45 protein-coding genes and 3 tRNA genes (2 of these 48 running past the window's edge) are annotated in these 57,671 nt (G+C 46.0%); 6 read left to right on the top strand and 42 right to left on the bottom strand.

The window, feature by feature from the left end; genetic code table 11:
- The 22 genes from NQ489_RS06200 to purF form a co-directional block, all read right to left on the bottom strand.
- Positions 1–153, bottom strand: the 5' portion of a protein-coding gene (locus NQ489_RS06200) for a Nif3-like dinuclear metal center hexameric protein (protein ID WP_021651148.1). 630 nt of this gene lie to the left of the window's left edge; 153 of the gene's 783 nt are visible here — the first part of the coding sequence; the start codon lies at positions 151–153; its stop codon lies beyond the left edge, outside the window.
- Positions 140–868 carry a tRNA (adenine(22)-N(1))-methyltransferase gene (locus tag NQ489_RS06195; RefSeq protein WP_227945597.1) on the bottom strand — a complete coding sequence of 243 codons (729 nt, stop codon included), beginning with the start codon at positions 866–868 and terminating at the stop codon, positions 140–142. The genes NQ489_RS06200 and NQ489_RS06195 overlap by 14 nt, the downstream gene beginning before the upstream one ends.
- Positions 861–1,988, bottom strand: coding sequence for an RNA polymerase sigma factor RpoD (rpoD, locus tag NQ489_RS06190; protein WP_021651146.1), 1,128 nt, complete (start codon positions 1,986–1,988; stop codon positions 861–863). Before rpoD ends, NQ489_RS06195 begins: the two co-directional genes overlap by 8 nt.
- A 39-nt stretch (positions 1,989–2,027) precedes the next feature.
- Complete coding sequence (gene dnaG / locus NQ489_RS06185) at positions 2,028–3,821, bottom strand: DNA primase (RefSeq protein WP_021651145.1); 1,794 nt, start codon at positions 3,819–3,821, stop codon at positions 2,028–2,030.
- Between the two features lie 19 nt (positions 3,822–3,840).
- The gene (locus tag NQ489_RS06180) at positions 3,841–4,851 is read right to left on the bottom strand and encodes a deoxyguanosinetriphosphate triphosphohydrolase (protein ID WP_044961286.1); all 1,011 of its coding nucleotides are present in this window, start codon (positions 4,849–4,851) and stop codon (positions 3,841–3,843) included.
- 289 nt (positions 4,852–5,140) lie between these two features.
- Positions 5,141–5,225: transfer RNA gene (locus NQ489_RS06175), tRNA-Leu, on the bottom strand.
- Positions 5,226–5,252: 27 nt separating this feature from the next.
- Positions 5,253–5,337: transfer RNA gene (locus tag NQ489_RS06170), tRNA-Leu, on the bottom strand.
- A gap of 119 nt (positions 5,338–5,456) precedes the next feature.
- Positions 5,457–7,703 (bottom strand): leucine-rich repeat domain-containing protein, encoded by a 2,247-nt coding sequence (locus NQ489_RS06165; RefSeq protein ID WP_044961284.1) that lies wholly within the window; start codon positions 7,701–7,703, stop codon positions 5,457–5,459.
- A gap of 138 nt (positions 7,704–7,841) precedes the next feature.
- A tRNA-Leu gene (locus tag NQ489_RS06160) sits at positions 7,842–7,926 on the bottom strand.
- Positions 7,927–8,198: 272 nt separating this feature from the next.
- Positions 8,199–8,525, bottom strand: a complete 327-nt coding sequence (locus tag NQ489_RS06155; protein ID WP_015525755.1) for a cupin domain-containing protein — start codon at positions 8,523–8,525, stop codon at positions 8,199–8,201.
- A 305-nt stretch (positions 8,526–8,830) separates the two neighbouring features.
- Positions 8,831–10,054: an LL-diaminopimelate aminotransferase gene (locus tag NQ489_RS06150; RefSeq protein WP_021651140.1), complete on the bottom strand. Its 1,224-nt coding sequence runs from the start codon at positions 10,052–10,054 to the stop codon at positions 8,831–8,833.
- Positions 10,055–10,060: 6 nt separating this feature from the next.
- Positions 10,061–11,500 carry an Asp-tRNA(Asn)/Glu-tRNA(Gln) amidotransferase subunit GatB gene (gene gatB / locus NQ489_RS06145; protein ID WP_021651139.1) on the bottom strand — a complete coding sequence of 480 codons (1,440 nt, stop codon included), beginning with the start codon at positions 11,498–11,500 and terminating at the stop codon, positions 10,061–10,063.
- Positions 11,497–12,969, bottom strand: a complete 1,473-nt coding sequence (gene gatA / locus NQ489_RS06140; RefSeq protein ID WP_015525752.1) for an Asp-tRNA(Asn)/Glu-tRNA(Gln) amidotransferase subunit GatA — start codon at positions 12,967–12,969, stop codon at positions 11,497–11,499. The genes gatB and gatA overlap by 4 nt, the downstream gene beginning before the upstream one ends.
- A 15-nt stretch (positions 12,970–12,984) precedes the next feature.
- Positions 12,985–13,278, bottom strand: a complete 294-nt coding sequence (gatC, locus tag NQ489_RS06135; protein ID WP_015525751.1) for an Asp-tRNA(Asn)/Glu-tRNA(Gln) amidotransferase subunit GatC — start codon at positions 13,276–13,278, stop codon at positions 12,985–12,987.
- A gap of 14 nt (positions 13,279–13,292) precedes the next feature.
- Complete coding sequence (gene aspS, locus NQ489_RS06130) at positions 13,293–14,624, bottom strand: aspartate--tRNA(Asn) ligase (RefSeq protein ID WP_015525750.1); 1,332 nt, start codon at positions 14,622–14,624, stop codon at positions 13,293–13,295.
- A 121-nt stretch (positions 14,625–14,745) separates the two neighbouring features.
- Complete coding sequence (locus tag NQ489_RS06125) at positions 14,746–15,300, bottom strand: ANTAR domain-containing response regulator (RefSeq protein WP_015525749.1); 555 nt, start codon at positions 15,298–15,300, stop codon at positions 14,746–14,748.
- A 38-nt stretch (positions 15,301–15,338) separates the two neighbouring features.
- A complete protein-coding gene (gene glnA, locus NQ489_RS06120) occupies positions 15,339–16,661 on the bottom strand; it encodes a type I glutamate--ammonia ligase (RefSeq protein ID WP_021651138.1) in 1,323 nt (440 codons plus the stop codon).
- A 229-nt stretch (positions 16,662–16,890) separates the two neighbouring features.
- Entirely contained in the window at positions 16,891–18,378 is a 1,488-nt protein-coding gene (locus tag NQ489_RS06115) for a glutamate synthase subunit beta (protein ID WP_021651136.1), read from the bottom strand.
- A 13-nt stretch (positions 18,379–18,391) separates the two neighbouring features.
- Positions 18,392–22,945, bottom strand: a complete 4,554-nt coding sequence (gltB, locus tag NQ489_RS06110) for a glutamate synthase large subunit (protein ID WP_021651135.1) — start codon at positions 22,943–22,945, stop codon at positions 18,392–18,394.
- Entirely contained in the window at positions 22,942–24,570 is a 1,629-nt protein-coding gene (locus NQ489_RS06105) for a CTP synthase (RefSeq protein WP_021651134.1), read from the bottom strand. The genes gltB and NQ489_RS06105 overlap by 4 nt, the downstream gene beginning before the upstream one ends.
- 321 nt (positions 24,571–24,891) lie before the next feature.
- Positions 24,892–25,125: an HPr family phosphocarrier protein gene (locus tag NQ489_RS06100; RefSeq protein WP_431833604.1), complete on the bottom strand. Its 234-nt coding sequence runs from the start codon at positions 25,123–25,125 to the stop codon at positions 24,892–24,894.
- A gap of 278 nt (positions 25,126–25,403) precedes the next feature.
- A complete protein-coding gene (gene purF, locus NQ489_RS06095; RefSeq protein WP_015525743.1) occupies positions 25,404–26,798 on the bottom strand; it encodes an amidophosphoribosyltransferase in 1,395 nt (464 codons plus the stop codon).
- A 391-nt stretch (positions 26,799–27,189) separates the two neighbouring features.
- On the opposite strand from purF, the gene NQ489_RS06090 reads away from it, so the two are divergent.
- Positions 27,190–29,292, top strand: coding sequence for a glutamine synthetase III family protein (locus NQ489_RS06090; RefSeq protein ID WP_021651128.1), 2,103 nt, complete (start codon positions 27,190–27,192; stop codon positions 29,290–29,292).
- Between the two features lie 292 nt (positions 29,293–29,584).
- Complete coding sequence (locus NQ489_RS06085) at positions 29,585–31,309, top strand: ammonium transporter (RefSeq protein WP_022426742.1); 1,725 nt, start codon at positions 29,585–29,587, stop codon at positions 31,307–31,309.
- A gap of 111 nt (positions 31,310–31,420) precedes the next feature.
- On the opposite strand, the gene NQ489_RS06080 is transcribed toward NQ489_RS06085, so the two are convergent.
- From NQ489_RS06080 to NQ489_RS06040, 9 genes are all read right to left on the bottom strand, one after another.
- Entirely contained in the window at positions 31,421–32,071 is a 651-nt protein-coding gene (locus NQ489_RS06080) for a trimeric intracellular cation channel family protein (RefSeq protein WP_044961278.1), read from the bottom strand.
- 216 nt (positions 32,072–32,287) lie between these two features.
- Entirely contained in the window at positions 32,288–32,800 is a 513-nt protein-coding gene (locus NQ489_RS06075; RefSeq protein ID WP_021651124.1) for a transcription repressor NadR, read from the bottom strand.
- A 188-nt stretch (positions 32,801–32,988) separates the two neighbouring features.
- Positions 32,989–33,843 carry a carboxylating nicotinate-nucleotide diphosphorylase gene (nadC, locus tag NQ489_RS06070; RefSeq protein ID WP_021651122.1) on the bottom strand — a complete coding sequence of 285 codons (855 nt, stop codon included), beginning with the start codon at positions 33,841–33,843 and terminating at the stop codon, positions 32,989–32,991.
- A 101-nt stretch (positions 33,844–33,944) separates the two neighbouring features.
- Positions 33,945–35,204, bottom strand: coding sequence for an FAD-binding protein (locus NQ489_RS06065; protein ID WP_044961276.1), 1,260 nt, complete (start codon positions 35,202–35,204; stop codon positions 33,945–33,947).
- Between the two features lie 73 nt (positions 35,205–35,277).
- Positions 35,278–36,183, bottom strand: a complete 906-nt coding sequence (gene nadA, locus NQ489_RS06060; protein WP_021651119.1) for a quinolinate synthase NadA — start codon at positions 36,181–36,183, stop codon at positions 35,278–35,280.
- Between the two features lie 439 nt (positions 36,184–36,622).
- Complete coding sequence (locus tag NQ489_RS06055) at positions 36,623–37,543, bottom strand: sugar phosphate isomerase/epimerase family protein (protein WP_015525733.1); 921 nt, start codon at positions 37,541–37,543, stop codon at positions 36,623–36,625.
- On the bottom strand, positions 37,540–39,648 hold the full coding sequence (locus NQ489_RS06050; RefSeq protein ID WP_021651117.1) for a cytidylate kinase family protein: 2,109 nt from the start codon (positions 39,646–39,648) through the stop codon (positions 37,540–37,542). The genes NQ489_RS06055 and NQ489_RS06050 overlap by 4 nt, the downstream gene beginning before the upstream one ends.
- A gap of 45 nt (positions 39,649–39,693) precedes the next feature.
- On the bottom strand, positions 39,694–40,527 hold the full coding sequence (locus tag NQ489_RS06045; protein WP_021651116.1) for a sugar phosphate isomerase/epimerase family protein: 834 nt from the start codon (positions 40,525–40,527) through the stop codon (positions 39,694–39,696).
- A gap of 202 nt (positions 40,528–40,729) precedes the next feature.
- On the bottom strand, positions 40,730–41,734 hold the full coding sequence (locus NQ489_RS06040) for a Gfo/Idh/MocA family protein (RefSeq protein WP_021651115.1): 1,005 nt from the start codon (positions 41,732–41,734) through the stop codon (positions 40,730–40,732).
- 519 nt (positions 41,735–42,253) lie between these two features.
- Here NQ489_RS06040 and NQ489_RS06035 point away from each other — a divergent pair.
- Complete coding sequence (locus NQ489_RS06035) at positions 42,254–43,537, top strand: O-acetylhomoserine aminocarboxypropyltransferase/cysteine synthase family protein (RefSeq protein ID WP_021651113.1); 1,284 nt, start codon at positions 42,254–42,256, stop codon at positions 43,535–43,537.
- Positions 43,538–43,726: 189 nt separating this feature from the next.
- On the opposite strand, the gene NQ489_RS06030 is transcribed toward NQ489_RS06035, so the two are convergent.
- From NQ489_RS06030 to NQ489_RS06020, 3 genes are all read right to left on the bottom strand, one after another.
- Positions 43,727–44,020: a phage holin family protein gene (locus tag NQ489_RS06030; protein WP_015525728.1), complete on the bottom strand. Its 294-nt coding sequence runs from the start codon at positions 44,018–44,020 to the stop codon at positions 43,727–43,729.
- Positions 44,021–44,230: 210 nt separating this feature from the next.
- Positions 44,231–45,241, bottom strand: a complete 1,011-nt coding sequence (locus tag NQ489_RS06025; RefSeq protein ID WP_015525727.1) for a GGGtGRT protein — start codon at positions 45,239–45,241, stop codon at positions 44,231–44,233.
- A 40-nt stretch (positions 45,242–45,281) separates the two neighbouring features.
- Positions 45,282–45,974 carry an iron-sulfur cluster assembly scaffold protein gene (locus NQ489_RS06020; protein WP_015525726.1) on the bottom strand — a complete coding sequence of 231 codons (693 nt, stop codon included), beginning with the start codon at positions 45,972–45,974 and terminating at the stop codon, positions 45,282–45,284.
- A 246-nt stretch (positions 45,975–46,220) separates the two neighbouring features.
- Between NQ489_RS06020 and NQ489_RS06015 the strand changes: the two genes are divergently transcribed.
- Positions 46,221–46,958 carry a TraX family protein gene (locus NQ489_RS06015; RefSeq protein ID WP_021651110.1) on the top strand — a complete coding sequence of 246 codons (738 nt, stop codon included), beginning with the start codon at positions 46,221–46,223 and terminating at the stop codon, positions 46,956–46,958.
- Positions 46,959–47,084: 126 nt separating this feature from the next.
- Here NQ489_RS06015 and NQ489_RS06010 read toward each other — a convergent pair whose 3' ends face one another.
- The 7 genes from NQ489_RS06010 to NQ489_RS05980 form a co-directional block, all read right to left on the bottom strand.
- Positions 47,085–47,753 (bottom strand): transferase, encoded by a 669-nt coding sequence (locus NQ489_RS06010; protein ID WP_021651109.1) that lies wholly within the window; start codon positions 47,751–47,753, stop codon positions 47,085–47,087.
- Positions 47,750–49,801 (bottom strand): DNA topoisomerase, encoded by a 2,052-nt coding sequence (locus tag NQ489_RS06005; protein ID WP_021651108.1) that lies wholly within the window; start codon positions 49,799–49,801, stop codon positions 47,750–47,752. Before NQ489_RS06005 ends, NQ489_RS06010 begins: the two co-directional genes overlap by 4 nt.
- A 1-nt stretch (position 49,802) precedes the next feature.
- Positions 49,803–50,558, bottom strand: a complete 756-nt coding sequence (locus tag NQ489_RS06000) for a formate/nitrite transporter family protein (RefSeq protein ID WP_015525722.1) — start codon at positions 50,556–50,558, stop codon at positions 49,803–49,805.
- A gap of 181 nt (positions 50,559–50,739) precedes the next feature.
- Positions 50,740–50,976, bottom strand: a complete 237-nt coding sequence (locus NQ489_RS05995) for a DUF3343 domain-containing protein (RefSeq protein WP_015525721.1) — start codon at positions 50,974–50,976, stop codon at positions 50,740–50,742.
- A gap of 99 nt (positions 50,977–51,075) precedes the next feature.
- On the bottom strand, positions 51,076–52,161 hold the full coding sequence (gene asd, locus NQ489_RS05990; RefSeq protein ID WP_021651107.1) for an aspartate-semialdehyde dehydrogenase: 1,086 nt from the start codon (positions 52,159–52,161) through the stop codon (positions 51,076–51,078).
- 93 nt (positions 52,162–52,254) lie between these two features.
- Positions 52,255–53,634 carry an argininosuccinate lyase gene (argH, locus tag NQ489_RS05985; protein ID WP_015525719.1) on the bottom strand — a complete coding sequence of 460 codons (1,380 nt, stop codon included), beginning with the start codon at positions 53,632–53,634 and terminating at the stop codon, positions 52,255–52,257.
- A gap of 151 nt (positions 53,635–53,785) precedes the next feature.
- Positions 53,786–54,451, bottom strand: coding sequence for an epoxyqueuosine reductase QueH (locus NQ489_RS05980; RefSeq protein ID WP_021651106.1), 666 nt, complete (start codon positions 54,449–54,451; stop codon positions 53,786–53,788).
- Between the two features lie 129 nt (positions 54,452–54,580).
- Between NQ489_RS05980 and NQ489_RS05975 the strand changes: the two genes are divergently transcribed.
- Positions 54,581–55,348, top strand: a complete 768-nt coding sequence (locus tag NQ489_RS05975; RefSeq protein ID WP_044961273.1) for an ABC transporter ATP-binding protein — start codon at positions 54,581–54,583, stop codon at positions 55,346–55,348.
- Positions 55,341–56,135, top strand: coding sequence for an ABC transporter permease (locus tag NQ489_RS05970; protein ID WP_044961271.1), 795 nt, complete (start codon positions 55,341–55,343; stop codon positions 56,133–56,135). The genes NQ489_RS05975 and NQ489_RS05970 overlap by 8 nt, the downstream gene beginning before the upstream one ends.
- A 29-nt stretch (positions 56,136–56,164) precedes the next feature.
- Here NQ489_RS05970 and NQ489_RS05965 read toward each other — a convergent pair whose 3' ends face one another.
- Positions 56,165–57,671 carry the 3' portion of a putative bifunctional diguanylate cyclase/phosphodiesterase gene (locus NQ489_RS05965; protein ID WP_227945596.1) on the bottom strand. It continues 920 nt past the right edge of the window, so 1,507 of the gene's 2,427 nt are visible here — the last part of the coding sequence; its start codon lies off the right edge, out of view; the stop codon is at positions 56,165–56,167.

Raw genomic sequence — 57,671 nt, 5'->3', positions numbered from 1 at the left:
ATCCAACACCGGTTCCGTAAGATCCAGTGCAAGAAATACATGGGAAATCTCTTTCTGGTCATCTCCCACCAGCAGTCCCACATTATCCCAGTCCTCCGCAAATTTTTGCGGATGATGCTCATTCAGCCATTCGATCAGTTCATATGCTTTCATATCGTTTCAGAGCTGTATGGATCAGCTCCATTTCCTCCTTTACTTCTGCCAGACGAGTTTTTGCGGAAACAGACTCTGCCCCGGAAAGACCGGCAAGTATTTTCTTACGGATCATTTCCTCCCGTAGAAGATACTCTTTAAGGACCGGGTGACATTTTTTCAGAAGGAGAGGTCCAAACCAGGCCTCTTCCTCTGTGTAAACAGTCTTTTCTCCCGAATTGTTACGTACCGCTTTCATCATAGGATAAAATTTTCCGTCTTCTTTTATCATTTCTTCCCTTACGATCTCCCAGCCGATCTCAGAAAGAAAATGCCGGAAATGAGGAAGGTCCGACTGAGGCTGCAGGATCAGTTCCTGAAACCCCTCCCGGACCTTCGCTCCATCCTTTAATATCCTTTCCATCAGAGGACCACCCATTCCCGCGATCGCCAGGGTATCACCTTCTCCCGGCTCAAGCTTCGCAAGCCCGTCGCTCAAACGGGTCTCTATGTAATCTTCAAGGCCATAACGGGTAATATTCTCCCTGGCTCTTGAAAGCGGTCCCGGACGTACATCCATGGCAATGGCTGACGGAACTGTTTTTTCACTGACAAGCCAGATTGACAGATAGCCATGGTCACATCCTACGTCTGCCAGCCGGTTTCCTTTTGTTACCATACCGGCAATGGCACGAAGACGCATGGAAAGCTGTACGGATATATTTTTATCAGTCAAGATAATCCTTCAGCTTGCGGCTGCGGCTGGGATGACGCAGCTTGCGCAGAGCTTTTGCCTCGATCTGACGGATACGCTCTCTTGTGACATTGAACTCTTTACCAACTTCCTCCAGAGTTCTGGCACGTCCGTCGTCCAGTCCGAAACGGAGGCGGAGAACCTTCTGTTCACGGTCAGTAAGCGTACTTAAGACTTCTACCAGCTGCTCCTTCAGAAGTGTAAATGCAGCTGCATCTGCAGGTACCGGAACATTATCATCCTGGATGAAATCGCCAAGATGACTGTCTTCCTCCTCACCGATAGGAGTTTCCAGAGATACCGGCTCCTGAGAGATCTTAAGGATCTCACGTACACGGTCTACCGGCATGTCCATCTCCTCAGCGATTTCCTCCGGCGTAGGTTCACGTCCAAGCTCCTGGAGCAGCTGACGGGAAACACGGATCAGCTTGTTGATGGTCTCAACCATATGCACAGGGATACGGATGGTACGTGCCTGATCTGCAATGGCTCTTGTGATAGCCTGACGGATCCACCAGGTTGCATAGGTACTGAACTTGTAGCCTTTTCTGTAATCAAATTTTTCAACAGCTTTGATAAGGCCAAGATTTCCCTCCTGGATCAGGTCGAGGAACAGCATTCCACGTCCAACATAACGCTTTGCAATGCTGACAACAAGACGGAGATTGGCCTCTGCCAGACGTTTCTTGGCAGCTTCATCCCCCTTTTCCATTCTCTTGGCAAGCTCGATCTCCTCATCTGCACTTAACAGACTGACTTTACCGATCTCTTTCAGGTACATACGGACCGGATCCTCGATGCTGACACCTTCCGGTACAGAGAGGTCGATCTTATCAAGCTCTACCTCTTCTTCATCTTCCATCCCATCCATATCCATATCGTTATCAAGGAGGAGTTCGTCACCGCTGTTTTCTGTGATACGGAGAACGTCCACACCGCTGGCCTCCAGGAAGTCAAAAACCTTCTCCATCTGATCCACTTCCAGTGGAGAGTCCTTGAAAAAGTCACTGATCTCCTGATATTCCAGCACATTCTTTTTCTTTTTTGCAAGTTCAAGAAGCTCTACAAGTTTCTCGCTGAATTTTGCCATATTCATTTCCATAGGTGCTCTATACCTCCATATAGTGTTTATATTTTATCCTTAATTGAAAGAAATATGCAGCTGCTGCCTCTTTCTTCCAAGGTCTTCCAGTTCTTTTTTGGCTTTTATCAGTTCCTGAAGCCCGGCCATGTCTGACGGGTCCCAGGTACGGTTTTTTTCTTTGAGGCTTTCTTCCTTGATCCGCAGCAGCGCATCGGAAAAAGCCCTCTGCTGTTCTCCTTCGTTTTCCAGATGGATGGTGGCGTTAAAAAGAGATGCCACCTCCCGCTGCTCCTCACTGTCTGTAAAGGCGTTGAGAAGCTTTCCCGGATTGGTCTCTCCCTCCTTATGCTGTTCAAACAGCATCTGGGCTACCTCTTTATACAGCGGTACCACAAAATCGGAAGGGGAAATGTATTTTTCCACCTGTTCAAAAATACCCGGATAATTTACAAGCCAGGTCAGCATCAGCTTCTGTGCTTTGTCTGCGGCGGATTCCTTTTTCTTTGTTTCCGGAGTCCCGGACTTTGGCTGGATCCGTTTCTCGGCAGGCGTTCCCTTCAGAGCCAGCGTGTTGACCCTTTTCCGGATATCCTCCGTGCCCACTCCATAGCGGCCGTATTCCTTTACAATGGCTTCTATATAAAGATTCCTCTCCAGTTCATCGGAAAGCTCCAGAAGCATCCCGGCACACCGCTCAAAAAACTGATTCTGTCCCTGGGGTGCATCCATGGCAAATTCCTGTTCCGCAATATGTACCCGGAACATAAAGCTGTCCATAGCCTGGTCCAGACGCTTTTCAAAGGCCTCCGCCCCTTCGTTCTTGATAAACTCGTCCGGATCCTTCCAGGGCTTCAGACTTACTACCCTGGACGTGACTCCCGCCTCCCGCAGGATCGGGATCGCACGAAGTGCCGCCCGGATCCCTGCACCGTCACTGTCATAAAGAAGCAAGACTTCCTTGGTGTAACGTTTCACAAGACTTGCATGTCCGGAGGTCAGTGCAGTTCCAAGCGACGCTACTGCATTGGTAAAGCCTGCCTGATGCATGGCGATCACATCCATATATCCCTCACAGAGGATCAGATAATTCTTCCTGGTGGTCCTGGCCACATTCAGCCCGTAAAGATTCCGACTCTTATCAAAGATCTTCGTCTCCGGTGAATTCAGGTACTTGGGCTTGCCATCTCCCATGACACGACCTCCGAAACCAATGACCCGGTTGTTTACATCCATGATCGGGAAGATCACACGGTTCCAGAACTTATCATACATGCCTCGCCGCTCATCTACATTGAACAGGCCGGATTCCCGGAGAAGTTCATCACTGTAGCCCTTACCCTTAAGATATTTGTACAGATCATCACTATACTTGTCCGAATATCCAAGACCGAATTTACGGATGGTTTCCTCGGAAAGACCTCTTCCTGTCAGATATCCGTAAGCCGTCTTTCCGCCTTCTCTCCGGAGCTGATAATAAAAGTACTGTGCTGCCAGCTTGTTGATCTCCAGAAGATTTGCTCTCTGTTCTGCTTTTTCTCTGGCTTCTCTGGAATACTCGATCTTCGGAAGCTCTACCCCTGCCCGATCAGCCAGATGTGACAGCGCCTCACCAAACGAGTAATTCTCATATTCCATGATAAAATTGTATACGTTTCCTCCTGCCCCGCAGCCAAAGCAGTAATACATCTGCTTGGATGGTGTTACGGAAAAGGAAGGAGTTTTCTCATTATGGAAGGGACACAGCCCAAAATAGGAGCTCCCCCTCCGTGTCAGTTTCACATACTGGGATATCACGTCTACAATGTCATTTTTCATTCGGACTTCTTCTATGATGTCATCTGAATAACGCATGCTTATCCCTCTTTTCCATTTAATAGACCTCCCAGGCTCTCGGTATATAGATCTCCCTGAATTTCTCCATGGAATACTGATCCGTCATTCCCGAAATATAATCACATACTGCCTGTTCCTTAGGTACTCCCCGGTATTCCACCAGTTTCCTGTATTCCCGGGACATTGCCTCCGGATGGTCAGTATAATATCCGTACAGTTCACTCAGCATCTGGATCACTTTACCCTCTTCCTTCCTGGCAACCGGATTCTCATAGACATTCCGGAACATCAGCGCCCGAAGCTCCATCATCGCCTCAAAAACATCCGGCGACATGGAGATGCTGTCTTTCCCCATACTGTTCTCTATAATATTATGTACGAAAGTATTCAGCCGTTCTCTCGTGGTATAGCCCAGAAAAGTTCTCATTGTGACAGGAATATCATCTTCTGTGATGATCCCTGCCCGCTGGGCATCGTCCATATCATGGTGGATATAGGCGATCTTGTCAGAAAAACGTACCACCTGTCCTTCCAGTGTGAAAGGATTTCCGCTGGTGCGGTGATTCATGATCCCGTTGCGGACTTCCCAGGTAAGGTTCAGTCCGTTTCCGTTCTTCTCCAGTACTTCCACAACCCGGACGCTCTGCTTATAGTGTGCAAAGCCACCCGGATGTACCTGATCCAGTGCTCTCTCTCCTGCATGTCCAAAAGGCGTATGCCCCAGATCATGTCCCAGAGCGATCGCTTCCACCAGATCTTCATTTAAGCGAAGTGCCTTGGCAATAGTCCGGGCGATCTGCGATACCTCCAGTGTATGTGTCAGCCTGGTACGGTAATGATCTCCCTGTGGTGCCAGAAACACCTGTGTCTTATCCCTCATACGGCGAAAAGCCTTACAATGAAGGATCCTGTCTCTGTCTCTCTGATACGTTGTCCGCACATCGCATTCCTCTTCCGGGTGCTCCCGGCCTCTGGTATCTGCGCTGTGAGAAGCATAAGGGCTCAAAAGCTCCCGTTCTCTCTGTTCCATGCTCTCTCTGATGTTCATAAGCATTTCCTCCACAGTCTGACAAACAGCGGCGATAAAATACCCTCTGTTAATTATATTCTACACAAAACCACAAATTCCTCTTTTCTGAAAAAATAATTCAAAAAATATTGGAGTTACGGTCTGATCAGCCCTTAAGATGTCCAAAATTATCCTATTGTATATGAAACGAATACAAATATATCACGCAGATCTTCCCATTTCAGCTTCTCACCAGTGCAGGCATGCAATAATTTACTTTCATATAGCCAAAAACAGAGCTGCAATTCACAGCTCTGTTTTAAAGTCATGCGGAAGATGGGACTTGAACCCACACAAGCGCAATGCTTACAAGATCCTTAGTCTTGCTCGTCTGCCAGTTCCGACACTTCCGCATATCGCATTTCATTGGAAATTTCCAATGCGGAAGATGGGACTTGAACCCACACGAGCGCAATGCTCACAAGATCCTTAGTCTTGCTCGTCTGCCAGTTCCGACACTTCCGCATGACCGCATTTCCTTGGGATTTTTTATTTTCTCCCTCGCGACAAGTGATAGTATAGCAAAGTGGATCTTGTATGTCAACACCTTTTTTCAAAAGTTTTCTATTTTTTCGGTTTTTCTGTTATTTTGTCACGATTATCTTTGGTCCGGCACCCTTTGCACGGAGGAGTTTTTTGTATGCACTTACCCTGGAAGCCGGTACTTTAAATCTGCAGTTGGAACGGATTCCCTTAAATGCATTGGCTCCGGTCTTCGCTGTCGTAAGCTTTGTGCCAAAGATCGTTACATTGGAGAGCTTACTGCAGCCGTAGAAGGCTTTCGCACCTACTGTCATTATATTCGCTCCGATTTTCACTGTTGTCAGTTTCTTTGCTCCGCTCATTGCAGAACCTCCAATGGCTGTCACTCTGAAATTTTTTCCTCCGATCTTTACTGTTGTCGGGATCGTAAGGGCCTTTCTTGCTGCCTTGTCCGTAGCTCCGGTAAAGACTACAGTTCCCTTGCCGGACGTGTCTGCATTGGATATCTTATATTTCAGCCTGCTGACTGTATAGACCGCGTTTTTCTGAACCGTGATCCGGAATTTTTTTGTAACAGAACCATTATATTTTCCTTTTCCTTTGATAGTAACGGATGCAATTCCGATGTTTTTATTATTCTTCCAGGTAAGGGTGTAATCCCTGCCGTTTACAAGCTTTTTACCGCCGTAGGTTATGGTGAGTGCCTGGGTCAGCGGCTTTCCGGTAAAGGCCCTGGTCTTAAGTGCAGATATCTTTGCTTTGCTGATATTGGTAACCGCTGCAGTCTGTCCGCCAATGGAAACAAATTTCACATCTGTAAAAAATACATGATATAAATTTTCAAATTGATGTATCCTCTTTACATATCGTTCCGCTGCCGAACCTGTATAACCTTCTACTGTAAAACCACCGGGAATAACTTCCTCTGCACCATTTCCCGTGTTATAACGTATTCCTAATGCCAGTCCACCAATATCTGTAACTGATTTCGGAATACGGATCTTTTTCAGCTTAAGGCAATCATGAAACGCCCAATCTTCGATCTTCGTCAGTCCCTCATGTAAGGTCACACTGGTCAGCCCGGTATTGCGAAATGTGTCAGACTCGATCTGCTTCAGACCGGCAGGTATGTCAATCTTATCCAATGATGTACAATCTCCGAATGCATCTGACCCTAATTTATTTAACTGAGACGGAAGCTGGATCTGTGCCAGATTTTCGCAACTGCTAAAGGCGCCATTACCCAGCTCTTTTAATTGAGATGGAAGCTGGACCTGTTCCAGATTTTTGCAGTTACAAAATGCATACGCTCCTATCAGCGTCAGTTTTTCCGGAAGCTGGATATTTCTGAGTCCGGTCTCGAAAAATGCATACTTTTCTATTTCTGTTACGGAATCCGGTAACGCAATAGAACTCAGCGCACTGCAGCCGGAAAACATATCGACGCTGATCTTTTTCAGTGCTACGTTCTCAAATATTACCGATTCAAGGCTACTGCAGCCTTTAAAGACATATTCTCCAACTGACAGGATTCCGTTTTTCAGTATTACCTCTTTCAGTCCGGTACATTTTTCAAACATATATGTCGGCACATCCACAGCACCGGATATCACGATATTCTCTATATTGTCAAGACCGTCAAAACAAAATTCCGGAAGCTTCATCCCCGGATCTCCATTGATCTCCAGCTCCTTGATACAGGTTTTCAGATTTCTCATACTGTACTTATCAAAACCGGTGATTCCCTTCCCGATCACCAGCTTGTTTACTCTGGAAAAATCAATACCTGCATTCTTCAAAGCACTTTCCGATACCTCATTTTCTGTCAACTCCGTGTTATTTCCCGTAATGGTCAGTGTTCCATTCCCGTCCAGTGCCCACGTAAATTTTCCGTCGGAGTATTCTGCTGATGCCTGCACTGCATCCTTCGTTCCATCATCAAAAGCTATATTTTCTTCTTCTGCCTGTTCGCATTTCTCCAATGCTTCCGCTTCATCCATTGCCGCTTCCGGAGCCTCCGGATCTTCCTCTTCCGCAGTACCCTCTGGCGCTTCTTCACCAGACTCCATTACGCCTGTTTCCGCATTCTCCTGTACGTTGTTCCCGGTATCTGTATCTGTGGTTTCCTGTTCCTCTATGGCAGCTGATCCATCTGTGATCTCTGTTTCCGTCTCTGCAGTATCTTCCGGATCTGAGGATGCAGTATCTCCACTTTCTTCTGCCAAAAATGCTGCTTTCTCACCCTCTGGTTCCATTTCTGCCGCCACTGTCAGCTCTGCCGGAGTCAGCGCCAGGCTTGCCGCTATAAGTACGGCCATGAGCTTTTTTCCTGCACTTTTTCTTCTCATATGACTATGCTCCTTCCATTTTCTTCTATCATAACATATAAACACGATATATTCTATCCGGATTCCTTTTTTACAGATATTTTTAGGTAGCAAAAAAACCTGCATCCGTTTCCAGATGCAGGTTTCTCAAATAAAAAATGCGGAAGATGGGACTTGAACCCACACGAGCGCAATGCTCACAAGATCCTTAGTCTTGCTCGTCTGCCAGTTCCGACACTTCCGCATATCGCATTTCTTCGGGATTCTTTATCTTCTCCCTCGCGACAAGTGATAGTATATCAAAGTGCTTTTTGTATGTCAACAGTTTTTTTCTAAAAAAATCCAAAAATATTTTTTGTTTATACAATTAATACATTTCGTTTAATAACAATCTGAGACAGAAAATCTTTCATCCCAGAATTTATACTCCGACACAGGTTACGCCTCAGTCGTAAAAAGAGCAGCCTCTTCAAAAAGGCCGCCCTTCTGTCTCACTTCTGTTTTCTTCTATATGGATCAGTCAAAAATGATCAGTGCCATGAACACAAGATCTGTGTCGCCTGTATTGGTAAGACCGTGTCCTTTTCCATCTGGTGTGATGGTGATGTCGCCGGCCTTTACCGGGCGTTTCACGCCGTTATCGTCGTACTCGCCTTCACCGCTTAAGATATAGTAGGTTTCTGTCTCGCCATGATGCTCATGGTATCCCAGAGAACATCCTTTTTCGATGGTAACCTGTGCGTAAAGTCCGCATTTTCCCTTCAGCTCGTCTCCCTCAAGAATGTCTTTGATGATCACATGCCCTTTACCGCCGCACATATTTTCTACTCTTCTGATACCCATGATAAAATCCCCTTTCGTGATTGCGTAAATTGTGAAATTTTATGAACACAGGCTTTCTGCGGCCTGTGCCTTACTTCCTGTACAATTATAAATGATATGATAAATTTTCGCAATCCTTATTATTATTTTCACAAATTAACTTACAAGCAAATTTTTCCCACTGCTTATTGCTTTTTGCAACCCTGCCGGGAGCTTCTTTGATCCAGATCAAGTGGATATTCGCAATGAAGCAGAATACTTCTTTGATCCGGTAAAAAAACGAAGCAGCTCTTTTCCAAAGACCTGCTCCGCAATTTATACTCATATTACAGATTTTTAATTCTCTCAATTGCCTCAAGAGTATTCTCATAGCTTCCGAATGCAGTCAGACGGAAGTATCCCTCACCATGTGCACCAAAGCCTGAACCTGGCGTTCCTACGATGTGTGCTTTCTCAAGGAGATAATCAAAGAACTCCCAGGAGGTCATCTGATCCGGTGTTTTCAGCCAGATATATGGAGCATTTTTTCCACCAGACACGGAAAATCCTGCTGCGGAAAGTCCCTCCAGGATCGTCTTTGCATTACGCATGTAATAAGCGATCTGCTCCTTCAGCTGTGCTTTTCCCTCCGGAGAGTAAACAGCCTCGCCTGCTCTCTGTACAATGTACGGAGCACCGTTAAACTTGGTTCCGTGGCGTCTTGCCCAGAGACTGTGAAGCTCTACGCCATCACGCACCAGTTCCTTCGGAACAACAGTAAATCCAAGACGAACGCCTGTAAAGCCAGCATTTTTGGAAAAGCTTCGAAGCTCGATGGCACAGGTTCTCGCACCCTCGCACTCATAAATGCTGTGCGGGACATCCTCCTCAGAAATATATGCCTCATATGCTGCATCATAGATGATCACGCAGCCGTTTTTGTTGGCGTAGTCGACCCACTCCTGAAGAGCTGCCTTTGTGATAGCACCACCGGTGGGATTGTTCGGGAAGCAGAGATAGATCAGATCCGGTACCTCATCTGCCGGAATCTCCGGAAGGAAACCATTCTCCTCTTTGCAGGGCATGTAGATCACACCGTCAAAGTTCTCACGCTCTTTGTTATAAAGGCCAGTACGTCCAGCCATAACGTTAGTATCTACATATACAGGATATACCGGGTCGCAAACTGCAACCTTGTTATCCAGTCCGAAGATCTCCTGGATGTTTCCGGAATCACTTTTTGCTCCATCGGAAACAAAGATCTCGTCTGCGCTGATGTCGCAGCCTCTGGACTGATAATCATTTTTTGCAATGGCACTTCTTAAGAATTCATATCCGAGATCCGGAGCATATCCGTGGAAGGTTTCTGCGTGTGCCATCTCGTCTACGGATTTATGAAGGGCATCGATGATTGCCGGTGCAAGGGGCTGTGTCACATCACCGATTCCAAGACTGATCACAGAATCCTTAAATTCCGGATTGGCCTCCTTATATGCGCTTACCTTCTTTGCGATATTGGAAAACAGATAGCTTCCCGGAAGTTTTAAATAATTCTGATTTACTGTAACCATAGTATTTTATCTCCTTCTCTCAATTTCCTCTGCCAGTGCTTTTCTGACGCTGTCAGGATTTGCCTTGCCTTTCAGTTCTCTCATCAGCTGTCCTACAAAAAATCCCATAACCTTATCCTTGCCGCCCAGAAGCTCTGCCAGCGGTCCAGGGTTTGCATCTACGATCTTTTTCACAGTTTCGGTGAGAAGGCCTGTATCTTCTACGATCTTAAGACCATTCTCTTCTATATATACAACCGGATCAATATCCTCGTCAAACACTTTTTCAAATACTTTCTTGGCATTCTGTGCGCTGACCTCTTTTTTCTCCACCATGGAAAGAAGGTCTGCCAGATGCTTCGGTGTAAAGCTTACCTTTTCCGGATCAAGGCCCTTGTCCTTTGTCAGGCGGAGAACCTCCACCATAAACCAGTTTGCCACCTTTTTCGGATTTCCGAGAAGAACCGCTGTCTCCTCAAAAAGTCCTGCCAGATGTCTGGATTCGGTCAGGATCCCTGCATCATAAGCCGGAAGCTCATACTCCTTCTGATAACGCTCCATCTTGGCTTCACGAAGCTCCGGAATGGAAGCACGCAGCTCTTCGATCCATGCATCGGAAATGTGGATCGGCGGAAGATCCGGGTCCGGGAAGTAACGGTAATCCTTTGCATCCTCCTTGGAACGCATAGCATGGGAAGACTCTTTGTTATCGTCCCATCTTCTTGTCTCCTGTACAACGGCTCTTCCTTCTTCCAGAAGCTCGATCTGACGTTCTCTCTCTCCTTCGATCGCTCTCGCAATGGCCTTGAAGGAGTTCAGGTTCTTCATCTCTGTTCTTGTTCCGAAGGTCTCACTTCCCACCTCACGGACGGAAAGGTTGACATCGGCACGCATGGAGCCCTCCTGGAGCTTACAGTCAGAAACTCCAAGATACTGCATGGTGCAGCGGAGCTTTTCCAGATAAGCGATAACCTCCTCGGAGCTTCTCATATCCGGCTCGGATACGATCTCGATCAGCGGTACCCCGCTTCGGTTGTAGTCAACCAGGGAGCAGTCCTCCCACTCATCATGGATCAGCTTACCGGCATCCTCCTCCATATGCATCTCATGGATACGTACGGTCTTTTTGCCTGCGGAAGTCTCGATCTCAACAGCTCCGTCATAGCAGATCGGCAGATACAGCTGAGAGATCTGGTAGTTCTGGGGATTATCCGGGTAAAAATAGTTCTTACGGTCAAACTTACAGTACTGATGGATATGACAGTTTGCCGCAAGACCTGCCTTGATGGCAAACTCTACCACTTTTTTGTTGAGGACCGGAAGAGAGCCCGGCATACCGGTGCAGACCGGGCAGGTATGTGTATTTGGTGCGCCTCCGAATTCTGTGGAGCATCCGCAGAAGATCTTTGTTTTTGTGGCAAGCTCCACATGCACCTCAAGTCCTATGACTGTCTCATACTGTTTCATGCCTTTTCTCCCCCTTCCATTGCTGTTCCGAAATCACCGCGTTTTTTCTCATAGGCGTGTGCTGCGCGGAACAGGTTGTTTTCTTTGAAGCAGTCACCGATCATCTGGATCCCGATCGGAAGTCCTGCTGCGTCTTTTCCGCATGGAACTGTGATTCCGGGAAGTCCGCACAGGTTTACTGCTACCGTATAAATATCGCCAAGATACATGGCAAGAGGATCTTTCAGACTCTCTCCCAGCTTCGGCGCCGTAAAGGGTGATGCCGGGGCAAGAAGAACGTCATATTTGGAAAAGGCCTGATCAAATTCCTTTTTGATAAGGGCTTTTGTGCGAAGTGCTTTCAGATAGTAAGCATCGTAGTAACCGGAGCTTAACACAAAGGAGCCAAGCATGATACGGCGTTTTACTTCCTCGCCGAAACCTTCAGTCCTTGTCTTCTTGTACATATCATGAAGTCCCTCGTACTCTTTTGCACGGAAGCCGTACTTCACACCGTCAAAGCGCTCCAGATTGGAGCTGGCCTCTGCGCTGGCAATGATGTAGTAGGCAGGGATCATATATTCTGTTGTCTTCATGGAGAAAAATTCTACCACTGCGCCCATCTCGGTAAGGCTCTTCAGCGTATTCATAAAGGCCTCTTTTACCTCCGGGTTCAGTCCCTCTGAGAGATATTCCTTCGGCACGCCGAATTTCATTCCCACGATCTTATCTGTCATAGAAGCGGAGAAGTCAAGATTCTCTCTCTTCATGGAGGTGCTGTCCTTGGCATCGTGTCCGGCAATGATCTCAAGGAGTGCCGCACAGTCTGCAACATCCTTTCCTACCGGTCCGATCTGATCCAGAGAGGATGCATAGGCAACCAGTCCGTAACGGGATACTGTTCCGTAGGTCGGTTTGATTCCGGTAACACCGCAGTAGGAGCTTGGCTGACGGATGGAACCGCCGGTATCAGAACCCAGTGCCAGGTAAGTCTCTCCTGCTGCCACTGCCGCACAGGAGCCGCCGGAGGAGCCGCCCGGAACATGCTCCAGATCCCACGGGTTTCTGGTGACGCCGTAAGCGGATGTCTCTGTGGTACTTCCCATGGCGAACTCATCCATGTTTGTCTTTCCGATGATCACAAGACCTGCCTGTTCCAGACGGTCAATAACCTCGGCATTGTACTGCGGCACAAAATTCTCAAGGATCTTTGATGCACAGGTAGTTGTTTTTCCCTTAATGCAGATATTATCCTTAATTGCAATAGGTACACCGGCAAGAGGTCCTGTATAGGTTCCATCCTCAATGCCCTTCTGTACCTCTTTTGCTCTTGCATAGGCTTCTTTTTTGTAAGTATCAAGATAAGCGTGGACCTTGTCCTCTTTTGCTTCGATCTGATTAAATACGTATTTCACACCGTCCAGGACGCTTATCTGATGCTGCTTGATCTTTTCCGCAAGCTGTAATGCGGTTAATTTTCCCAAATCCATGTCCTGTCTCCTGTCTTATCCAATTGTTTTCGGAACCTGATACTGGTTTTCTTTCTGCTTCGGTGCATTGGCAAGCATTGCCTCATGATTATCTCCGTTTGTCACAACATCCTCACGGAATACATTTTCGTCCTCAAAAATATGGGACATGGGCTCTACGGAAGAAGTATCAAGCTCATCCAGCTTGTCTACATAGTCCAGCATCTTCTGCATGTCCTCTTTTGCTTTTTCCTTTTCATCCTCTGTCAGAGAAAGCTTTGCAAGGATGCAGACATTTTCCATTGTTTCATCATCGATTATCTTTGCCATCTTTTTTCTCCTTATTACGGCTCAAGTCTGTTCATATCACGTGGGAACAGACAGGTCTCACGAACGTTTTCTTCTCCGAGGATCTGCATGGTAAGACGTTCCAGTCCGATTCCAAGTCCTCCGTGAGGCGGCATTCCATGCTTGAAGGTATCCAGGTACTGCTCCATACCCTCTTCATCCATACCACGGGCTGCGATCTTATCCTTCAGCATCTGATAATCATGGATACGCTGTCCGCCTGTAGTTACCTCAAGTCCCTTGAACAGAAGGTCAAAGCTTAATGTAAATTTCTCATCTGACGGATCATCCATTGCGTAGAACGGACGCTTCTTAGACGGATAATGTGTGACAAAAACAAAATCAGCATCATATTCTTCTTTGAAATATCTTCCAATCAGCGCTTCTTCCTCCGGCTCCAGATCATATGGGTTGCGGATCTTACGATTATATTTTTCAGCTACCAGCTCTTTGGCCTTGTCAAAACGTACTGCCGGGATCTTGTCCACCTTCGGAAGCTCCACCTTCAGAATGGAAAGCTCATGAGCGTAGTCTTTCTTAAGAAGTTCTACCGCATACTGGAGAAATCCGGTTTCCATCTCCATGATATCCTCAAATCCGTTGATATAGCCCATCTCAAAATCAAGGCTTGTATATTCATTCAGATGACGTTTTGTGTTATGCTTCTCTGCACGGAATACAGGGCCGGTCTCAAATACACGGTCAAAAACACCTACCATCATCTGTTTATAAAACTGCGGGCTCTGTGCCAGAACTGCCGGTTTATGGAAATAACTCAGCTTGAACAGGTTTGCACCACCCTCTGCACCTCTGGCTCCGATCTTCGGTGTGTGGATCTCGGTGAACCCCTTCTCATAGAGGTAATCACGAAATGCCCGCACCAGAGCCTCCTGGATCTTGAATTTTGCACGCTCCTGCACATTACGCAGGGCAATAGGACGATAATTCAGCTTTGCCTCCAGGGAAGTGTTCAGCTTCCATTTGTCGATGGCCAGCGGAAGAGACTCTGCAGGTGAGGAAAGGATCTCCACATGGCTGATGCGGAGTTCTCTTCCGTGAGGCGCTCTTTCTTCCTCATGAAGAGTTCCTGTGAGACGCACACACATTGCCTCCTTCAGATCATGAATGGAAACATTTGTCTTGTCGTTTTCATATACGGTCTGAAAAAGCCCTTCTTTTTTTCGAAGTATCACAAATGCCACGTCACCCATATTACGGATGCTGTGTATTGCACCTTCCACTGTTGCTTCCTGGTCTTTCATGCTCTCGGAAAGAAGCACATCCCAGGCACATTCTCTAGTCTTACAGATTCCATCCATAAATTCCATTCCCTCATCCTCCAATTCAAAGTAGTTTCACCGAATCAGGAAATCCCCTGCGGAATTTTTCCCGATTCGGTGTGATATCAGGCATTCAAAGCAGATCATTTCTGTCCGCCCTATTGTTTTTTTACACAGAATCATATAAAAGCATCAGAACCATCTGGGCTGTCTCCACCATATTGGTCCCGGAATCCATACTGCATTTCTGGATATAGCGGTATGCGTCATCCTCGCTCAGGTGATTTCTTTCCATTAGAAGCATCTTTGCATTTGAAATATAATTCTGTTCTTTCCATGAACGCTGTTTCGGCTTTTTCTTATCTTTTTTCCAACGCCTTTCGATCTGGGAAAGCATCATGCTTACCGTATTTACCAGATCTCCGACTTTCAGAGGCATTCCCACGCATAAAATGGATGTTGGCGCCTCACTGATCACTCCCCGGGAAGCCATAAGCAGCATTTCAAAATAATCCGGCATATAGTCCAGAAGATCACGGTAGTACATATCCTGAAGATGATAACCGCAAAGCAGAACGCCGCCATCAAGCTCCGAGATACTGGCAAGGGCATTGGCACCTGAATTGCATACTGCCGCCACCGTGAATCCATATCGGTTAAGGACTGTGCGGATCTTTTTTGCATCTTCTATTTTCGGTAATGCAATCACGATACTCGTGTTCATAAGCCGCCACTCTCTTTCGTCCCATTATGCCTCGTTCATCAGATCCGATACAGATACTCCTCGATCTCCCAGTCGGAAATCTCCTGGGAATAACGTAGCCACTCTTTTCTCTTGGCCTGCGCATACTGTTTGCAGAAAGCTTCTCCAAGGATTTCCTTCATCCAGCTGCTGTCCTCAAACAGTGTGATCGCTTCCCGCAGGTTCTCCGGTAAATTCTCGATACCCTGTTCCTTCTGATCCGACTCGGAAAGAGAACGGTTAGAAGCTTTTGTAGGATAGATCTTCTTCTGGATTCCATCCAGGCCCGCTGCCAGGCATACCGCAAAAACAAGGTATGGGTTGGATGCAGCATCCGGGCTTCGAAGCTCGATCCTGGTATCAGCACCATTGACTCTCGGGATCCTTACCAGTGAATTCTGGTTATTTCTCGTCCAGGTCAGCTCTGTAGGCGCATCAAATCCAGGTACAAGACGCTTATAAGAATTTACAAGCGGATTGGTGATCAGAGTCATCTCACGGCTGTGAGCCAGAAGACCTCCGATAAAATAGTATGCCTCTTCACTTAATCTGGACGGATCCTCCGGATCCACGAAAATATTTTTTCCATTTTTAAACAGTGAAAAATGGATATGCATGGCTGAACCGTTTACTTCCCGTCTTGGCTTCGGCATAAATGTCGCATGAAGTCCATGACGTTTGGCTACAGTTCTTACTGCCATCTTAAAGGTTATAACTTCGTCTGCCATCTCACGTGCTTCCCCGTAATGAAGGGCGATCTCATGCTGTGCAGGTGCTGTCTCATGATGAGAGGATTCCACCTCAAATCCCATATCCTCAAGAGTCAGTACCATGTCACGTCTTGCATTTTCGCCTAAGTCCACCGGACTTACATCCAGATATCCGGCCTTTTCGTGAGAAACCGTTGTAGGCATTCCGTTATCATCAATATGAAACAGGAAAAACTCGCATTCCGGGTCAACATAACAGGTATACCCTGCCTCCTCTGCTGCCTGCGCTGTTTTTTTCAGAATATATCTGGAGCTCATCTCATGCTCTGATCCGTCTGCACGGCGCATATCACAGATCAGTCTTGCAACCTTTCCCTGCTGAGGACGCCATGGAAGAATTGAAAAAGTATTATAATCCGGATACAGGATCAGATCCGGCTCCTTTTCTCCCACAATGCCCGCAATATGAGAGCCATATACAACGCACTGGTTATCCAGGGCTCTTGGAAGCTCTCTTGCTGTGATCGCAATATTTTTCAGAGTTCCAAACATATCTGTAAACTGGAGGCGGATGAACTCTACGTCTTCCTCCTCTGCCATTGCAAGAATCTCTTCTCTGGTATAATTCCCCATAGTATTCTCTCCTTTATTTCCTCATCACACAAAATAATTACCCTCAAAATCAGAAAAAGGGTGCACTTCAGAGAGCTTCCGCTCCTGAAGAACACCCTTGTTCATGGACGTAATTATAGCAATCGGTCAATTCTTTGTCAACCATTTTTTAAAAGGGGCAAAAGTTCAAAAGCTTTATCGCGGAAACACGAACAGTTTTTTTGACCTTTTGCCCCTGGTATCTGTTATTTTACTGTAAATATGAATAGCTCATCAGTGATTCATCCACTGCTTTCGCAGCCTCACGTCCCTCATGGATCGCCCATACGACAAGGGACTGTCCACGATGCATATCACCTGCTGTGAACACACGATCTACGCTTGTTGCATACTGCTCCGGTTTTGTTTCCACATTGGTTCTTGGTGTAAGCGCTACACGGAAAGCATCTGTCACATATTTCTCGCTGCCAAGGAAGCCTGCCGCAATAAGGACCACATCTGCAGGGATCACTTCCTCACTGCCCTCAACCGGCACCATATTGAATCTTCCGGTCTTTTCATCCTTTACGCTCTTCAGTTTTACGATCTTGGCCTTGCAGACATTTCCTTTTTTGTCCTTGATAAACTCGGTAACGGTTGTCTGATAGATCCGAGGATCATGGCCGAATACTGCAATAGCCTCTTCCTGGCCGTAATCGGTTTTCAGGACCTTCGGCCACTCCGGCCATGGATTGGAAGGAGTTCTTGCTGCAGGAGGCTGCGGCATCATCTCAAGCTGTGTTACAGATTTCGCCCCCAGACGGATAGATGTTCCCACACAGTCATTACCGGTATCACCACCGCCAATGACCAGAACATTTTTGCCCTTTGCAAGCTCATATGGAAATTTTGCAAAATCTGTATCCAGAAGACTTTTTGTTACCTGCTTCAGGAAATCCACTGCAAAGTAAATTCCCTTGGCATCTCTTCCCGGAACCTTGATATCTCTCGGATGAGAAGCTCCACAGCAGAGAAGGACACGGTCATAATCCTTCAGAAGCTGTTCTGCCGTGATGTCAACACCAACATTGATATTGGTAACAAATTTCACGCCTTCCTCTTCCATCAGCTTCAGTCTGCGGTCAATGACCTTTTTCTCCAGCTTCATGTTCGGAATACCGTAGCGGAGAAGTCCTCCGATACGGTCGTTTCTCTCAAATACGGTTACGCTGTGGCCACGGCGGTTCAGCTGCTGTGCTGCTGCCAGTCCGGAAGGACCACTTCCGATGACTGCGATCGTCTTTCCTGTGCGGACAGGCGGGATCTGCGGTTTTACCCATCCTTCTGCATAGGCTGTCTCAATGATCGCTTTCTCATTCTCCTTTGTGCTGACCGGATCTCCGTTCAGGTTACAGGTACATGCAGCTTCGCAAAGTGCTGGACACACTCTGGATGTAAACTCCGGAAAGCTGTGTGTCTTGTTTAAACGAAGGAATGCCTGCTTCCAGTTTCCTGTGTACACAAGATCATTTGTCTCAGGAACCAGGTTATGCAGCGGGCAGCCGGAAGCCATTCCGCCGATCATCATACCTGACTGGCAGAAGGGGACGCCGCAGGCCATGCAGCGTGCTCCCTGAAGTTTCTGTTTTTCTTTATTTAATGGAATACGAAATTCGTTGAAATTCTGAATACGTTCCTTTGGCGGCAGAACCTTTGCCGTTTCTCTTTCATAATCTAAAAATCCAGTTGGCTTTCCCATTTCCTCATCCTCCTTAATGTTTCACGCCGATGCTCTCATAGAACGCTTCCATCTGTGCCTGCTGGCTGGTCAGACCTTTTTCTTCCAGCTTTGCACTTAATGTGATCATTCTCTTGTACTCATCCGGAATGAGTTTTTTGAAGTGAGGCAGATAGGAATCAAAATCAGCCAGCACCTTCTTACCGATCTCAGAGCCTGTTGCTTCCACATGAGCCTCGATAAGATCACGAAGCTCTTTTTTATCATATTTATTATCCACTTTTTCAATGGAGATCATTGCTTTATTGAGGTTCTTGTAAAGAACGTTATCCACATCAAGGACATAAGCGATACCGCCGCTCATACCTGCTGCAAAGTTCTTTCCTGTTTTTCCAAGAACTACCACACGACCGCCTGTCATGTACTCGCAGCCATGCTCGCCAACACCCTCAACAACTGCAACCGCACCGGAGTTACGTACTGCAAAACGCTCACCGGCAACACCGTTGATAAATGCAGTTCCGCTGGTCGCACCATAGAGTGCCACGTTTCCGACGATGATGTTCTCTTCAGCCTTGTATCCGGCCTTCTCTGGAACCTTAACGATCAGCTTTCCACCGGAAAGGCCTTTTCCGAAGTAGTCGTTGCTGTCACCGGTCAGTTTCAATGTCAGTCCTTTCGGAATAAAGGCACCGAAGCTCTGTCCGCCTGCACCTGTACAGTTTACAGTTACCGTATCCTCCGGAAGTCCATCCTTATGATTTCTTGTGATCTCAGATCCGAGGATGGTACCAAATGCACGGTCTGTATTGGTAACATTTACATCAACAGAAACTTTCTCACCCTTCTGGATCGCCGGTGCACATTTCTTGACCAGAACTTTTTCATCCAGAGTTTTCTCAAGATTGAAATTGTATACAGCCTTCGGATCAAAAGTTACTTTGCCCTTTCCTGCATATGGGTTATTCAAGATGGCACTTAAGTCAACCTTACCCTTATGCGGCTCCTGCACACTGTCAGAAACTGTAAGAAGGTCTGTACGACCTACCATCTCATCGATGGTGGCAACACCAAGGCGTGCCATGTACTCTCTCAGCTCCTGTGCAATAAAGCGCATGAAGTTCTCCACATACTCCGGTTTTCCGCGGAATCTCTTACGCAGCTCCGGGTTCTGTGTAGCCACACCTACCGGGCAGGTATCCAGATTGCAGACTCTCATCATCACGCAGCCCATCGTTACAAGTGGCGCTGTTGCAAAACCGAATTCCTCTGCACCGAGAAGTGCTGCAATGGCAACGTCACGGCCGCTCATCAGCTTACCGTCTGTCTCGATACGTACACGGTTACGAAGTCCGTTCATGATCAGCGTCTGGTGTGTTTCTGCAAGTCCAAGCTCCCATGGAAGTCCTGCATTATGGATAGAGCTTCTTGGCGCTGCTCCTGTACCTCCGTCATATCCGGAGATCAGAACAGTCTGTGCACCGGCCTTTGCAACACCGGCTGCAACCGTACCAACACCCGCCTCAGAAACCAGCTTTACGGAAATATCCGCATATTTATTGGCGTTTTTCAGGTCATAGATCAATTCTGCCAGATCCTCGATAGAATAGATATCATGATGTGGCGGCGGAGAGATCAGGCTGACTCCCGGTGTGGAATGACGGGTTTTTGCGATCCACGGATATACCTTCTTTGCAGGAAGATGTCCGCCCTCACCCGGCTTTGCACCCTGTGCCATCTTGATCTGGATCTCTCTTGCGGAAACCAGATAACGGCTGGTAACGCCGAAACGTCCGCTGGCTACCTGTTTGATCGCAGAGCAACGGTCATTGTCTGTTCCTGCTGAATCCAGACGCTCATCACTTTCACCACCCTCACCGGTATTAGATTTTCCATGGAGATGGTTCATGGCAATAGCCAATGTCTCATGTGCTTCCTGTGAAATAGAACCGTAGGACATGGCACCTGTCTTAAATCGTTTTACAATATCCTCAACACTCTCAACCTGGTCGATCGGAATAGGCTCCTTGGCAAACTTAAAGTCCAGAAGACCTCTTAAGTTTCCATGACCCTCGTCATCCACCAGCTTTGTATATTCCTTGAACATCTCATAGCTGCCCTGTTTTGTGGACTGCTGGAGAAGATGAATGGTACGCGGGTTATATTTGTGCTCCTCACCCTGGCTTCTCATCTTATGGGCACCTACGCTGTCCAGAGTAAGATCTGTGGCAAGTCCAAGGGGATCAAATGCCTCAGAATGAAGTTTTTCTACATTATCCTCGATATCTTCCAATGTGATTCCGCCTACACGACTTACGGTTCCTGTAAAGTAACGATCGATCACATCCTGGGAAATTCCGATTGCCTCAAAGATCTGAGATCCCTGATAGGACTGGATAGTGGAAATACCCATCTTGGAAGCGATCTTTACGATACCGCTGATCACTGCATGATTGTAATCATCAACGGCTGCGTAATAGTCCTTATCCAGCATATGTGTATCGATCAGCTCATGGATCGTATCCAGTGCCAGATACGGATTGACTGCACTTGCACCATATCCGAGGAGTGTTGCGAAATGATGTACCTCTCTCGGCTCACCTGACTCCAGGATCAGGGCAAGGGAAGTGCTCTTCTTTGTTTTTACAAGATGCTGATGTACTGCGGAAACCGCCAGCAGGGACGGGATCGGCATATGGTTCTCATCCACACCGCGGTCAGAAAGGACCAGGATGTTTGCTCCCTCACGGAAGGCTTTGTCTACCTCTACGAACAGACGGTCAATGGCACGTTCAAGCTTTGTGCTCTTATAATATAATGTAGAAAGTGTTACAACCTTGAAGCCGTCCTTTTTCATATTCTTGATCTTCAGCATATCGGTGTTGGTCAGAATCGGATTGTTGATCTTCAGCACCTGACAGTTCTCCGGCTTCTGGATCAGAAGATTTCCGTCTTTTCCTACATATACACTTGTAGAAGTAACGATCTCCTCACGGATCGCATCGATCGGCGGGTTTGTTACCTGTGCAAAAAGCTGCTTGAAATAATCGAACAACGGATAATGTTCCTTGGAAAATACTGCAAGGGGAGTATCATGTCCCATGGCTCCGATGCTTTCTGCGCCGTTTAATGCCATGTTTCGGATCGAAGTACGGTACTGCTCATAAGTATATCCGAAGGCTTTCTGAAGGCGTGCTCTCTCCTCCGGAGTGTATTCGACAACTCTCTGATTCGGGATCTTGATATCACGAAGCTGTACCAAATTGCTGTCCAGCCACTCACCATAAGGCTGTTTTTTCGCATATTTTTCTTTGAGCTCATTGTCATCAATGACACGACCCTGAACGGTATCAACCAGAAGCATTTTTCCCGGATGAAGACGTTCTTTTAATACGATCTTCTCCTCATCCACAGGAAGAACACCAACCTCGGAGGAAAGGATCATATAGCCATCCGATGTGATATAGTATCTGGATGGACGAAGACCGTTTCTGTCAAGAACCGCTCCCATCACATCACCATCTGAGAACAGAATGGACGCAGGACCGTCCCATGGCTCCATCATAGTCGCATAGTACTGATAAAAATCTCTCTTCTCCTGAGAAATCGTATCGTTGTTTGCCCATGGCTCCGGAATCGTGATCATCACTGCAAGTGGAAGATCCATTCCACTCATAACCAGGAATTCCAGGGTATTGTCAAGCATTGCAGAGTCAGAACCATTGCGGTTAACTACAGGAAGGACCTTGTGAAGCTCATCCTTCAGATACGGAGACTCCATGTTTTCCTCACGTGCAAGCATCTTATCGGCGTTTCCGCGGATCGTGTTGATCTCACCGTTATGTACGATGAAACGGTTCGGATGTGCTCTCTCCCAGCTTGGATTCGTGTTGGTACTGAAACGGGAATGTACCACTGCAATGGCAGACTCGTAATCCTGGCTCTGAAGATCGCCAAAGAAGGTACGGAGCTGTCCTACCAGGAACATACCTTTGTATACGATGGTACGGCTGTTCATGGAAACTACGTAAGTATTATCATTACTCTGTTCAAATTCACGACGTGCGATGTAAAGCATACGGTCAAAGGCAAGACCTTTTTCCACATCCTCCGGTTTTTTAACAAATGCCTGCATAATGCACGGCATGCACTCTTTCGCTTTATGACCAAGAACCTCCGGGAAGACCGGTACTGTACGCCATCCAAGAAGCTCCAGACCCTCTTTTTCCACGATGATCTCGAACATCTTCTTTGCCTGGGCACGTTTGATCTCCTGCTGTGGGAAAAAGAGCTGGGCTACACCGTATTCTCTCTCTCCGCCGATATCAAAGCCTTCTTTTTTACAGACCTTCTTAAAAAATTTGTGGGAGATCTGAAGAAGGATACCGACACCATCACCGGTTTTTCCTTCTGCATCCTTACCAGCACGATGCTCAAGATTCTCTACGATCTTAAGAGCATTGACAACTGTATCATGTGTTTTCTTTCCTTTTATATTAACAACGGCTCCGATACCGCAGTTATCATGTTCAAATTCAGGGCGGTAGAGGCCCTGCTGCTGATTTGCTACTTCTCTCATTTTTCTCATCCTTTCATTGCAGCTTCTTCTGCCGTCTTTTTATCAACTGCCGCCTGCACAAATCCACGGAACAGCGGATGTGCATGGTTTGGCCTGGATTTAAATTCCGGATGTCCCTGTGTTCCCACAAAGAACGGATGTCCGGCAATTTCGATCATCTCAACAATGTGAGCATCCGGGGATGTTCCTACAATGGACATTCCCTTTTCGTCCAGTTCCTTACGGAATGCGTTGTTTACCTCATAACGATGTCTGTGACGTTCCTGGATCTCTTTCTTTCCAAAAAGCTCATAGGATTTGGAGCCTTCTGCAAGCACACACGGATAGCTTCCAAGACGAAGAGTTCCTCCAAGATCTTCCACATCCTCCTGATCCGGCATCAGGGCAATGACCGGATGTGTTGTTTCCGGTGCCAGCTCAATACTGTTGGCATCTTCATATCCAAGCACATGGCGGGCAAATTCCACAATAGCCATCTGCATTCCCAGGCAGATCCCAAGGTATGGGATCTTATGAACTCTTGCATACTGTGCCGCAAGGATCATTCCTTCTGTACCACGGTTTCCGAATCCTCCCGGAACCAGGATTCCATCTACAGAATGGAGAGTCTGATCCAAATTTTTTTCATTGAGTTCTTCGGAGTCCACCCAGGTGATATCAACCTTTGCACGGCAAGAGATCCCGCCATGCTTCAGTGCTTCCACAACACTCAAGTATGCATCATGAAGCTGTGTATATTTACCAACCATGGCGATCTTTACTGTTTTATCCGGGTGGCGGAGATTTTCTACCATATTTTCCCAGTCTGTAAGATCTGGTTTGCGATTCTCCAGTCTTAAGCTCTGCAGTACTACGTCTGCAAGCTTTTCTCTCTCCATTGCAAGAGGAGCTTCATATAAATATTCCACATCCAGATTCTGAAGCACATTGCTTACAGGCACATTACAGAACAGGGCGATCTTTCCACGGATATCCTCGGTAAGAGGATACTCACTTCTGCATACCAGGACATCCGGCTGGATTCCCATTCCCTGAAGTTCTTTTACACTGGCCTGGGTGGGTTTGGTCTTCATCTCTCCGGAAGCACGAAGATACGGGATCAGAGTTACATGGATAAGGATCGCATTGTCATGTCCCACATCATGCTGGAACTGACGGATGGATTCCAGGAACGGCTGGCTCTCAATATCACCGACTGTACCACCAACCTCGATGATGGCAATTCTGTCTTCGTCTGCGGATTTTGCTCTGTAAAAACGGCTCTTGATCTCATTGGTAATATGCGGGATCACCTGAACGGTACCTCCGCCGAAATCACCATGACGTTCTTTCTGAAGAACAGACCAGTAAATCTTACCGGTTGTCACATTGGAATTTTTGTCAAGGCTTTCATCAATGAAACGCTCATAATGTCCAAGGTCAAGGTCAGTCTCTGTACCGTCATCCGTTACAAAAACCTCTCCATGCTGAATGGGATTCATAGTTCCCGGGTCAATATTAATGTAGGGATCAAATTTCTGCATGGTCACCTGATACCCTCTGGCTTTCAGAAGGCGCCCAAGAGACGCTGCGGTAATTCCTTTTCCCAGACCAGAAACAACTCCACCTGTTACAAAAACATACTTTACTGCCATCTTCGATTTCCTCCTCCATTTTGTGTCCCACAACAAAAAGGCGTCCGGAACAGATTCCAAGGGGTGAGAATTCCCCTGTGGTATCCGTTCCTGACGCCTTTGTCAGTTATCTTTCATATAAAATATGGTTTACTATAAACTATTTTTTTTTATTTGTCAATAACTGATTTTTCATATAGTCTGCGGAATTTCTTCCTATGAAATGGATGTAAAGAAAAAACAGACGCCTGCTGAGGATTTCAAACTGATCTCCTGTCTCTGCAGTCACGTCTGCTTTTTCTTTTTATGTCTTTCATATCTTGTCTGTCTCTGCACTGTCTGTCAGGCAACTGCATATTTCTGAAGGAAACGATCAAACTCATGATCCTCGCCATGACAGGTTACTGTAAGAACTCTGGTCAGATCCATGCTGAGGATTCCAAGAATAGATTTTGCATCAATTAAAATTCTGTTATATGAAATATCTACATCAAAATCACATTTACTTGCAGCCTTAACAAATTCTTTAACATCCTCTGTCGCATTCAATCTAATTTTTTTAGACATAAATATCATCCTCTCTTTTATCTCGGCAAAAAACCGGCCTTTTTTCGGCCTTGCTGTTTTCCTGTATATTCCAGACCAGCGGCCTTTTTCATCTGGCTGTTCCACATTATGTCTCATGTTGTCAGATTTGTCAAGTTGATGTTTTTTATCGTTTTTAAGAGTCTTTCTATAAAAACCCGGATTTTATATGACAAAATCCGGGTTTTTTATATATTTATTGTGCAGTTTTTACATTTTCGTTTTTCAATCCATTATTTTTTACTGTGAGATTAATTCCACATAGTTCATTAATCCTGTTTGATTTCTGCCGGTATTTCCATCGGATAATTGCCATCAAAACATGCTTTACACAGCGGAAGTCCACCTGCCATGCCTTCCAGATAATCGATCTGCATATAACCCAGGGAGTCTGCACCGATCATCTTACGGATTTCTTCCGTGCTGTGCTGTGCTGCGATGAGCTGGTCATTGGACGGCACATCGGTACCAAAATAACAGGGATGTAAAAATGGCGGGGAGCTGATACGTACATGGACTTCTTTTGCTCCTGCTTCTTTCAGCATGTGGATCAAATTGGCAATGGTAGTTCCTCGGACAATGGAATCATCTACCAGAACGATTCTCTTCCCCTTCACCACGGATTCCAGAACGCTCAGCTTCAGATGGACACTGGACTCTCTCTCCTGCTGTGTAGGCTTGATAAAAGTTCTTCCAATGTAACTGTTTTTATAGAACGCAAAGCCAAACGGGATTCCGGATTCCTCAGAATAGCCTTTTGCTGCCGGAAGTCCGGATTCCGGTACACCGGTTACCAGATCCGCTTCTACCGGATAGGATTTTGCAAGAGATTTTCCTCCACGGATCCTTGCATCATAGATTTTCACGCCATCCATGGTGCTGTCCAGTCTTGCAAAATAAATATATTCAAAAACACAATGAGCATGCTTTTTCTTCTCAGTCAGTTTACTGGATTTCAGTCCGTTCTTGGTGATCGTGACGATCTCACCCGGTTCAATATCACGGATAAATTCCGCTCCTACAGATGTCAGCGCGCAGCTTTCAGATGCAAGGACATAGGCATTATCTCTTTTTCCAAGACAGAGGGGTTTCAGTCCGTAAGGATCACGGGCACCGATCAGCTTCCGGGGGCTCATGATCACAAGAGCATATCCTCCGCGGATCTTCTCTACGGTTTTATGTACTGCTTCCTCTACAGTGGCAGAATGCACACGTTCTCTTGCGATATGGAACGCGATAACCTCTGAGTCGGTAGTTGTATGGAAAATTGCGCCTGTCTGGATCAGCTCCCATTTCAGAGCTTCTGTATTAACCAGATTTCCGTTGTGCGCAAGTGCCAGACTTCCCTTGATATAAGAAAGTACCAGCGGCTGTGCATTCTCTGCGACAGATTCTCCGGTGGTGGAATAACGAACATGTCCGATTCCGATATCCCCATTCATATTATGTACAACATCTTTTCGCAAAACTTCGCTTACCAGTCCGAGATCTTTATGGAACTGTACGTTTCCTCTTTCTCCGTCCGTCCTTGAAACGGCCATTCCGCAGGACTCCTGTCCCCTGTGCTGCAGCGAGGTAAGACCATAATAAATAGATGGTGCAATATTCCCTCCATCCAGATCATAAATCCCGAATACGCCACATTCTTCCTTTACTCCTGACATATTTTCCTCCATCTGTTCTTTCCGTATTGTACATCTTTGTCACTGGTCAAAAAGCTTCTTTTGCCTCGATCACTTATAGCGATCGCTGACTTTTCGACTGTATAACTACGATATCAGATTATAATAAAAGGACAAGATTTGTCAACCCTGCCTATTTTCCGACAGTCCGATCGCCCTGGTCAATTTTTTAGATTTTTCCAAAAAAGCTCTTGACAATATTTTATTTTGGTGTATACTGCAACACATAAAGCAAAGGCGCTTTGGATACGGCAGGTATCTGAAGCGCTTTTTTTGTTTTCCGGTCCGTTTATACCCGGTTCTTCCGGCAGCGGTCCTTATAAAATAATTAAAAATTATAATGAATGAGTGAAATCGAAAGGAGTGTACCTATATGGCACAGAGTATCCCTGAAATGTATGGCAGCCTTGTATTCAATGACAAAGTGATGCGAAGCAAACTGCCAAAGGACATGTACAAAGCATTAAAGAAAACAATTGAAAACGGAACTCATCTGGAACTGGACGTTGCAAATTCCGTAGCAGTTGCAATGAAAGAATGGGCTACTGAAAACGGTGCGACACATTACACACACTGGTTCCAGCCGATGACAAACGTAACTGCTGAGAAGCATGACAGCTTCATCTCCCCTACAGGTGACGGACAGGTGATCATGGATTTCTCCGGTAAAGAGCTGGTAAAAGGTGAGCCGGATGCATCCAGCTTCCCGTCAGGCGGACTTCGTGCTACTTTTGAAGCAAGAGGATATACAGCATGGGATCCTACTTCACCTGCATTCATTAAAGATAAAACTCTTTACATTCCTACTGCATTCTGTTCCTACAGCGGAGAGGCACTGGATAAGAAAACTCCTCTTCTTCGTTCCATGGATGTTCTGAACAAAGAAGCGGTTCGTATTCTTCACATCCTTGGAAACAAAGAGGTCCGTCACATCGACACAACCGTAGGACCTGAGCAGGAATATTTCCTGGTTGACAAGGATCTTTACAAAAAGAGAAAAGACCTGATCTTCTGCGGCCGTACTCTTCTGGGCGCTTCTGCACCAAAAGGACAGGAAATGGAAGATCATTACTTCGGAGCCCTGAAGCCTCGCGTTGCTGCTTACATGCATGATCTTGACGAAGAGCTTTGGAAGCTTGGCATTCCAGCCAAAACAAAACATAACGAGGTTGCTCCTGCACAGCACGAACTGGCTCCTGTATTTGATACCACAAATGTTGCTGTTGACCACAACCAGCTGACCATGGAAATCATGAAGAAGGTTGCCGATAAGCACAACATGGTCTGCCTCCTTCACGAGAAACCATTTGAGGGAATCAACGGAAGCGGTAAACACAACAACTGGTCCATGAGCACAGACACAGGTGTAAACCTTCTTGATCCAGGAAAAACACCGGCAGAAAATACACAGTTCCTAGTATTCCTGGTAGCTGTCATCAAAGCCGTTGACGATTATGCTGATCTTCTCCGCGTATCCGTTGCAAGCGCCGGAAACGATCATCGTCTTGGAGCAAACGAGGCACCGCCTGCGATCGTATCCATCTTCCTTGGAGATGAGCTGACAGACGTACTGAAATCTATTGAAAACGATACCTTCTTCAGCAATAAGCATGCGGTACAGCTGGATATCGGAGCAAAGGTACTTCCGCACTTCATAAAGGATACCACAGACAGAAACCGTACTTCACCATTTGCATTTACCGGAAACAAATTTGAGTTCCGTATGCTTGGTTCTGCAGCATCTGTCGCAAACCCGAACATCGTACTGAATACCGCTGTTGCAGAGGTTCTTGCAGAATTCAGCGCAGCTCTTAAGGATGTTCCGGAAGAAGAAATGGAAAACGCAGTACATGCACTTCTTAAGAAGACCATTGAAGAGCATAAACGCATCATCTTTAACGGAAACGGATATACAGACGAATGGGTTGAAGAAGCTGAGAAACGTGGTCTCTACAATCTGAAAACAACTCCGGATGCACTTCCGCATTTCATTGCTGAGAAGAACATTGAGCTGTTTACAAAGCATGGCATTTTTACAAAGGAAGAGCTTTTCTCCCGTTACGAGATCTGGCTTGAGAACTATTACAAGACCATCAACATCGAGTCCAACACTCTGGCTGAGATGATCCAGAAGCAGGTAATTCCTTCTGTATATACATATGTTGAAAAGCTTGCAGATACTGCAGCTGCAAAGAAATCCGTAGTAGCTGATATTTCTGTAGCAAGTGAAGCTGCTCTGATCTCCAAACTGAGTACACTTGCAGACACCATGGCAAAAGATCTGGAAACTCTGAAAGCAGATATAGCAAAAGCTCTTGCTTCTTCTGACGATGTACTTGCATGCTCCAAGGCTTATCAGGAAACTGTTCTGGAAGACATGGAAACTTTAAGAAAATCTGCAGATGAGGCAGAGGCTCTGATCCCGGATGAGTTACTTCCTTATCCGACCTACGACGAGCTGTTATTCTCCATCTGATCACAGATATCAGATAACAATTTCATACGGTAAATACAGGGGATATCCCTTATGAACTCTACTTCATAATTCATTATCGATTTCCTCATCCATTAATCACACGATACAGATATTCCCTGTTTTACATATATTAATTTTGATTTCGTAAAGGCGCGGAAGAGAATTTCCTCTCTCCTGCGCTTTTTCGTTATACTGATACTGGATAAATTCTGTCTGTTTTTTCTGTCCGGTATTACAAAAATTCTTTCTATACATAATAGGAAAGAAAAAAATTGGGAAAGGGAGTGTTATTATGTATTCTTCAGTAAACACAACTTGGGTCCTCGTCGGTGCAGCACTGGTCTTCTTCATGCAGGCTGGATTTGCAATGGTCGAAACAGGATTCACAAGAGCAAAAAACGCAGGAAATATCATCATGAAAAACCTGATGGACTTCTGTATCGGTACACCGGTCTTCTGGCTGGTTGGATTTGGCATCATGTTCGGTGCAGGAAACGGTTTCTTCGGCAAGATCGGCGGAATCGCCTCAGAGGCAAACTACGGAAACGCAATGCTTCCGGATGGAGTTCCTTTCTGGGCATTTCTCATCTTCCAGACTGTATTCTGTGCTACTTCTGCTACCATCGTATCCGGTGCCATGGCAGAGCGTACTAAATTCATCTCCTACTGTATCTACAGTTTACTGATCAGTCTCGTTGTATATCCTGTATCCGGTCACTGGATCTGGGGCGGCGGCTTTATCAGCCAGATGGGATTTCATGATTTCGCAGGTTCCTGTGCCGTTCACATGGTTGGTGGTGTTGCTGCACTAATCGGTGCCATCATCCTCGGACCTCGTATCGGAAAATATTCCAAATCCGGTAAATCCAGAGCGATCCCGGGACATAACCTTACGGTTGGTGCACTTGGTGTATTCATTCTCTGGTTCTGCTGGTTCGGTTTCAACGGTGCATCTACTGTCAGCATGGAAGGCGATGCCATTGTAAGCGCCGGAAAGATCTTCGTAACAACAAACCTTGCAGCTGCTGTTGCTACTGTAACAGTTATGCTGATCACATGGATCCGCTACAAAAAACCGGATGTTTCCATGTCCCTGAACGGTTCTCTTGCAGGACTGGTAGCCATCACAGCAGGCTGTGATACCGTATCTCCTACATCTGCAGCTATCATCGGAATCCTCTCCGGATTCATTGTAGTATTTGGTATTGAATTTGTTGATAAAGTTCTCAAAATTGATGACCCGGTTGGTGCTGTTGGCGTTCACGGTCTTAACGGTGCTTTCGGAACTCTTGCTGTCGGTCTTTTCTCCGACGGTGCAGGTACCGAGTGGAAAGGTCTTCTCACAGGCGGTGGTTTCCATGGCTTCGGTGTTCAGTTTATTGGTATGGTTATCACCATCGCATGGGTTGCTGTTACTATGACAATTATCTTCCAGGTGATCAAACACACGATCGGTCTTCGTGTTTCCGCTGAGGAAGAGATCGCAGGTCTGGATATGAAAGAGCATGGCCTCGCAAGTGCATACGATGGATTCTTTGTACAGGATACCATGACAAAGGCTCCGACTCCAATGGGAACTTCCGTAAAAGCCCCTGTTGTAAAACATGCTCCTTCTGCTCCTGCTGAATCTGTTCCTGAAATTCCTGCAGACGGCGTACACAAACTGACAAAGGTTGTTATCATCACACGTCAGAACAAGCTGGATGAGTTTATGCAGGCTATGAACGAGATCGGCGTAACCGGTATCACTATCACAAACGTTATGGGCTGTGGTGTTCAGAAGGGTGCTCCAACCTACTATCGTGGTGTTGAGGTTGACATGAACCTCCGTCCGAAGGTTAAGATCGAGATCGTTGTAAGTCTTGTACCGGTTCAGAAGGTTATTGATACTGCAAAAGAAGTTCTTCATACCGGTCAGATCGGCGATGGTAAAGTCTTCGTTTACGATATCGAAAACGTTGTCAAGATCCGTACCGGCGAGGAAGGCTTCCTGGCTCTGCAGGATACAGACGCATGATTCTCTTATGAGAGGAACCGATAAAATCTTCTACGCAATATAAACCAAATAAAAGCCAAAAAGCTCCGGAACATTATTCCTTAAATGTTCCGGAGCTTTTCATATCTTTTTTTATTCTCTTCTCAGTCTCGGCAGATTCCACCGGTAATGTGCCGCCAGGTACCGGATCAGGATCACTACTACCGTTCCGATCACCATGGCCGGCACTCCGCCCCACAGCCTGTATATCCAAACACAGGCAATGGCCCCTACAATAGACGCACAGGCATAAATATGGCGCACAAAAATATATGGCGGTACTCCTGCCATCATATCACGGATCAGACCGCCTCCAACTCCTGTGACAGTCCCAAGAAACACAAGAAAAAAAGTTCTTCCCATATATCCCTGGGAAATCCCCTTATCAACCCCCATGACAGTAAACACACCAAGGCCAACCGTATCCATCACCAGCATCACCTTATCATAGACCAGCCGGTTCCCGCCTTCCAGCAGCTCCTGCTTCCAGTACATCACTGCAAAAACAATACAGGACGTCACGGTTGCCACAATGGTATACAGCGGATCCTGAAACATTCCCGGCGGCACGATTCCCAGGATAATATCCCTGGTAGCTCCTCCGCCTACTGCAGTCACCACTCCAAGAACGCAGACCCCGAAAATATCCATTCCTCTCTGCGCCCCCACCATAGCTCCGGAAGCAGCAAACGCAATAGTTCCTGCCATCTCCAGCATAAATGTAAACATACTCTGATAATCCATTTCCCCTCCATACATATCCAACCGTATTTTTTCTCACCCTCATATCTGCATCCTGTTTTCCCTGTTTGTACATTTCCACAAGGTGCACATTTCCGCAGGGTGCAAGAAGGAACCCTGCCATGCAGGATTCCTTCTCCTATTTTCGTGATCACTCTATTTTCATATTAACAGAATTTTCTCATTCTGTATATCTTTTCTTTTTGTATCTGACTTCTGCTATTCTGCTTCGATCAGAAATCCTCGCCGTTTCAGCATATCCTGGATCATATCCAGGATTTCCTCGGATTCTGCTTCTACTTTATGATAATGATAATCCGATGTGATATTCTTCAGAGGACTGGACTTGCCGCTTCGGATATCCTCCATAAAATTCTCAACCTGGCGCCTGGAGCTGATATTCAGTTCTGCCTCGATATGTCCGTAAACTCTGTGATTCACCATTACGTTGATCACTTTTCCGCCAAGATCCACAATCCCGCAGAGCTCGTTCTCCAGATCCGCATCTGTATGATGCACCTTGAATATCCGGCTCACAGTATGGGGAGCAGTAAAAATATATCCTCTGTTGGTGGAGATCACGTCATTCCCCTCCGCGCGTATCAGCGCAATATCCTGCACGATCACCTGTCTGCTGACCTGAAATGTTCTGGCCAGAGCACTTCCTGAGACCGGCCGTTCACTGTTTTTAATTTGATCCATGATCGCTGTCCTGCGTTCTGAACCAGTCATTTAAGTTCCCCTTTCCTGGCTGTGCCTGTACTTTTTATTCCGATACCTCTCTCCTTCATTCTCGCGATATCTCCAACCCGGCCCGACATCACCTGCTATGCCTCTGCTTCCGGCAATTCACGCTTCTTTTCTGATATTCCGGGTATTTCCTGTCACAGCACCCGGTATTCTGTAAAATCCTGCATTTTTCAGGAAAGTGGATGAAGATTCTTAAGCGAAATATCAAGGATCGGTGCAGAATGCGTTAATGCACCACTTGATACATAGTCTACACCAACATCCCTGATCTTTGCAATGTTTTCTTTTGTAACATTTCCGGAGCATTCAGTTTTTGCTCTTCCACCAATCAGCTGCACCGCTTCTTTCATCATCTCCGGAGTCATGTTATCAAGCATGATGATATCTGCGCCGGCCTCAACAGCTTCTTTTACCTGATCAAGAGTTTCTACCTCAACTTCGATCTTGCGGACAAAAGGAGCGTACTCCTGCGCCATTTTTACAGCATTTGCAACGCTTCCTGCTGCTCCGATGTGATTGTCTTTCAAAAGAACTCCATCTGAAAGATTATATCTGTGGTTCTGTCCGCCGCCTACACGAACAGCATATTTCTCAAAAATACGCATATTCGGCGTCGTTTTTCTGGTATCCAGCAATGTGATCCCTGTTCCCTCAAGAAGTGACGCAACCGAATGTGTATAGGTTGCGATCCCGCTCATTCTCTGAAGATAATTCAGCGCCACACGCTCGCCGGAAAGAAGCACCCGGATATCTCCTGTAACTTTTCCCATTTTCTGACCTTTTTTTACTTCATCGCCGTCCTTGCAGAACAGCTCCACTTTTGTGTCAGCATCCAGAAGCGTAAATACACGGCTGAAGATTTCCAGTCCCGCAATGATTCCATCCTCTTTACAGATCAGATCTACCTCTCCCGGAACTGCTTCTTTCATAACAGAGTTTGTGGTAACGTCTTCGCTTGAAATATCTTCCTTTAAAGCCTCCAGGATCAGGTGATCTACCTGAAGTGTCATTGTGATCTTATTCATTTTACAATCCCTTCTCTTTCTTAATCATCACAGCAGCCCTGTTCTCCAAAGCAAGGCTGCTCCTGTCTTTCATAATACGGATATTTATATTCCGGCTGCATTCACGCCGCACCTGTAGCACTTTTCTTTTCTGCTGAGATTGCTTTGGCTGCACGTTTTGCAAATACAAGGCTCTCCAGCAGGGAATTACTTGCCAGTCTGTTCGCGCCATGTACACCGTTGCAGCTGGTTTCTCCCACTGCATAAAGCTGGTCCATGCTGGTCTTGCTGTCAGAATCCACCCAGATACCGCCCATGAAATAATGCTGAGCAGGAACAACAGGGATGCATTCTTTTGTCACATCATAGCCTTCTTCCAGACACCTCTGATAAATATTCGGAAAATGATTCAGGATCGTATCTTTATCAATATTTTCCATGGAAAGCCATACATGGTCTGTTCCTTCTTTTTTCATTTCTTCCCGGATCGCATTTGTTACTACATCTCTTGGAAGAAGTTCATTGACAAAACGCTCTTTTTTGCTGTTATAAAGTACTGCGCCTTCTCCGCGGACCGATTCTGAGATCAGGAATCTGCGGCCCGGTTTCTTGGAATACAGCGTTGTCGGATGGATCTGCACATAATCCAGATGTTCCAGACGCACATTGTGTTTTTTTGCAATATCAAGAGCATCCCCTGTGAGATGCGGATAGTTGGTGGAATGCTCATATCTTCCTCCGATCCCGCCGCTGGCCAGGATCGTATCCTGTGCATAAATCTCTACCTGGATCTCTCCGCCCGGCTGGATCTCTTCCTGGGTCTTCACCGCTTCTTCGGCTTCCATAGCTTCAAGACGTGTCCTGTTCGCTTCTGCGGAAACTGCCTTCAGGCCTGTACATTTGCCATTTTCCACAAGAATATCCTGCATGGTAGTATATTCCAGAATTGTTACATTTTCAAGCTTCAGAACCTGCTGGAGCAGTTTTTCGGAAATTTCTTTTCCTGTGATATCCTCATGATAAAGGATCCTCGGTCTGGAATGTGCACCTTCTCTTGTATAAGCAAAATCATCTCCATCCATCTTGAAATCCACACCATATCCGACAAGGTCATTAATGATGTCTCTGGAGCCTCGGATCATAATGTCTACCGACTCTTTTCTGTTTTCGTAATGTCCTGCCTTCATGGTATCTTCAAAATAGCTGTCGTAATCGTTTTCATCACGGAGCACACAGATCCCGCCCTGGGCCAGGAAAGAATCACTGCTCCTCATATCCTCTTTTGTGATGATCACGATCTTTTTGTCCCGCGGAAGCTTCAAGGCACTGAACATACCTGCAACACCTGTTCCCACGATCACTACGTCTGTTTTAATTCTCATTGCTTTTCGCCTCTCTGTCCTGATTTCTCTTTTCATCCAACTTAGACAAATCTTTTATACAAATGTGTTTTATTTATTTTGCCAGTTCCAGCATCCGCTCCAGCGGTCTCTTCGCGTTTTCACGTGTCTCGTCTGTTACATGAACCTCATTCTCCCCGGTTTTCAGAACGTGGAGAACTTTTTCCAGAAATACTTTTTTCATGTTTTTGCAGACCGGTACGGTTTCTGTGAAGTAGAATTTTTTATCCGGGCAGGTAGTTTCCAGCTTGTACTGAACGCCACATTCTGTACAGATGATAAACTCTTTGTTGTCACTTTCCTGTGCATATTTGATGATCCCCGATGTGCTTCCGATGTAATCAGCCTGTTTCAGAACTGTCTGAGGACATTCCGGATGTGCCAGAACCAGTGCATCCGGGTGTGCTTCTTTTGCTGCTTTTACTTCTTCCGGATCCATAAATTCATGGACAATGCAGAAACCTTCATTATAAATAAAGTTCTTCTCAGGAACCTGTTCTGCAATAAAATGTGCAAGATTTCTGTCCGGGATAAAAAAGATGTTTTTGTTCGGAAGCGCTTTTACGATCTTTACTGCATTTGCGGAGGTAACACATACATCAGAAAGCTCCTTCAATGCTGCTGTGGAATTAATGTAACAGACAACTGCCACATCGTCATATTCCTCTCGCACCTTGCGGATGCCTTCTTCTGTTGCCATATGAGCCATCGGACAGTCTGCATCCATGGCAGGCATCAGAACAGTTTTATCCGGACTTAAGATCTTCGCACTCTCTCCCATAAATCCTACTCCACAGAACACGATCGTCTTCTCTTTCGCGCTGGCTGCGATCTTGCTGAGATAAAAGGAATCTCCTATATAGTCAGCTACATCCTGTACTTCGGGACGCACGTAGTAGTGTGCAAGGATGATGGCATCTTTTTCTTTTTTTAATTTCTGGATTTCTTCTGCAACTGTCATTATCTTTCACCTTTCCTGCAGGATTTCTTTTTTGAGTTCCTGCTTTTGCTTTCTAGTACAGCGAATATTAAGTAACCGCCATATTGACTTGTCTGATTTTTCATCTGCTGCATCAATATAGCAGAAACTTAATTTTCGCTGTACTAGTCTTTATTATGCAGATGCTTCTGATCTGCTTTTTTATTATCATGTAACTTTTTTCAAAACATCTTACACATAATACCACAGTCCTTTACATGTGACAAGACAGTTGTTTGATATATGTAAAGTTTTTTTGTAAAGAAAGACATCAAAAAACACGGTTTCCACAATGAAACTTTCATCCTGGAAACCGTGTTTCTGCACACATTCATTATTTTATCAGTCTTATTCACCGTTCTGCGTACTGTCAGCTACTCATTTATTACAGTTTTCTTTCTGATCTGCCGCGATCACCCGATCATTTCCCCAGCAGTTCTCTCTCAATCCGCTCTCTTGCTTCCGGTGCCTGCTTATCCATCTTTTCCGGAAAACCAAACATGGAAACGCAGGCAATGTTATCGCCGCCGGCTTTCGGTGCATCCGGTTTCAGCTGCTTGCTGGCAAAATCCATTTCTCTCAATGTTTCAAAAATACCATCAAAATCCACATCACCCTCACCCATTGCAAGATGCTGATGCACCGTCACATCCGCTTTTCCACGGCCATTCAGCCACGGCGGATTTAAAATGTATCTGCAGTCCATGGTCTGGTTAAAGGTATCCGCAAAAAGTACATGGGTCAGTTCATCTCCCGCATATTTCAACATGGACCGCACATCTCCTTTGCCCTCATCGTAGAAGAAGCCGTGAGGAGAAGAATACACATAACCAAGATTTGGAGAACGGAAGGATTTCACCATATCACAGGTCTCATTATTCAGCTCACAGAAATCATAAGGATGAGACTGGATCTCCACACGGATACCCTCACGCTCGATCAGCGGAAGCAATTCCTCCATGGATCTAAACCACATTCCATTGCAGATCTCCTGCTGGTTCGGATCACCCGAAAGCTCTGTATTGATAACCTTCACTCCCATATCTCCGGCGATCTGGATCATCCGTTTCCAGTTTGCAACTGCAAACTGTCTCTGTTCCTCCGTCGGACCAGACCAGCGATACACCACGATAAAGGACGAAATCTCAACGCCAGTCTCTTTAAGAGCCTGTCTGTATTCCTGTTCACATTCTTTTGAAAACAGTGGATGCTTATAGAACGGATTGATCCTCGGATGCGGAGACTGTTCAATATATTTATATCCCCAGTCCGCCACCTGATGGACCATACGGTTGATATCCATCTGTTTTGCAAGAACATCTACGTCAAATGCGATCTTCATGATGCATTCCCTCCTTTTTCCTCTTCTTTATTCCGGATATAATCCAGGATCAGGCTGGCCGCTCCGGCTGCACCTGTTTTGGATACATTGATCACCATATCGTAATAATGGGGATCGTCTCTGCGGATTCCGGTAAACTTCTCATAGTATTCATTTCGGATCTGATCACGTTTCTCCAGTTCTCCAAGAGACTGGCCTTTATAATATTCCTGGCCCTCTTTTTCCCGGTAAGCATCATCTGCATAAACGAAAAAGCTGTATGCATGTGGCTCTCCACGAAGCACATAGTTGGCACATCTTCCCAGGAATACACCTGGTCTTCTCTCAGAAAGCTCACGGATGATCCGGCTCTGCACCTCAAACATCTGAACACCTGTATAATCTGCTGCCGCACCTGCCGATGAATGTCCATACGGGGAAAATGTAAGCTCAGAATCCTCATAATTGTAGGAATCCAGATACTGCCTTACACTTTCCAGATCTGCTTTTTCCATACCGAACTTTTCTGCCATAAGACAGATGATCTGACGATCATAAACCTTGCAGTCCAGTGCTTTTGCAACATCCTCGGCAATCTTTCTTCCACTGCTGCCATACAGTCTTCCAATTGCCACGTTGATCCGGTTTCCGGAAGCTTCCGGTAACGGCATGGACTGAATCTCGCCCGGCACAGAGACGCTTTCCTCTCCCGATTCTCGCTGGATCAGTTCACGCATCATTTTGTCATAAACTTTGTCCAGCTGGTAGCATGCTGCGATCACAAACATCACTACCCAGATTGCTATCGGAACATACAGATAAAATCCCTTGATCACGCTGATTGCCTCTGCAGACTGCTCTGCCGCTGTCGCCTTTGTTCCGTCAAAGTATGCCGCCGAAAGAATTCCTCCCATAATAGCAGAAGTCAGTCCGGAACCGGCTTTCTGACCCATGCTCATAGATGAGAACATCAGACCCTCCACACGCTTGCCTGTTTTCCACTGGCCATACTCAATAGCATCGCTTGGAAGAGAATACTGCACACCATAGAATGGGGCGATTCCGATACCTCTCATGATACAGGTTACAACACCAAGCGAAACACTGGTAATATTCATCAGGAACAGAAGCTGTCCTGCAACGCCCAGGATGCAGCCGACACAGATGAGATTTCTTTTTCCATAGCGGGGAAGCACCTTCGGCAAAAGGGCAATTCCTGCCACAGTTGCCAGTTTCTCAGCTGCGGAAAGAGGCATGACGAGGTCTACATTTCCGAGTACATACTGGCAGTAATAGGTAAGGTCCGTTCCGATAATAATCTGATATGCGGTATAAAAGATCATCAGCCCCAGAGCGATAAGGAAATACCGGTTGGTAACGGTTGCTTTAAATGCTTCCACAAAAGGAATATCTTCCTTTTCCTGTTTTGCTGCAGAAACACGCTCTGTACAGACAATATAAGTATTCACAAGTACACCGACAGAAATGATCGCATAGCCGGCAGTTACCAGGATCCAGGCCATCTGCTGATTGCCGGTAATATTCGCTACGATATTGATCAGCGGCAGTGTGAACGCAGTAATGATCATACTTGCTGTGATCGACAATACCATGCGGATGTTACAGATCACATCACGTTCACGACGGTCACGGCTCATCAGAGATCCCAGTGCATGGAATGGCTGGCTGATAGCAGTGTATACAACCGTATTCATGATATTATAGGTAACAAAAGCATAGATGATCTTTCCCATATTTCCCATTGGCGGCATGGTGAACAAAAGCACCGCTGCCAGCGCATAAGGAACCGCAAGTCTTAAGATCCAGATCCTGGCTTTTCCATACTTGGAATGAGTCCGGTCGATAATAGTTCCCATCAGCACATCGGAAAATCCATCAAAAACACGGGACAAAAGCATGATCATTCCTACCGCACCTGCTGATATTCCAACAACGTTGGTATAAAAATAGATCAGCAGAGTTGTAGTCATGGTATACATCAAGGTCAGTGCCGGATCACCAAAACAGTATGCCAGCTTTTCCGACAACGGAACCTTGATGAATTCATTCAAGTCTTTCCCCTTCTGCTTGTAATTCAACAATTCAGGGATTCCCTTACCAGCCATAGTATCTACCTCCTATCGGTTTAAGGTCGGACCTTTCTGAATGAATTATCCGAAATATTTCTGCACAAAGTCTCTGGTAACTTCCGCAGCCTTTTTCACGTTGTCCTCATGGCTCATTGCATAGTATTCCGGACGGAACTCTTCGATGGTGCAAACGCCATCAAAACCGATCTCCTTCAGTGCAGCTGCGATTCCTGCATGATCTACAACACCCTCACCCGGCCACAGTCTCTTGTCGTCTCCGCAGGAGCCAAGCGGAAGATCCTCACAGTCATTTAAATGGTATGCAAAAATCTTCTTGCCATCAGCAGCTCTCAGGTCCTCAAGGCGGGAGCACATCTCATGGAAATGGAAGGTATCCACGGTAACGCCTACATTATCTCTGTCTACTGCTTTTACCACATCATAGGCTGTTCCAAACTGGTTGATGGAGCAGTTCGGTGCACCACAGAACTCCAAGGAGATCTTCATATCCGCGCCAACCTTATCGGAAAGATAACGAAGACGTGCAACTGCTTCTTCTTTGATCTCACTGACAGATTTGTCTTTTACATCAAAGCTTGGAACGGTGATCAGCATTTTCATTCCAATTGCTTTGGAAACCTTCAGGATAAAATCAACTTCTTCGTCAATCTCTTTTTCCCCTGCCTCATCTCTCTGGTTAAAGAAGATCAAAGTGTTGTATGCCCATGGTTTCAGATGATGATTCTTAAACCAGTCTGCAAGTTCTTCCAGTGTATGCTCTTTAAGATAGTCCTTTACGCAGTCAAAGCGGATCTCAATATAATCAAAACCATATTTCTCGCACATCTCCAGGTCTGCCATAAGAGACTGTCCTTTACATTCCAGTGCAGTTGCTTCATTAAATCCTAATTTCATCTTCAATACCCTCCATATGTTTTTACTTTTCAGCCAATTTTTCCAGTTAATCTCACCGGCAGGTTTTCCACTGCATTTTCAACAAAGCCGAAGCGGAATCGGATCCTGCCGGTAACTGCCGCCGCAGACTCATTGGGGAAGTCTGTAGCAATAAGTTGGTATGATAACTCACACTTGATGAGGTAGAGCTCGTAAAATATATTTATTTATAAAATTCCGGCTTCTCAACTGCTGAAACGATTTTCTCGATCTGTCCGGTTTCCTGCGCTTTTACAAGAGCATCTGCTGTGATCGCTGCCAGGTATCCATCCCATGCATTCGGTCCTGTGATCACTCCTGCCTCTGCGTTATCAACCCAGTCCTGAACCTCTTTATCATAAGCGTCTTTAAATCTTACGAAGCAGTCTGTGTCAATAGCAGTGGACACTGCCGCATTCTTGCGGATAGACGGATAAGCCGGCTGTGCCATTTTCAGTGCACCGTCCTCACATACAACTTCACAGTTGATGTCATATCCAAACTTGCAGTTTACAAATACTTCTACATCAATGCATACACCTTTTTTAGTACGGAGCATCATGATCTGCGGATCCTTCAGCTCAGAGTGGGAATATTTCGTCACTCTTGGCATTACTACCTGTGCTGATTCATACTCATCATCTACAAGCCAGTGAAGGACATCGATCTCATGGATTGCGGTATCGTGCACAGCCATTGGTGTATTGTAATTGGTACCTACCTCTGGATTTCTGTGTGTACAGTGAAGGATCAGCGGCTCGCCGTATTCTCCGGTTGCAAGTGCTTCCTTGATCTGCTGATATCCCTTGTCATAGCGTCTCATAAATCCAAGCTGGATGAGATGTTTGCCGGCTGCCTCCTCTGCCTTTACTACTTTCAGGCAGTCCTCAGCAGTTGTACATAATGGTTTCTCACAGAAAATCCTCTTGCCGGCCTCGATCGCCTGAAGAAGAGAATCTACATGTGCGAAGCCCGGAGATACGATAAATACTGCATCTACGTTCTCTGCATTGATGAGCTCCTTACTGTCTGCATAGACTTTTGCTCCGCAGATCTCGGCTGCTTTCTTGGCACTTTCCTCAAATACATCGGAAACAGCTACTACTTCTGCTCCCTGGATCTTCTCTGTCAGTCTTCTGATATGATCTCTTCCCATTCCGCCGCATCCGATAACTCCTACTCTTAACATTTTAAATTCCTCCGTTCATTTTTTATTGTTTATTGTTTTCTGTTTTTGTGTTCTTTTTGATGATGTTATATTATCATCTTGTGCACGTGAACGCAATATCTTTTTTGTACAAATTTTCCATTTTGTTTTTATGCGATTTTCACCATTTGTTACTTCATTCACATATTTTGTTTATTTTACAGTATTTTTTCGGCATTCACTCACATTTTCGCATCTATAAAATGACTTACTATGCTTATTATAAACGTTGATCATATAGCGTTTTATTATGTGCACAAGAACGCAATATTTCATTTCCCTTATACCCTAGTAGAGTTTATGTAGAATATTATTGTATTTCAACACATAAAGAGTTATACTTATATGTAGTTTTATTTAAAATACACAAATGCATTTTTCATACTTTATTTAACCGAACTTTAAGGATCAAAGCTTCTCTCAGAAATCCCTGAAACGCAGGCAGGCTTCCCTGATTCGGTTAAATTCATACGAAAAACACAGCAGAAAGGACTTATCCCTATGAGCGACTATAATTTAGAGACTAAATGTATCCACTCCGGCTATACCCCATCCAAAGGCGAGCCCTGTGCACTTCCTGTCTATCAGAGCACCACTTACAAATATGACACCACCGACGAAATGGGCCAGTTATTTGATCTGAAGGCAGACGGATATTTTTACACCCGTCTCCAGAACCCGACTAACGATGCCGTAGCCGCAAAGATCGCAGATCTGGAAGGCGGTGTTGCTGCAATCCTGACTTCTTCCGGACAGGCAGCCAACTTCTACGCAGTATTTAATATCTGTGAGGCAGGCGATCACGTTGTTGCCGCTTCTACCATTTACGGAGGAACCTTCAACCTTCTTGCCGTCACCTTCAAGAAACTTGGCATTGACTGCACCTTTGTTGATACCGATGCAACAGAAGAAGAGATCGCTGCCGCATTCAAACCGAACACAAAGGTTCTCTTTGCAGAAACTATCGCCAATCCGGCTCTGGTAGTTCTTGATATCGAGAAATTTGCACACGTTGCACACCAAAACGGCGTGCCTCTTATTGTGGATAACACCTTTGCCACACCGGTAAACTGCCGTCCCTTCGAGTGGGGTGCAGATATCGTTACCCACTCCACCACCAAATATATGGACGGACATGCCGTTCAGGTAGGCGGCGCCATTGTCGACAGCGGTAACTTCGACTGGGATGCCTACGGCCATAAATATCACGGCCTGACAGAGCCGGATGAATCCTATCACGGCGTTATCTATACAAAGCAGTTCGGAAAAAAAGCTTACATCACTAAGGCTACTTCCCAGCTGATGCGTGATTTGGGCTCTATTCCGTCTCCGATGAATTGCTTCCTTCTGAACCTCGGTCTGGAAACGCTTCCGCTGCGTGTTGAACGCCATTGCTCCAACGCCCAGAAGATTGCAGAATACCTGAACGCACACGAAAAGGTTTCTCATGTAAATTACGCAGGACTTCCGGAGGATAAATATCACGCACTGGCTCAGAAATATATGAAGGATGGTCATACCTGCGGCGTTATCTCCTTTGAACTGACCGGTGGCCGTGATGCAGCAGTCCGTTTTATGGACAGTCTGAAGCTTGCCACCATCGCAACTCACGTTGCCGCCTCCATCACTATGGTCCTTCACCCAGCCAGCCATACACATCGCCAGATGAACGACGAGCAGTTGGTTGAAGCAGGAGTTTCTCCTGGAATGATCCGTCTTTCCATCGGTATCGAAAATGTGGATGATATTATCAAAGATCTGGAACAGGCACTGAAAAATGCATAAATAACCAATTCAAAAAGGAAGGATACATCTGCTCATGCATGATGTATCCTTCCTTTTTATGATATATTTTCTCCTACTCTCAATTATGACATTTCCGCAAATTACCTGCATCCTGTTCTGAACGGCTTTCTTCTGGCGCATAAATTCCTGCAGCTGCTGCAAGTATCTGAAACTACCTTACAAAATCCATTATTCATCTTTTTCCAGCTGTTTGATCAGCTGGTTCACATATGTAGAAAGCCCCGCCACCAGGACTCCCTGTGTCGTGGATGTAAATACTGCCATTGCAATATCCTGTGCATTTTTACAGGAACAGGTAGCAAAAATATAAATTCCGCATATAAGGATCCCTGCACACCCCAGTATCAGCGGAATATATTTGTCCTTCACAGCCTGAGCCTCCTTCAGTGCGATCCCCATAAAATACAAAGCGATCGCTGTGATCAGCAATTCCGGTTTAATATAATCCACAAGCGCTTCCATAAATATTCTCCGTATCTCCCCTGCCGCTTTGATTTATTTTATGAATTTCTCCAAAAAATATTTCATAAATTCCCACAAAATGTTAGCTACGTGTTCGCTATTACTGTTTTCGCACTTTTTGAGAATATTTTTTTCTATTGCAGAGCAAAAAGAAAAAGGCCATAAACCCTAAGGTTTACAGCCTTTCCCACTATTTTTCGTTATCTGAAATCAGAATTTGCCAGCGTCAGCAGCTTCCTGTACGGAAACAGCTACAGCAACTGTCATACCAACCATCGGGTTGTTTCCAGCGCCGATAAGACCCATCATCTCTACGTGAGCCGGTACGGAAGAAGATCCTGCGAACTGAGCGTCAGAATGCATACGTCCAAGTGTATCAGTCATACCGTAGGAAGCAGGACCTGCTGCCATGTTGTCCGGATGAAGTGTACGTCCTGTACCACCGCCGGAAGCAACGGAGAAGTATTTTTTGCCTTTCTCGTTGCACTCTTTTTTGTATGTTCCTGCTACCGGATGCTGGAAACGAGTCGGGTTTGTGGAGTTTCCTGTGATGGAAACGTCAACGCCCTCTTTCCACATGATCGCAACACCTTCCGGAACGCTGTTAGCGCCGTAGCAGTTAACCTTTGCACGAAGTCCCTCAGAATAGGATTTACGGAATACTTCCTTAACCTCGTTCTTATATGGATCATACTCTGTCTCTACATATGTAAAGCCGTTGATACGGGAGATGATCTGAGCAGCATCTTTTCCAAGACCGTTCAGGATAACACGAAGAGGTTTTTTACGAACCTTGTTTGCTTTCTCTGCGATACCGATCGCACCCTCAGCTGCTGCGAAAGACTCATGTCCTGCAAGGAAGCAGAAGCAGTCTGTCTCTTCCTCAAGAAGCATCTTTCCAAGGTTTCCATGTCCAAGACCTACTTTACGTGTGTCTGCAACGGATCCCGGGATACAGAAAGCCTGAAGGCCTTCTCCGATAGCTGCTGCTGCGTCAGCGGCTCTTCTGCAGCCTTTTTTGATCGCGATAGCTGCACCTACTGTGTAAGCCCAACAAGCGTTCTCGAAGCAGATCGGCTGAATGCCTTTGATCTGATCGTAAACGTTCAGTCCTGCGTCTTTAGTGATTTTCTCAGCTTCTTCGATAGAAGCGATTCCATAGCTGTTTAAAACAGAATTGATCTTGTCAATTCGTCTCTCATATGATTCAAATAAAGCCATTTCCTGTAACCTCCTGATATTTTTACCTTACGAAGTGTAATTACTCTTTTCTTGGGTCGATGATCTTAACAGCATCTGCAACACGGCCGTACTGACCTTTTGCTTTCTCCCATGCTGTGTTCGGGTCATCACCTTTCTTAATGAAGTCAGTCATTTTTCCAAGGCTTACGAACTGATATCCGATGATCTCATCGTTCTCATCAAGAGCGATACCTGTAACATAACCCTCAGCCATCTCAAGGTAACGAGGTCCTTTTTTCAGAGTTCCATACATTGTACCAACCTGAGAACGAAGTCCTTTTCCAAGGTCCTCAAGACCAGCGCCTACTGCAAGTCCGTCCTCGGAGAATGCAGACTGGGAACGTCCGTAAACGATCTGAAGGAAAAGCTCTCTCATAGCTGTATTGATTGCATCACATACAAGGTCTGTGTTCAGTGCCTCCATAACGGTAAGTCCTGGAAGGATCTCAGAAGCCATAGCTGCAGAGTGAGTCATTCCTGAACATCCGATTGTCTCAACAAGTGCCTCCTGGATGATTCCCTCTTTAACGTTAAGGGAAAGCTTACAAGCACCCTGCTGCGGAGCACACCAGCCAACACCGTGTGTAAATCCGGAGATATCCTTTACTTCTTTTGCCTGAACCCATTTTGCTTCTTCCGGGATCGGAGCGGCACCATGATGTACGCCCTGTGCCACTGGACACATTTCTTCTACTTCGCGTGAATAAATCATTTTAAAACTCCTTTCAAGTATAGATTGACCGATGTTATTGAGAAAAAAAGTTCGATAACACCCTATGGCTATTTTCTCACAAAACCTTTGTTTCGTCCAGTCATATTTGATAAAATTTTGCCATAAAACGCATAATATTGGTAGTTATTCCGGCAGTATTGCATGCCTAACTGTCAAATATTTCTGGCAACTACTGTATGTATGTGATAATATATTAGCAAGTTTAACCTTGGAGGTATATTTTTCATGAATGCATCTGTGGATTCTGTTTTTCCAGAAAAATACCGCATTCTCAGCGGAAGCGCTCTGAAGATGATCGCGGTCATCACCATGCTGATCGATCATATCGGAGCTGTGCTGCTCAGTATGTATCAGCCTGCACAGAAAATCCTGTTTACACTTTTCGGCAGAGAATATACTGTATATCTTATTTTCCGCGATATCGGAAGAGCTGCTTTTCCCATCTTCTGTTTTCTCCTGCTGGAAGGCTTCCGGCATACACGGAGCAGGTTCCTCTATGGAAGAAATCTCCTTCTTTTTGCGCTGCTCTCAGAAATTCCGTGGAATCTGATGTTTACAAATACGCTGCGTTACGAAAGACAAAATGTGTTTTTTACGCTTTTCCTCGGATATCTGGCCTTTTGTGCCATCGAATATTTCCAGACCAGACCTTCGATGCAGCTTCTCTGCATCCTGGGACTGCTTGTTGTTTCCATTTTTCTGAAAGCAGACTATGGATGGCGGGGGTATATCTTCCTGCTGATCATATACTATATGCGAAACGATAAACCAGGCCAGGCAATCCTCGGAAGCTGCTGGCTTTACTATGAATGGAGAGCCTCCTTTGCCTTTCTGTCCATTAACCTGTACAATGGAAAAAGAGGCTTCATCCGCGGAAAATCAGCAAAATATTTCTTTTACTGGTTTTACCCAGTCCATATTATAGGACTGGTCATACTTCGACAGCTTTTGTTTTTATCTTAATCCCGCCCGCTCCGGTCGGTTCATCCTTCCACGACCAATACTGTTGCATCGCATCCATCCCTCATCAAAAAAAGCTGCACTCTCTCAAAAGTGCAGCCTAAATGCGTGTCCAGAAGAATCTGTTTCTTATTTTTTCTTTACGATCTCTTTTGCATTTTTATAAATGGAATCTGCAGGAACACATCCACGTACCGGTGACAGCGGGTAGATATTAGAATTCCGTCCGATCACAGTACCGGGATTCAGCACAGAACCGCATCCGACTTCAACATGATCTCCGAGCATCGCTCCGAATTTCTTAAGACCGGTTTCGATCTTTTCATCCCCGTCTTTTACGACAACCAGCTTCTTGTCTGATTTTACGTTGGAACAGATCGATCCGGCACCCATGTGGGACTTATATCCCAGCACAGCATCTCCAACATAATTATAATGAGGAACCTGAACCTTGTTAAACAGCACTGCATTCTTAAGCTCTGTGGAATTTCCCACAACTGCGCCCTCACCAACGATAGCCTTGCCGCGGATAAATGCACAGTGGCGCACCTCGGCGTCTCTGCCAATGATAGCCGGTCCGGTGATACTTGCAGTCGGCGCAACTGTAGCGGATCTTGCGATCCATACATTTTCGCCCTTCTCCTCATATTCAGAAGGATCCAGTGTTTTTCCCAGCTTAATAATGAAATCTCCGATCTCCGGAAGAACCTCCCACGGATAGGTTTTTCCCTCAAAAAGCTCTGCTGCAATGGTCTCATTCAGATCCAGCATATTGCTGATAGTAAAATCTTTCATCATGATGATTTCTTTCCTCCCTGTCTGGAAGCTCGCTCCGGCTTCCTGTAGTTTACAGCGGCCACATCAAAAAACTGCCGCAGGTTATACTGATAATTGCTTGCCTCCACCTGCCGGGTACGTACCCGCACAAAATGCTCCAGCTTGTCCATATATTCCTGTTCCGTGATGCTGCCCTCTGCCACATAGGTGAGCCCCTTTTCCCAGCTTGCCGTAAGCTCCGGGTTCAGAAGCTGCCGGATAGAACAATTTACCACATCGAAGATCATTTCCCCAAGAAGTGTTGGAGTGATCACCTGGGTCTTTTTGTTCAGTGCCAGATATTTGATGTTAAAAAGCTTCTTCAGGATCTCGGCACGGGTAGCACTGGTGCCGATCCCGCTTCCCTTGATCTGGGCTCGAAGCTCCTCATCCTCGATCAGCTGTCCTGCATTTTCCATGGCAAGGATCATGGAACCGGAATTGTATCGTTTGGGCGGTGAAGTCTCACCCTCCTTGATACTCAAACCGTTCACAGGAAGTATATCACCCTTTTTCAGCTTCTGCAACGCCTCCAGGAGCACAGTATCACAGGAAACCTCGTCTTCCTCTCCATTTCTGTTTTTCTCACTGTCTGAAGCCCTTTTCCGCGAAAAAGAATTCGTGGCGATCTTCAGATAGCCTTCTTCTTTGAGAACCTTAAAGGATGAAAAGAATGCCTCGCCGTCCAGCTTCGTCACAAGACTCACCTTCTGATAAACGGCCGGCGGATAAAAAATACACAAAAATCTCCGTACAATGGTCTCGTACACACGCTGTGCAGTAAGAGACACGCTTCCAAGCGCATTCAATCCCTGACCGGTAGGAATGATCGCGTAATGGTCTGTGATCTGCTTGTCATTCACATATCTGGTCTTTGCAATGCTTTTCCAGGATTCCATCCCCAAAACCTCTGCCGCCGCAACACCGGCCTGCTGATAATTTCGAAGACCGGATATATTCTTGTATATCTCCTTGGCCACTGCCGTGGAAAGAACTCTGGCATCCGTTCTCGGATAAGTCACCAGCTTCTTCTCATAAAGCTCCTGTACGATCCGGAGTGTCTCGTCCGGACTGATCTTAAACAGCTTTGAGCACACATTCTGAAGCTCCGCCAGGTTAAAAAGAAGCGGCGGATTTTTGTTTTCTTTTTTTCGTTCCACCTTTTCCACAATACAGGAAAGGGGCTGGTTCACCATCAGCTGATCGATCAGCATCTGTGCATGCTCTTTTTTCCTGAAGCCGTTTTCTTTATAAAGATACGGGGACTGGAAATACCGGCTGCCTTCCACAGCTCTCCATTCACCGTCAAAATTTTCACCTGCAAGTCCAATACTGCCAAGGACACGGTAAAACGGTGTCTTCACAAAGACACGGATTTCCCGTTCTCTCCTCACTACCATGCCAAGAACACAGGTCATCACACGCCCTACTGCAATAGCCTGATATTTGGAATGGAGATAATTGGTGACACTGCTTCCGTAGCGCAAGGTCAGAACTCTGGAAAAATTGATTCCCATAAGATAATCTTCCTTTGCGCGGAGATACGCAGATGCTGCCAGATTATCATACTCCGAGATATCCGTCGCTTCACGGATTCCTCTTAAGATCTCTTCCTCTGTCTGGGAATCGATCCACACACGTTTCTGGACTTTCCCCTTTACTCCTGCCATCTGGGCTACCAGACGGTAGATATATTCACCCTCACGTCCGGAGTCGGTACACACATAAATGGTATCCACATCCGGCCGGTTCAGCAGTCCTTTTACGATCTCGAACTGCTTTTTGACCCCGGGGATCACTTCATATTTAAATTCGCGCGGCAAAAAAGGCAGGGTATCAAAACTCCACCTTTTAAACTTGATATCATATTTTTCGGGATAGCTCATGGTAACCAGGTGTCCTACACACCAGGTTACCACAGAATCATCAGATTCCAGATATCCGTCTTTTCTCTGACCGTTGATCTTCAAAGCCTTCGCAAATTCCTGTGCCACGCTGGGCTTCTCCGCTATGTATAAAGCCTTTGCCATACTATTTATCTGCACTCATCTTTCTAAGCGGCCATGCCAGAAGCACAGCTCCGCCAACTATATTTCCCAGTGTTACGATTACCATGCTTTTAAGCATAGCGCCGACAGACAATCCTGGCACCATACAGAATGCAACTGTAAAAATACCCATATTTGCAATACAATGCTCAAATCCGCTGACAACGAAACCTGAAATACAGATCACGATCATCAGGAACTTGCCTGACTCACTCTTCAGCTTAATGCCGCAGAGAACAGCAAGACAGACGAAGAAATTACAAAGTACCGCACGGAAAAACATCTGTCCTGCCGGAATACTCAGTTTTCCGTTTATAAATCCGGCAAAATAATCTGCTGTACCGGACGCTCCGGCACCTACAAAGATCAGCGCCAGGATCAGGCATCCCACAAAATTGCCGATGTAACTGATTCCCCAGACCTTTCCAACATCTTTCCATGATACGCTCTTGTCATACGCACCAAAAGCCATTACCAGATTGTTACCGGTAAACAGCTCTCCTCCTACCATTACGATCAACAGGACCGCAATGGAGAACACGATGGCTCCAAGGAATTTCCCCCATTCCGGGAAAGTTTTGGAAAATACATTTCCAACAACGTTACTGTAGATCATCGCCACATCAATAAAAAATCCGGCCATGATCGCCCGCATAAAGTATTTTCCGAAATTGCTGTTCAGTAAGTTTATCTTACCCTTCGCAGCGGTTGACAGTTTCTCTACATCCTCCCTGTTCATAAATAGCACCTCCACATATTTTTAGCAAGCGTGGCACTTTGTTGCTGCTTCTTTGTTCACAGCAACACGCTTTCCGGAAATCTGTTTGTTATATTGTAACACTTTACTAATTATTTAACAATAAAAATGCGAAAATTTTCAAAAATTTCCGTTTTGTTACATACAACAAACAATATCCGTTTTATACCAGAACACGATAGATGCCATCCCAGGCCAGTTCCTTTTTTTTCAGGAAATTTTCTGTTTCCTCCTCTGATTGCTCCACGCATTTCCATGCCAGTCCGCACTGGGCACTGATCTCTGAAGGGATCGGGATCAGCCTTCCCGGAAATTCAGATTCCTTGGCCGTTCTTTCCATTTTCATGGCAGCCGTGGTTGTGGAAAATGTCACAACTGTAGTAATTACTTTTCTGCGCATATCTCCTTTGTTCCTTCCACATACGCAAAAACAGGACACCGGAAAAACCGATATCCCGTTTCTGATGATTTTCTTTATTTCCTGTAAAGGATCCAGTTCTTATTTAGCCTGGATATATCCTTGCGCTTTCAGAGTTTCTGCACAGAGAACTGCTCCGCCTGCGGCACCTCTTACTGTGTTATGGGAAAGTCCGATGAACTTGTAATCATAAACAGTATCCTCACGAAGACGTCCTACAGATACTCCCATTCCATTCTCATAGTTTACATCCATCTGTACCTGCGGACGGTTGTCCTCCTCAAGATACTGGATGAACTGCTTCGGAGCGCTTGGAAGCTCAAGCTCCTGCGGAAGTCCCTTAAACTCAACCAGCTTCTGGATCAGTTGCTCTTTGGTAGGTTTCTTGCGGAATTTAACGAATACAGCTGCTGTATGTCCGTTGAGGACCGGAACACGTACACACTGGCATGTGATGACAGGTGTGGTAGCCGGAACGATCACGCCGTCCTCGATCTTGCCCCAGAGTCTTAATGGCTCCTTCTCACTCTTCTCTTCCTCACCACCGATGTACGGAATGATGTTGTGCTCCATCTCCGGCCAGTCCTTGAAGGTTTTTCCTGCTCCGGAAATAGCCTGGTATGTAGTGGCAACTACTTCATACGGCTCGAACTCTTTCCATGCGGTAAGTACCGGAGCGTAGCTCTGGATAGAGCAGTTCGGTTTAACAGCTACAAAGCCGCGTTTTGTTCCGAGACGTTTCTTCTGGAATTCGATAACCTCGAAGTGCTCCGGATTGATTTCCGGAACTACCATCGGAACGTCCGGTGTCCAGCGGTGTGCGCTGTTGTTGGACACAACCGGTGTCTCTGTCTTTGCATATTCTTCCTCGATCGCCTTGATCTCATCCTTAGTCATATCAACTGCGGAAAATACAAAGTCAACAGTAGCTGCAACCTTCTCAACCTCGTGGATATCCATAACAACCAGCTTCTTTACTGCCTCCGGCATCGGAGTATCCATTTTCCATCTGCCGCCTACAGCCTCCTCGTAGGTCTTGCCTGCGCTTCTCGGGCTTGCCGCTACAGTAACCACCTCAAACCACGGGTGATTCTCCAGAAGAGAAATGAATCTCTGACCAACCATTCCAGTTGCACCTAAAATACCGACTTTAAGCTTTTCACTCATAATAAAACTCTCCTCATCTCGTGTCCCTCCATGGCACACATTTGTCTTTTCTGTAAATACTATACCAATTTTTCCTAAAATGCAAGCATTATCTTAATTTTTTTCAAGATATTCTTTATTCTGAGCGATCACCTGCTCCATCACGTCCGGTCCCGGCGCTCCCAGAGTCACACGTTTTTCCACGCAGGTCTTCATACTGATGGCTTCATAGATGTCCTCCTCAAACACAGGACTGATCTCTTTGTACTCGGAAAGCGGAAGCTCATCCAGAGAGATTCCCTTATCCAGACAGAGAAGGACCAGTCTTCCGACGATGCCGTGAGCATCACGGAACGGTACACCGTGGTTAACCAGATAGTCTGCTGCGTCTGTGGCGTTTGTAAAGCCTCTCTTTGCACTTGCCTCCATGTTGGCTTTGTTGAACTGCATAGTGGAAACCATGCCGGTAAACAGGGCGATACAGCCTTTTACGGTGTCGATGGCATCAAAGGTCAGCTCCTTGTCTTCCTGCATATCTTTGTTGTATGCAAGCGGGATTCCCTTCATGGTTGTGAGAATAGATGTCAGCGCTCCGTAAACACGGCCTGTTTTTCCACGGACAAGCTCTGCGATATCCGGATTCTTCTTCTGCGGCATGATACTGCTGCCTGTGCTGTATGCGTCATCGATCTCAACGAAACGGTACTCATTGGAATTCCACAGAATGATCTCCTCTGAAAAACGGCTCAGATGCATCATGATCGTAGAAAATGCACTGAGAAGCTCGATGACATAATCTCTGTCAGATACGGAATCCATACTGTTTCTGGTTGGTGCATCAAAGCCGAGAAGCTCTGCAGTATAGGCACGATCCAGCGGATAAGTGGTTCCTGCCAGTGCTCCCGCTCCAAGCGGACAGGTATTCATTCTCTTACGGATATCAAAAAGTCTGTCACGGTCTCTGCGGAACATCTCAAAATATGCGCCTACATGGTGTGCCAGAGTTACCGGCTGTGCCTTCTGAAGGTGGGTAAATCCCGGCATATAGGTGTGAACATTCTCTTCCATGATCTTCTGCAGGGCAAGAAGAAGGTCCTTCAGCTCCTTATCTGTCTCATCGATCTCGTCGCGGACATAAAGCTTCATATCCAGAGCTACCTGGTCATTACGGCTTCTTCCTGTGTGAAGCTTCTTTCCGGCATCTCCGATACGGTCGATCAGGTTTGCCTCCACGAAGCTGTGGATATCCTCATACTCCGCTGTGATCTCCAGCTTGCCTGCTTCCACGTCTGCAAGGATACCGTCCAGTCCTTCTGTGATCTGCTCCTTTTCTTCCTCTGTCAGGATCCCCTGTTTTGCAAGCATGGCAACATGTGCCTTGCTTCCACGGATATCCTGTCTGTAAAATTTTTGATCAAAGGAAATGGATGCGTTAAAATTGTAAACCAGCTTGTCCGTTTCTTTTGTAAAACGGCCTCCCCATAACTGTGCCATATTGATTCTTCCTCACTTTTCTTTTTTGCGGCAGAACTGTCTTCTCCGGACATACACGAGCTCCGTCTCCCGGACGTCTGCACTTTTCTGTGTTAGTGTAACATATTTTTATAAAAATGCAAAGTTTTTCATAATTATACGTTTGCTGTCTTCAGCCGTTGTTACTGTTCACTCGGTTCTCAGTAACCAGCCGTTCTCTGTCCATGGCTTCTTTCTTTGAAAATACACAGCCGCAATAATTCTGCCGGTACAGAGCATGCTCATGAGACAGCTCAATAGAACGCTTGTAGCCATTCTTTTTCTTAAAATCCGAAGTCAGATGTGGCACTTTATAGATTTCTGCCAGCTCCTCACCAATCTCATTAATCTTCTGTGCATTCTTCAGAGGACTGATACTTAAGGTTGTGGTGAAATAATCATATCCTCCCTCCTTCGCCAGCTTTGCCGCCTCTTCCATCCGCAGGCGGTAACACCGAAAGCACCGTTCTCCTCCTTCCGGAACGTTCTCCAGACCTTTGGCCATCTCGTAAAACTCCTCCGGGTCATACCGTCCCTCCACCAGCGTTACCGGATGTACAAACTCCATCTCCTCGATCAGGCGGCGGATCTCAGCCACGCGGTGTGAATATTCCTCCACCGGTGCGATATTAGGATTATAAAAAAATATCGTGATCTCAAAATACTGCGACAGATATTCCATCACATAGCTGCTGCATGGCGCACAGCAGGCATGCAGAAAAAGTCTGGGGGTTTTCCCTTCTTTCTGGTTTCTTTCAATCAGTTTATCCAGTTCTTTCTGGTAGTTTCTCTTGTTCAATGTTTGTAATTCCTTTCTCTATGACTGTTTTCAGGCAGACATCAAAGTATGCATCTCTGCCATTGGCCTTCTCCTGTTTCAGACATATGATAATATTATACCATTATCTACGAAAAGGAGGCAACATCCATGAATCCTGTCCTGAAAGTGCGGGACGTGTGTCTCTCCTATCACACATTATCCGGTGAGACACCCGCCCTTTCTCATATATCCTTTGACCTGATGCCCGGTGAATTCCTGTCCATTGTAGGGCCTTCCGGATGCGGAAAATCCACTCTTCTGAATCTCATTGCCGGCCTGCTCACTCCAGAGCACGGTTCCATTACTCTGGGAAACCGTCCGGTATCCTCCGGCAGTGCCGCTGTAGGATATATGCTCCAGAAGGATCATCTTCTGGAATGGCGGAGCATCTACAAAAACATCCTTCTCGGCCTGGAGATCCGGAAAGAGCTCACACCTGAAAAGCTGGCACATGCAGAAGCCCTTCTTCAGACCTACGGTCTGGACCGTTTCCGTGATGCCCGCCCTTCCCAGCTTTCCGGCGGAATGCGCCAACGTGCCGCTCTGATCCGGACCCTGGTGCTGGAACCGGAGCTCCTTCTTCTGGACGAACCATTTTCCGCTCTGGATTACCAGACACGCTTAAATGTCAGTGATGATATCGGAAAAATCCTCAAAAGCTCCGGCAAGCCTGCGATCCTGGTCACTCATGACATCTCCGAAGCCATCAGTATGGCCGACCGGGTACTGATCCTTTCTGCACGTCCTGCCACTGTACGAAAGATCATTGATATCGATCTGGATATCAGCGACCGCACTCCCCTCTCCTCCAGAAATGCTCCGGATTTTAAGAAATATTTTAACATCATATGGAAGGAGCTCAATGAAAATGCCTGAAATTTCCAGACAGCAGAAACAATATCTTGCACGGCAGAAAAAAGAAAAACACATTATCCTGGCTGCACGGACACTTCTTTTTGTTCTGTTTATGGGACTTTGGGAAATATCCTCTGGTCTTGGATGGATCGATTCCTTTATCTTCAGCAGTCCTTCCCTGATCGCAGAGACCTTTCTTTCCATGTGCAGGGATCAGTCCCTGTTTGCACATATTGCCGTGACACTGGCAGAAACTCTTGTCAGTTTCTTTTTTGTTGTGATCCTGGGTGTAGGAACCGCAGTACTTCTCTGGTGCTCCCGACGGATTGCACGGATCCTGGAGCCATGTCTGGTGGTACTGAACAGTCTCCCGAAATCTGCTCTGGCCCCTCTTCTGATCGTATGGCTTGGTGCCAACGAACGTACCATTGTGGTCGCCGGCATGTCTGTAGCCATCTTCGGTTCCATTATCAATCTGTACTCCGGCTTCTGCCAAGCAGATCCGGAAAAGCTGAAGCTGATCGAAACTCTGGGGGGACACAAAAAGGAAAAGCTTCTGAAGATCGTCCTACCCTCCTCCGTTCCTCTTATCCTGAGTGTGATGAAGGTCAACATCGGGCTTTGCTTGGTAGGCGTGATCATCGGAGAATTTATCGGTGCCCGAAAAGGCCTGGGATACCTGATCATTTACGGAAGCCAGACATTCAGACTTACATGGGTCCTGATGTCCATTGTTATCCTCTGCATCATTGCCATGCTGCTGTATTTTGCACTTTATCTTATTGAAAAACAGGTCCGGAAGCATTAGCTGTAAAAAGGGCGTGTAAAAATGATCTCTCATTTTTTACACGCCTCTTTTGCTCTTATAACCTTTGTTTCAAAGTTTTCCCACGGCAAAGGCCGTGCATAATAAAAGCCCTGGATCTCATCGCAGCTCAGGCTTCGCAGGATCTCCACCTGTTTTGCTTTCTCCACGCCCTCGGCAAGAACCTTCATTCCAAGGCTGTGTGCCAGCGAAATGGTATGACGGATCACCTGCTGCCCACGAAAATTATCTATGTAATCGATCAGACTTTTATCCAGCTTCAGAGTATCGAATGGCAGCTGGTTCAGGCTTGTCATAGATGAATAGCCGGAGCCAAAATCATCCATATGCAGCTCGAATCCTGCATCCACCATCTTCTCTATGAGCTTACTGATCCGATCATTATACAACGCAGCAGTTTCTGTCAATTCAATGGGAACAGAAGAAAACGGAATGCCATTTTCTTCCACGATCTTCACATAACGACAGATCATATTATCGTAATGGATACTGGCACGCGACAGATTCACCGAAATCGGAAGTATCTTTTTCCCTGATCTTATACGTTCCCCCTGGATGCTGCATACCTTTCGGAAAACATATTCATCAAGGCGTACGATCAGACCATCCTTCTCAAAAAGAGGGATAAATTCTCCCGGCGAAACCATAGTTCCTTCCGCTCTCTTCCAGCGCACCAGTGCCTCCGCCCCAACGATCTCTTCTGTCTCCACACTGTATTTCGGCTGCAGGTAGACTACGAATTCTTCATTGCGTATAGCCTCCACGAAAGCATTCTCCATCTGTCCGTTACGGATATGTCTCCGTCTCATCTCATCATCATAAAAAGCGATCTGGTGCTCATAGTCATCCCGGATACTCTTCATGGCCAGAAAAGCCCTGTCACAGATCAGGGTAAAAGGCAGTGTCTTATCCACATTCTCATAGACCCCGTAGTTGACCACCAGATTAGGAATCGGTGCTCCACTCTCGACCCTGTGGATAAATTTCTCCATATCTGCCCTACGGATCTCTTTCTTTCCATATATGATGGCTACAAACTGGTCTCCTCCATATCTGCCCACCGTCCCGTAGCGAACCTGATTTCTATACGTATCTCCCAGATAGGTAAGAACCTGATCACCGGTCTTCTCTCCATAGGTTCCGTTGATCCATTTAAAGTTCTTTATATCTGCCACCACCACATGAAAATCCTGATTCGTATTAAAGCGCATCAGCGTCTTTGCATGATGGAAAAAGGCCTGTCTGATATAAAGCCCTGTAAGATCATCATATTCCAGAGCTGAGAGTACCATCACGGACTCTCTCAGCTTGATCACATTGTTGATCTTACTTTTTAATATACGGACATTATACGGTTTCCGTACAAAATCCACTGCTCCCAGTTCCAGACATCGCACCTCATCCTCCAACCGGTTACTTCCGGTTATGATGATCACAGGCACAGAGGTCAGCATCACATCATCACGGATCAGCTCCAGAAACTGAAATTCATCGCATACCGGCACACTCATATCAAGA

It is taken from the genome of Blautia sp. KLE_1732_HM_1032 (assembly GCF_025147905.1).
GTDB lineage: Bacteria > Bacillota > Clostridia > Lachnospirales > Lachnospiraceae > Blautia_A > Blautia_A fusiformis.
The sequence above is the reverse complement of the archived record's forward strand: the minus strand, read 5'-3'. Positions and strand labels throughout refer to the sequence as shown.

Bases quoted from the DNA above. Each gene is read 5' to 3' on its own strand.
- NQ489_RS06080 (WP_044961278.1), bottom strand. From the start codon at position 32,071: ATGGATTATCAGAGTATGTTTACATTTATGCTGGAGATGGCAGGAACT.
- gatB (WP_021651139.1), bottom strand. From the start codon at position 11,500: ATGAAACAGTATGAGACAGTCATAGGACTTGAGGTGCATGTGGAGCTT.
- NQ489_RS06155 (WP_015525755.1), bottom strand. From the start codon at position 8,525: ATGGGTATCAGAAGAGTAGAAAATATGTGCGGCGGTAAAGGGCATGTG.
- NQ489_RS06040 (WP_021651115.1), bottom strand. From the start codon at position 41,734: ATGTTAAGAGTAGGAGTTATCGGATGCGGCGGAATGGGAAGAGATCAT.
- NQ489_RS06125 (WP_015525749.1), bottom strand. From the start codon at position 15,300: ATGAACACGAGTATCGTGATTGCATTACCGAAAATAGAAGATGCAAAA.
- NQ489_RS06035 (WP_021651113.1), top strand. From the start codon at position 42,254: ATGAGCGACTATAATTTAGAGACTAAATGTATCCACTCCGGCTATACC.
- NQ489_RS06090 (WP_021651128.1), top strand. From the start codon at position 27,190: ATGGCACAGAGTATCCCTGAAATGTATGGCAGCCTTGTATTCAATGAC.
- NQ489_RS06030 (WP_015525728.1), bottom strand. From the start codon at position 44,020: ATGGAAGCGCTTGTGGATTATATTAAACCGGAATTGCTGATCACAGCG.
- NQ489_RS05995 (WP_015525721.1), bottom strand. From the start codon at position 50,976: ATGCGCAGAAAAGTAATTACTACAGTTGTGACATTTTCCACAACCACG.
- NQ489_RS06165 (WP_044961284.1), bottom strand. From the start codon at position 7,703: ATGAGAAGAAAAAGTGCAGGAAAAAAGCTCATGGCCGTACTTATAGCG.
- NQ489_RS06085 (WP_022426742.1), top strand. From the start codon at position 29,585: ATGTATTCTTCAGTAAACACAACTTGGGTCCTCGTCGGTGCAGCACTG.
- NQ489_RS06115 (WP_021651136.1), bottom strand. From the start codon at position 18,378: ATGGGAAAGCCAACTGGATTTTTAGATTATGAAAGAGAAACGGCAAAG.
- NQ489_RS06105 (WP_021651134.1), bottom strand. From the start codon at position 24,570: ATGGCAGTAAAGTATGTTTTTGTAACAGGTGGAGTTGTTTCTGGTCTG.
- NQ489_RS06055 (WP_015525733.1), bottom strand. From the start codon at position 37,543: ATGAAGATCGCATTTGACGTAGATGTTCTTGCAAAACAGATGGATATC.
- gatC (WP_015525751.1), bottom strand. From the start codon at position 13,278: ATGGCAAAGATAATCGATGATGAAACAATGGAAAATGTCTGCATCCTT.
- NQ489_RS06000 (WP_015525722.1), bottom strand. From the start codon at position 50,558: ATGAACAGGGAGGATGTAGAGAAACTGTCAACCGCTGCGAAGGGTAAG.
- NQ489_RS06015 (WP_021651110.1), top strand. From the start codon at position 46,221: ATGAATGCATCTGTGGATTCTGTTTTTCCAGAAAAATACCGCATTCTC.
- nadC (WP_021651122.1), bottom strand. From the start codon at position 33,843: ATGAATAAGATCACAATGACACTTCAGGTAGATCACCTGATCCTGGAG.
- argH (WP_015525719.1), bottom strand. From the start codon at position 53,634: ATGGCACAGTTATGGGGAGGCCGTTTTACAAAAGAAACGGACAAGCTG.
- NQ489_RS05970 (WP_044961271.1), top strand. From the start codon at position 55,341: ATGCCTGAAATTTCCAGACAGCAGAAACAATATCTTGCACGGCAGAAA.
- NQ489_RS05975 (WP_044961273.1), top strand. From the start codon at position 54,581: ATGAATCCTGTCCTGAAAGTGCGGGACGTGTGTCTCTCCTATCACACA.
- rpoD (WP_021651146.1), bottom strand. From the start codon at position 1,988: ATGGAAATGAATATGGCAAAATTCAGCGAGAAACTTGTAGAGCTTCTT.
- NQ489_RS06010 (WP_021651109.1), bottom strand. From the start codon at position 47,753: ATGATGAAAGATTTTACTATCAGCAATATGCTGGATCTGAATGAGACC.
- glnA (WP_021651138.1), bottom strand. From the start codon at position 16,661: ATGGGGAATTATACCAGAGAAGAGATTCTTGCAATGGCAGAGGAGGAA.
- NQ489_RS06025 (WP_015525727.1), bottom strand. From the start codon at position 45,241: ATGGCTTTATTTGAATCATATGAGAGACGAATTGACAAGATCAATTCT.
- purF (WP_015525743.1), bottom strand. From the start codon at position 26,798: ATGTCAGGAGTAAAGGAAGAATGTGGCGTATTCGGGATTTATGATCTG.
- NQ489_RS06065 (WP_044961276.1), bottom strand. From the start codon at position 35,204: ATGAGAATTAAAACAGACGTAGTGATCGTGGGAACAGGTGTTGCAGGT.
- NQ489_RS06100 (WP_431833604.1), bottom strand. From the start codon at position 25,125: ATGATATTTATGTCTAAAAAAATTAGATTGAATGCGACAGAGGATGTT.
- NQ489_RS06180 (WP_044961286.1), bottom strand. From the start codon at position 4,851: ATGAACATCAGAGAGAGCATGGAACAGAGAGAACGGGAGCTTTTGAGC.
- asd (WP_021651107.1), bottom strand. From the start codon at position 52,161: ATGAGTGAAAAGCTTAAAGTCGGTATTTTAGGTGCAACTGGAATGGTT.
- NQ489_RS06150 (WP_021651140.1), bottom strand. From the start codon at position 10,054: ATGGTTACAGTAAATCAGAATTATTTAAAACTTCCGGGAAGCTATCTG.
- NQ489_RS06050 (WP_021651117.1), bottom strand. From the start codon at position 39,648: ATGGCTGGTAAGGGAATCCCTGAATTGTTGAATTACAAGCAGAAGGGG.
- NQ489_RS06045 (WP_021651116.1), bottom strand. From the start codon at position 40,527: ATGAAATTAGGATTTAATGAAGCAACTGCACTGGAATGTAAAGGACAG.
- gltB (WP_021651135.1), bottom strand. From the start codon at position 22,945: ATGAGAAAAATGAGAGAAGTAGCAAATCAGCAGCAGGGCCTCTACCGC.
- nadA (WP_021651119.1), bottom strand. From the start codon at position 36,183: ATGACAGTTGCAGAAGAAATCCAGAAATTAAAAAAAGAAAAAGATGCC.
- NQ489_RS06020 (WP_015525726.1), bottom strand. From the start codon at position 45,974: ATGATTTATTCACGCGAAGTAGAAGAAATGTGTCCAGTGGCACAGGGC.
- NQ489_RS06075 (WP_021651124.1), bottom strand. From the start codon at position 32,800: ATGACTGGTTCAGAACGCAGGACAGCGATCATGGATCAAATTAAAAAC.
- aspS (WP_015525750.1), bottom strand. From the start codon at position 14,624: ATGGAATTTATGGATGGAATCTGTAAGACTAGAGAATGTGCCTGGGAT.
- gatA (WP_015525752.1), bottom strand. From the start codon at position 12,969: ATGGATTTGGGAAAATTAACCGCATTACAGCTTGCGGAAAAGATCAAG.
- NQ489_RS06005 (WP_021651108.1), bottom strand. From the start codon at position 49,801: ATGGCAAAGGCTTTATACATAGCGGAGAAGCCCAGCGTGGCACAGGAA.
- dnaG (WP_021651145.1), bottom strand. From the start codon at position 3,821: ATGCGTTATTCAGATGACATCATAGAAGAAGTCCGAATGAAAAATGAC.